The organism is Streptomyces sp. NPDC051909 (assembly GCF_040681095.1).
In the GTDB taxonomy this organism is placed as follows: Bacteria; Actinomycetota; Actinomycetes; order Streptomycetales; family Streptomycetaceae; genus Streptomyces.
Genome location: NZ_JBFAYA010000009.1, coordinates 170,608 through 227,675, shown reverse-complemented (window position 1 = coordinate 227,675; position 57,068 = coordinate 170,608). Strand labels below are relative to the sequence as shown.

The window sequence follows — 57,068 nt, the reverse complement described above, 5'->3', positions numbered from 1 at the left end:
TCGAAGCGCAGGGTGTCGAGGGTGACCAGGAGCAGATCGTGGCTGCCCACGATCGTGTTCATGTCGACGGTGTTCATGGAGTTCACGGCGTGCTGGTTTCTGTGGTGCTCGTGGTTCTGAAGGTCGTTCGGGTACGGAGCAGGGCGGCGACCTGGGCGGCGTAGGTGTCCCGGCCCTCGGCCCCGCTGCCCGGCAGCCCGGTGAGGCCGGGCAGCAGATCGCCGAAGGCGTTGACCTCGCCGACCGAGAAGCGGCGCCAGCCGGCCGCGGGCAGCAGGTCGACCCCGACGCAGTGGGTGCCGGGGAAGGCGGCGGCGGCCCGCTCGCACACGTCGAGCGCGTCGGTGAGCCGGCCGCCGGCCGCGCCGATCGCGGCCCGGACCGTGGCCAGGTCGCCGCGGGCGCCGCCCAGATGCAGATTGGTCATGGGGGAGCGGCTGGTGCGCGCCACCGCATGGGTGGCCCGGCCGTCGACCACCACGACCCGCAGATCGGCGGCCCGGCCCTCCAGGGCGGCCTTGGGTATCCAGCGCTCGATGTGCAGACCGTCCGGGGCGAGGGCGTCCACCAGTGCGGCGACCTCGGCCTCCGTGCGGTAGCGGCGCACCCGGAGCGAGTTGAACAGGAGCCCGTCCGGGGCCCGTTCCACCGAGGTGGTGGCCTGGACCCGGCCGCCGCCCGCGGTCTCCACGGCGAGGACGCCCGAGGCGGAGGAGCCGTGGGCGGGCTTCACGAACACCCGGGCGAGCCCGGCCCCGGCCATCAGCGCCCGCACATCCGCCCAGCCGCGCACCGGCGGTGCGCCCGCGCCCGAGGTGGGGGAGTCCGGCACGGGCACCCCGGCCGCCCGCAGCCGCCCGTGGGTCAGCCGCTTGTCGAACAGGACGGCGGTCTCGGCCGGGTCGTCCACCAGGACCGCCCCGGCCGCCGCCACCCGCGCGGCGAGCCCCGGAAGGGCGCCGGTGAACGCCTCGTACCAGCGCCGCGAACCCTCCACCCGGGTCGGGTCGTCCGCACCGCGCAACAGTCGGTCCACCTCGGGATCCTCCCCGGGGGTGTCGACCCGGACGGTCTCCCCGGGGCGGAACTCCGCTGCCCCGCGCAGCACGTCGACCCACGGCACCACACGCGCCGCGGGCAGCCCGGCGGCCGCCACCGCGTCCAGGAAGAACCGGACCCGGCGGCTTCCGGGGTTGCCGACGACGGCCAGGTCCCGCCCGGTGGGCCGGACCCGGCGGAGGTCCGCGGCGGAGGTCACTCGCCGACCGCGGTGTAGCGCCAGGTCCTGCCGTTGTACTCCCGTGGGACCTGCCGGTCGCTCACGTCCACGGTGACACCGTGCGGCGCGAGCGCGGCGGTGACCCGCTCGCACATCTCCTCGGACAGGAAGTGGTGCGACAGGTCGAGCCGCCGCAGGTGGGTGAGCGGCTGCCCGGCGAGCAGCGTCTCGGCGCCCCGGTCGGTGAGCTCGCCCATGGACAGGTCGAGCTCCTCCAGGCGGGCGACGACGGGGGCGGTCGCCACCGCGTCCACGACCTCGTCCTGGGTGTCGCTGTTCCGCAGCCCCAGATACCGCAGCGCGGGCAGCCGGGTGCCGGCCAGGATCGGCTCCAGGTCCGCGGGCGTGCTGTCGTTGCCGTAGTCGTCCCGGCCGAGCCACAGCTCCAGGTGCTCCAGGGCGGGGAAGTCGCAGGCGCCGATGTCCCGGACCACGGCGCCCGGCAGACCGCCGGTCTGCACGACGAGCCGGCGCAGGCCCTCGTGCCGCACCGGCGGGAAGGCGAGCTCGCTGCCGCCGCGCACGGCCAGGGTGACCAGGCCGGGGTAGGCGGCGAGCAGCGGAGTGACGTCGGACTGGATGATCCAGCTGATCTCGCAGTCCTCGGACAGCATGTCGCCGAGGAACACCGCCTCCAGGGCGGGCAGTCGGTCCTTGGCGGCGACCAGCGCCTCGACGACGGGGGCCGAGGAGTTCTCGTAGGCCTCGTCCCAGCCGCCGACGACCACGGCCCGGACCTTCGCGGTGTCCACGGTGTCGAGGAAGCGCGGGAAGAGCTCCTCCCACTGCTCGTCCTCGGGTTCCGCGTAGGTCGCCGCGGAGAGCCGCCAGGCCACCGCGGCGGGGTCGGGCAGCCCGGACTGCTCGGCGGCCTCCACCTTCCCGCCGGGAGCGGGGAACTCGAACACGGGCAGGTCGTGGAACTCCCGCAGGTAATTCCCGATGGTCATGAACGCTCCAGACACCAGAGGGGCCGCCGGACGGCGTGGATCGGCCGATGCCAGAAGTTCTACCAAGCGGCACTGACAACGCCCGTACCCGGGCCGGGAGCTGCGCGTACCGCTCTTCGCCGGGCCACCGACCGGCCCGTCCCTGGTACGGAGAGGTGAAGGACGGCGCCGCCCGGTCGTGGCGCGGGGGCCGGGCGGGCGGCGGCTGGTGGGATGTGCGCGGCCGGAGGACCGGCAACCACCCCCGAAGGGACCGCCCATGACACCACGTCAGCCCCACGACCTGCCAGGCGCCCGCCCGGCCCGCCCGCTCCGCGCCCTCGCCGTCGGCGCCGCCCTCGGCGGGGTGCTGCTCGGCGCCGCCGCCCCCGCGAACGCCGTCGCGCCGGGCGCCGTCCCCGCCGCGGCCGTACGGGCGCCCGCACCGGCCACCGTGACGGTCAGCGGCAGCGGCCGGGCCGCCGCCGCGCCCGACCTGGCCGTGCTCTCGGTCGGGGTCGAGGCCACCCGCAAGACCGCGAAGGAGGCCCTGGCAGCCCAGAACACGGCCGCGAAGGCCCTGGTCGACGCGCTGCACGCGCAGGGCGTCGCCGACCGCGACATCCGCACCGAGAACCTGTCCCTCGCGCCCGTCTACGCCCAGAGCAGCGCGGGCGAGAGCAAGGTCACCGGATACCAGGCCGGACAGAGCTTCGCCGTGAAGGTCCGCGACCTCGACCGGACGGGCCAGATCATCGGCGCCGTCAACGACGCCACCGGCGACGCGGGCCGGATCAGCGGGGTCGTCTTCGACGTGTCCGACCCCACCGCGCTGCGCGCCGCGGCCCGCGAGGCCGCCCACCGCGACGCGCGGGACAAGGCCGAGCAGTACGCCCGGCTCAGCGGCCGGCGGCTCGGCCGGCTCGTCTCGCTCACCGAGGGCGAGAGCGCCCGCCCCGGCCCCGCCGCGGTCCCCGCCGCCGCCGACGGGGGTGAGGCGGTGCCGCTCGCACCCGGCGAGATCGAGGAGCACGTGACCGTCACCGCGGTGTACGAGCTGGTCTAGGAGTCGGTCGGGAGTGGATCCGTAGCCGATCGGGCGCCGACCCGGGCGCCGGCCCAGGACAGACCCCGGTCGGGCGGTGGCACGGGCGCCGGTCCGGGCCTCCCCGGCCGCCGGCCTCGCTCCAGGGCGGCGCCGGACCCGGCGGGCCGCCCATAATGAAGGGACCACCGACCTCAGGAGGCCCTGTGACCGGCACCGGCTCCGACCCCTCGCTGCGGGCACGGCTGCGCGCGCTGCGCCCCGCGGCCTTCGGCGCGGACCCGAGCGGAGAGCGGCTGGAGCGCATCCGCCGCTCGCCGAACTTCGCCGACGGGGTCTTCCAGAACCCGGAGCAGGCCAGCCACCGGCCGTCCGGCTCGACGATCGAGTTCGCCAAGGTCTACTTCGAGAAGGAGGCGCGGGCGCGCCGGGCCCCCACCGGCCGCATCCCCGTGCACCCGACCACCATCGCCGACCTGGCCAGGCCGCCGGCCGGCGGCCTCCGCCTCACCTGGATGGGCCACTCCAGCGTCCTCGCCGAGATCGACGGCCGCCGGGTGCTCTTCGACCCGGTCTGGGGCGAGCGCTGCTCGCCCTTCGCCTTCGTCGGGCCCAAGCGCCTGCACCCCGTGCCCGCCCCGCTGGCCGCGCTCGGCCCGGTCGACGTCGTGGTGATCTCCCACGACCACTACGACCACCTCGATCTGCCGACGATCAAGGCCCTGGCGACCAGCGACACCCTCTTCGCGGTGCCGCTCGGCGTCGGCGCCCACCTGGAGCACTGGGGCGTACGCGCCTCCCGGCTGCGCGAGCTGGACTGGAACGAGTCCACCGAGGTCGGCGACCTGCGGCTGACCGCCACCCCGGCCCGCCATTTCTGCGGCCGCGGCCTGCGCAACCAGCAGCACACCCTGTGGGCCTCCTGGGTCGTCGAGGGCCCGGAGCACCGGATCTACCACAGCGGCGACACCGGCTACTTCTCCGGCTTCCAGGAGATCGGCGCCGCCCACGGCCCCTTCGACGCCACCATGATCCAGATCGGCGCCTACTCCGAGTACTGGCCCGACATCCACATGACCCCGTCCGAGGGCCTGCGCGCCCATCTCGACCTCCAGGGCGGCAGCCCGCACGGAGTGCTGCTGCCGATCCACTGGGGCACCTTCAACCTGGCCCCGCACGCGTGGGCGGAGCCGGGGGAGTGGACGAGGTACGAGGCCGAGGAGGCCGGCCAGGCGGTGGCGTTTCCCCGGCCCGGTGAGCCGTTCGAGCCTGCGGGGAAGCTGCCGTCCGACGCCTGGTGGCGCGGGGTGGCCCATCCGATCGCTCACCCCTGGCGCCGACCCCGGCCGGTCGAGGCTCCTGCCGCGGCACCCAGGCCTGATCTCGACCTGGCGGGTGAGAGGTGACGACGGGCGAGAACGACCATGGCTAGGTTGCGCACCTGCTGACTCGCCTTTCGGACGAAGAGCGCGGTCGTGTGGTGAGCGCGTTGGCGGCGTGACCAGGCGGGCGCCTTCGTGAGTGCCCAGCAGTTCGGGCCCTTGCCGACCAGAACGGGATCATCCTCGGTTGTCGTCCGAACACGCGTCGTGGCTGCCTGAGCGTGCACCCGATCCTTGCATCCGGCCGCCGCGCCCCGGGTCGCCGACCGGAGGCCTCGCCGAGCCCGTGCCAGCAGCGCGTCGGTGCCCGTCCGTGGCGTTCCGGTGGGGCAGGCGCACCATGATCCGGCGCCGGCACGGCGCCGGCATGCCTGCCTGGGTCATGTCCCCAGATCCTCCGCCACGGGCAGACACTCGGCGAGCAGGTCGACGACGTCGCGCCAGGCTCGCCGCGCGTGCCGTGGGTGGTAGCCGACGCCGGGTACCACGGGGTGGTCGACCGGCGGGTGGTGGAAGGCGTGCAAGGCACCGCCGTAGACCGTGAGGCGCCAGTCGACGCCCGCGGCCTGCATCTCGGCGGTGAACGCGTTCCGTTGCTGGGGCGGCATGATCGGGTCTTCCGACCCGACCCCGGCCCACACCGGGCAGCGGATGCGCGCCGCCTCACCCGGTCGGCCCGTGGTCAGTGCGTTGACTGTCCCGATCGCGCGCAGGCTGACGCCACCGCGCCCGAGTTCCAGCCCGACGGCGCCCCCGGTGCCGTAGCCGACGGCGGCGATCCGGTCGGGGTCGGTCCGCGGTTCGGTGCGCAACACGTCGAGCGCCGCATGGCCGATGCCCCGCATCCGGTCCGGATCAGCGAGCAGCGGCAGGCAACGGGCCAGCATCTCCTCGGGGTCGCCCAGATAGCGCCCGCCGTGAAGGTCGAAGGCCAGCGCTACATATCCCAGTTCGGCGAGAGCGTCGGCGCGGCGGCGCTCGACGTCGCTGAGCCCCATGCCCTCTGGTCCGAGCAGCACCGCGGGCCGGCGGTCGACACCGGCCGGGAGCGCGAGGTGCCCGATCATCGTCAAACCGTCGGCCGGGTACTCGACCGTACGCGTCGTGATCGTCGTCATGAGACCGGACTGTAGTGATCGTCGAGCCCGGTCCGGCCGGTGTTCCGCCGCTGGCAGAACGGCGACTCCCGATCTCATCGACATTGATCCACGACAGCGGGGATCAGGCCGGCCTGGCGGTCGGCGGCATTCGCACGCTCGGGCACGCGGAGGTGACCCTCCCCGCGACGACCGGAGCGGGTTCGTCCGCGGACTTCCTGCCGGCGATCGTGGTCGGCGACCGCGGGCGGCCGCGGCAGGCCGCGGAGGCCCTGCACGGTCCTGCGCGGGCGGTCCGAACTCGGCCCCGCGCACCCCGAGAGGCCGGCGGTTCACCGGCGAGGCGGGCGACACCGCAGGGGCCATCAGGCACCTGCGTCCGCTGCTCGACGATCGCCTGGAACCGTCCCGGATCCTCGACGACGCGCAGGCGGCCTTCGAACCGACATACCGTCACATCACCCTCGCCCGCGCCCTGCTCGGCCGACCGCGACGCCGACTGTCTTTCGTGCGACCCCTTCAGTTGCCGGCGATCACCCGTGTAGCGTTCCCGCGCTCGACAGCATTCAGCCGAATACAGCCGAAGAGTCGACGAAACGAACCGGAGACGACGAAACATGCGTTGGTTTTCCGCAAGACGCAGAACGGCCACCGCCGTCTGTGCCGCACTGCTCCTCGCCGTGGCGTCACCCGTCGCCGCGCAGGGCGGCAGCGGGAATGGGACGGACGAGCCCGTCTACGTCCAGAAGAGGTGGATGGCGGCCTTCAACGGGGCTCGCCTGTCGCCCACCGCCCAGGTACTGCCCGGGGCCTACCGGGGAGCCTGGGAGCACATCAAGAACATGCCGGTGGACGAGAGCGCGTTCACCGAGGTCACCACCCAGCCGCTCAACGGCGACGCGCCCCACTACCGCGACCGATCCGCCTCCAACTCCGGTAGCGGGTTCGGCTATTCGTCGGGCCGCATATCCGCCCTCGCCCTCGACCAGGACCGCCCCGGCGTGCTGTACGCCGGCGGCGCCAACGGCGGCGTGTTCCGGTCCACGGACGACGGGGCGCACTGGACGCCGATCGCCGACCACCTGCCGGCGCTGTCCGTCGGCGCGCTCGCCACCGGGCCCGACGGCGCCTTGTGGCTGGCCACCGGCGAGGCGACCACGGCCGCCGACAACTTCCTCGGCAGCGGTGTGTACCGGCTCGCCGACCCCCTCCACGACTCCTTCGAGGAGAGCGACCGCGTCGGCGGCACCGAACTCGACTCGTCCTCCATCGGCAGGCTCCGCTTCGACAGCGAGGCCGGGTACGTCTTCGCGGCCTCCTCCCACGGGGTGTACCGGCGTGCGCTCTCAGCCCCGCAGCCCGCGGCCTGGGAGCGCGTCCTCGCGCCCTGCGCGGGCGTCGGCGTCACCGGGACCGCCTGCGGTGCGAGCAGTTTCTTCGCGGACCTCGCCAACGACCTGGCCATCCAGCCCGGCACCGGCGGCAAGCGGCTGGTCGCCAACCTCGCCTGGCGCAGCGGCGCCGGCTACAACGGCTTCTACTACTCCGACGACGCCGGTACGACCTGGCGGCGCGCCAACCCCGGCGGCGCGGTCAACCCGGCCGAGATCGGCAACGCCTCCTTCGCGTACGCCGCCGACGGCAGCCGCCTGTACGTCGTGATGGAGTCGCCCGAGCTCCTCAACAAGGCGACCGGCTCCGGCGCGTCCTCCTCGCTCGCAGGCGTGTACGTGTCGAAGAGCGGCGCGGTCGACGGCCCGTACAGCCAGATCGCCACCTCCTCGAAGCTGGCCACCAGCGGCTCCGCGATGAAGATCACGAAGATGGGGCCGGGCTACCAGCCCGGCACCCAGGCCTGGTACGACCAGGTGATCGGCGTCGACCCGGCCGACCCCGAGCACGTGTACGTCGGGCTGGAAGAGGTCTTCGAGTCGCGCAACGGCGGCTCCGACTGGCAGGCCGTCGGCCGGTACTGGAACTTCGGCCTGGACTGCTTCAGCTACGACCCCGCCCTCGACACCTGTGACGAGGACGTCATCCACCCCGACCAGCACGCGATGGTCTTCTCGAACTGGAAGGGCGGCACCCCGGAGATCTACGTCGGCAACGACGGCGGCGTCTTCGCCCGCCCCCTCGCCCAGACCCCCGGCAAGGGCTGGCGCAACCTCAACAGGAGCGGGACGCTGCGCACCCTCCAGTACTACTCCGTGGGGGTCGGCGCTCTCCCCGGCGGACAGGGCGACGCCGTCTGGGGCGGCCTGCAGGACAACGGCGTCAGCGTCCAGGTGCCGCGGGGCGCCACGTACACGCACAATGGAGACGTCCAGCAGCTCAACCCGACGGGCGAGATGAGCGAGCCGTACGGCGGTGACGGCGGCGACCAGCTGGTGAACCCGGAGAACGGGTGCGAGACGGTCGGCGAGTACACCAATCTCGCGATGCAGATCACCCGCAACTGCGGTTACACGGCGAGCGCCGACGGCTCGGAGGACGTGATCACCGACATCGCCCCGGCGGACCCGGGCGCCCGCTTCATCGCTCCGTTCGGCGCGGACGGTGCGGACAAGGGCTACTGGGTGGCGGGAGGCCAGTACATCTGGGGCAACAGCAAGACCTGGGAGACGAAGAGCGGCGCCGACTGGGACCGTCTGTACGACACCGGCGCGGGCCACTCCACCACGGCCCTCGACAGCCGGAACCGGGTCGTCTGGGCCGCCTGGTGCGGATCCTGCAACCCGGGCGCGTCCTTCGGCCGCGGCGTCGTCACCAACTACGGCGGCACCTGGCACCAGGTCGACCTGCCCGCGGACTTCCCGAACCGCTACGTCGCGGGCATCACCATCGACCCGTCCGACGCCTCGGGCAAGACCGTGTACGCCGTCCTCAACGGCTTCTCCCGGCACTGGAACGAGGGCCCCGGCGCCGGCTACGGCCACATCTGGCGCACCACCGACGGCGGCGTCACCTGGCAGGACGTCAGCGGCCCGGCCGCGGCCGCCGACTCGTTCCCGGACGCCCCGGCCAACCGCCTGCTGATCAGCCCGAACGGCACCCTGGCGGTGGCCACCGACCTCGGTGTCTTCACCAGTACCCCGTCCACCCCGGGCCACTGGAAGCGCCTCGGCCTCACGGACCCGGCCGCCACCGGCAACCTGCCGACGGCGGCGGCCCTCTACCTGGCCCCGAGCCCGGACGGCCGCGAGCTGTACGTGGCCACCCACGGGCGCGGCATCTGGAAGACCGCGATGCCGTAACCGACCTCACCCGCACGACCGTCGCCGCCCCGCATCTCGTACGTGCGCGGGGCGGCGACGGCGTGTGGGCGGCCGGGCCGAGGGGTTCGGGCGGGACGCGAAGATCGCGTAGAAAGCGAAGGATGCGATAGCGAATACGGACCGGGTCCGTCCGGCCCGGTCCGTGGCGGTGCGTGGCGAGAACCGGCCCGGAGGATGGGCCCCGTAGTGGTCACGCACAGGCGTGGCGCGCTCACCTGACGGATTCCGGTCCGGCGGGGCGAGGAGGGCTGCGCGGCTGAGTTTCGGGCCCACCTCGGTCCCCGGCCCGCCCCCGCACCGCCTCCGGTCCGTTTCCGCCGGACCCTCCGAACGGTGATTTTCGGCCAATGATTCCCGGCCGATGGCGAGCGGGCGATACCAGAGTGGGACGGTCTACGGGTAAGTTTGCCAACTGCGCACCGCACGTGAACGGTTGACGACTATCGTGGCTGCTTGGTGATCATCGGTAGGCTCAACTCACTCACGTCACACCTCCCCCCGTAGTGCACCCCCGTAGTACGCCGATTCCTGGGCACGTACCAAGGACACTCATGTCTCAACTTCGCGCACCCGCCGCGCGGTCCGAACGCCGCGAGGGCGGGCGGCACGGCCGGTCAGGCGCCCGCACGCCCGCCGGTCCGACCGGCGCCGGCACCGATCCGACCCCGGCGCCGTCCCCCGCGCCGCTTCCCGCCGAGGCACGCATACGCTCCCAACTCCTGCGTACGTCCGTGCTTCCGGCGGTCGCCGTCGCCCTCGGCGGCGCCGCGGCCGAGTTGTTCACCATCCGCACCACCGGTGCCGAGGCCGGCCCCGGACTGTGGGCTGCGCTCACCGGAGCCGCGGCGATCACCGTCGCCTCCGTGACCGCCGCCGCCATCGGCGCCGACCGCGCCGCCAAGACCATCCTCGACCGGGCCGGCACGCTGCGTCAGGCCACCGTCCGCGGCCAGGGCGAACTGCGCTCGGTCGTCGAACAGTTGCGCAGGGGCGAGACCCCCGCGGCCCGTCCCGCGCTCCCCGCGGGCACTCCCTCCGGCGACGAGTTCGACCGCCTCGCCGACGAACTGACGCGCTCTCACGAGGCCGCCGTGGCCGCCGTGGTGCAGGCCTCGCAGCTCTCCAGCAGCGTCGGCAACGAGCAGAAGGTCGAGGTCTTCGTGAACCTCGCCCGCCGCCTCCAGTCCCTCGTCCACCGCGAGATCCAGCTGCTCGACGAGCTGGAGAACGAGGTCGAGGACCCCGAGCTGCTCAAGGGCCTGTTCCACGTCGACCACCTCGCCACCCGCATCCGCCGCCACGCGGAGAACCTCGCGGTCCTCGGCGGCGCCATCGCCCGCCGCCAGTGGTCGAACCCGGTCACCATGACCGAGGTGCTGCGCTCCTCCATCGCCGAGGTCGAGCAGTACCCCCGGGTGAAGCTGGTCCCGCCGATCGACGGCACCCTGCGCGGCCACGCCGTGGCCGACGTCATCCACCTGCTGGCCGAACTGGTCGAGAACGCCACCCTGTTCTCCGCCCCGCACACCACCGTGCTGATGCGCGCCCAGTACGTCACCGCCGGCCTCGCCATCGAGGTCGAGGACCGCGGCCTCGGCATGCCGGTGGCCGAGCAGAACAAGATGAACGCGCTGCTCTCCGACCCCGACCAGGTCAACGTGGCGCACCTGCTCCAGGACGGGCGCATCGGACTCTTCGTGGTCTCCGCGCTCGCCCGCCGCCACGGCATCGCCGTGCGTCTGCAGTCCAACATCTACGGCGGCGTCCAGGCCGTGCTCGTCCTGCCCCAGGGCCTGCTCGGTGCCGACCCGGAGGGCCTGGCCCGCGGCGAGGCCGCCCAGGCCCAGGTCATGCAGGCGCAGGCCGCGCAGGTCCAGGCCGCCCAGGCCCAGACCCCGCAGCACCAGAGCCAGCCGCAGCCGCAGATGCAGCCCCAGCCCCAGTCCCAGCCGCAGCCCCGGCCCCAGGTTCCGGCGGCGGTCCCGGCCCCGGCGCCGGCCCGCATCGGCACTCCCGGCGACCACCCGACCGCCCCGCTGATCATGGACCGCGGCGCCCTCGGCGTCCCCGCCCAGTCCCCGGCACCCCAGTCCCGCGCGCCGCAGCCCCCCGCGGCGCCCGCGCCCGTCCCCGTAACGGCGCACGCACAGCAGCACGCCCCGGCTCCACATCACACCGCCCCCGTCGTCCCCCCGGCGGCACAGCGGCCCACGGCCCCCGCCCCCATGGCGGCCGGCCCCGCTCACCCCGCTCCGGCGGCCGAGGTCCCCCCGGCCCACCGCTCCGGAGCGACGGGCAGGCCCGACCTTCCCAAGCGGCGCGCCCAGGAGCACCTCGTACCGCAACTGCGCGAGGAGCCCACGGCCCGCCCGTCCGAGGAGCCCGCCCTGCACGACCCGGGTCTGATGGCCGCGTTCCAGCGCGGCATCGGACTCGCCGAATCCCAGCCCGCCCCCCGTGAATCGCTGCGTCCCCCCGGCGACGCGCACAAGGAGTAGATGTACATGGCGAGCAATGTGCCGCACGGCCATTCCTCGGATCTCGACTGGCTGCTGAGCGGCCTGGTCCAGCGGGTCCCCTACACCCGCAACGCCGTACTGCTCTCCTCCGACGGCCTCGTGAAGTCCGTGCACGGCCTCGACCCCGACGCGGCCGACCACATGGCCGCGCTGGCCTCCGGGCTCTACTCGCTCGGCCGCAGCGCCGGCGCCCGCTTCGGCGACGGCGGTGAGGTCCGCCAGGTCGTCGTCGAGCTGGACTCCACCCTGCTCTTCGTCTCCACCGCCGGCTCCGGCACCTGTCTCGCGGTGCTCGCCGGCCGCGAGGCCGACGCCGCCGTCCTCGGCTACGAGATGGCCATGCTCGTCAAGAGCGTGCGGCCGTATCTGGTCACCCCGGCCAGGCAGGCCGCCGGCACGGCGGGCAGTGCGGCCCAGTGACGATCGGGTCCCACCAGGAAGGGCCATGGCTCGACGACGCGGCGGGCCGGCTGATACGCCCGTACACCGTCAGCGGCGGCCGGACCCAGCCGACCGCCGCGCTCGACCTGCTCTCGATGGTGATGGCGACCGGCACCCTGCCGCAGACCCACATGGGTCCCGAGCACAGCCTGGCCCTCGGGCTGTGCGAGGGGCCCACCTCGGTGGCGGAGATCGCGGCGCACTTACGGCTCCCGGCCGTCGTCACCAAGGTCCTCCTCTCCGATCTCGTGGACTGCGGGGCGCTGACCGCCCGCGCGCCCCGCTTCCACGCCAATCCAACCGACCGTTCCTTGCTGGAGGCAGTGCTCGATGGCCTACGACAACGGCTCTGAGCGCCACGACCGAGGTCACGAAGGCTTCGCGAGCGACCCCTTCCCCACCGCCCTGAAGATCCTGGTGGCGGGCGGTTTCGGGGTCGGCAAGACCACCTTCGTGGGCGCGGTCAGCGAGATCGAACCGCTCAGCACGGAGGAGCTGCTCACCTCGGTCAGCGCGGCCACCGACAGCCTGGAGGGCGTGGAGTCCAAGACGACCACCACGGTCGCCATGGACTTCGGGCGCATCACCCTCGACGGGCGCAATGTGCTCTACCTGTTCGGCACGCCCGGCCAGGAGCGCTTCTGGTTCATGTGGGACGAGCTCTCCGAGGGCGCCCTCGGAGCGGTCATCCTGGCCGACACCCGCCGTCTGGAGGACTGCTTCTCGGCGGTCGACTTCTTCGAGCGGCGCGGCATCGGATTCGTGGTCGCCGTCAACGAGTTCGACGGCGCTTTCCGTTACGAGCCGGAGGAGGTGCGGGCGGCCCTCGACCTCAAGCCCGATGTGCCGGTGGTCCTCTGCGACGCCCGCATCTCCAGCTCTGCCATCCGCACCCTGCTGACCCTCGTCCAGCATCTGCTCACCAACATCCCGGCCGCCGCGCCGACCTACGGAGCCACGACATGACCTACGACCCGACCGGTCATCTGCTGCTCACCCCGATCGACCGGGAGGCCCCCGCCCGGGTCCGCCGCCTGCGCGAGCTGGGGCTCGGCGAGCAGCCCGACCCGGCCTTCGACGAATTCGCCCACCGGCTCGCGGAGGTGACCGGCGCCCCGTACTCGATGGTCAACTTCATCGACGAGAACCGGCAGTTCTTCGCGGGCCTGCACACCCCGGCCGGCACCCACACGGGCACCGACCTCGGCGCGAACGCCGCCGGCAGCGGCGGCGTCGGCCGCTTCATGGCCCGCGACCACGGCTACTGCCCGCACGTGGTGGTGCGTCGCAAGGCCCTCGTCCTGGAGGACGTCTGCGACTACCCGCGGTTCGCGGGCAACCCGGTCGTGGACGAGATCGGCATCCGCTCGTACATGGGCGCGCCGCTGATCGACCGCAGCGGCGTGGCCCTCGGCACCATCTGCGTCGTCGACACGGACGTCCGGCCGTGGGGCCGGGCCGGCCTGGAGACGATCAAGGCGATGGCGGCGGAGCTGGTCGAGCAGATCCACCGCCGCGAGGACGGCCTGCTCTGACTGGTCGATACTGCCTGCGCGTCGGTCGATCCGGACCGCGCGCGGGGGTGCCCCGGGGTCCGGCGAATTCGCCGGACCCGGGGGCACTCGCCGCCACGGGTGATTCCCGTGGCGGCGCGTCAGGCCTGAGTGTCAGGCGTGCGCGGGCTCCATCGTCTCCGTCGGTTCCATGGTGACCACGTCGGAGAGCCGCTCCGACCAACTGCCCTTGTCCTGGCCGAGGGCGATCTCGGCAAGCCGGACGAGCTGGATGTCGGAGGTGCCCGCGGGGGCGAAGATGTGGAAGGCGTCGCGGAGGTACCGCTCCAGGGGGCGGTCGGTGTACAGACCGGCCGCGGAGTGGATCTCCATGGCGGTGCGGCCCGAGTCGATCGCCGACTCCACGTTGACGAGCTTGGCGTTCATCAGCTCGGCGTCGCAGGACATGCCCTGGTCGAGCAGGTGCACCGCGTGATAGGCGGCGAGCCGGGCGGTCATGAGCCGGGACTGCATCTGGCCCAGCTTCAGCTTGACCGTGGGGAGTTCGGCCAGCGGCTTGCCGTAGCGGATGCGCTCGGTGGCGAAGCGGGTGGTCTCCTCCAGGATCGCCTGGTGGATGCCGAGCGAGACGGCGGTGAGGTTGGCGCGGCCGTAGAGCACGCTGGAGGAGTAGGCGACGGAGAGGCCGTCGCCCTCGTCACCGAGCCGGTTGGCGGCCGGAACCCGGCAGTTCTCGAAGATGAGCTCGCCGAAGCTGAAGCCGTGCAAACCCATCGAGGGCTGCTGCGTACCGGTGCGGAAGCCGGGGCGGTCGGCCTCGACGAGGAAGGCGGTCAGGCCCTTCGAGCCCGGGCCGGTCCGGACCACGACGCCGTGCAGGTCGCCGACGTGGCTGTTGCCGACGTAGACCTTGCGGCCGTTGAGGATGTAGTCGTCCCCGTCACGGACCGCGGTCGCCTCCATCGCGAGGACATGGCCGCCGGACTCGTACTCGGTGACCGCGATGGTCGGCAGGCACTCGCCGGCGGCGATGGCCGGAAGCCAGGTCTTGCGCTGCTCGTCGCTGCCGAAGTGCACGATCTTGGCGGTGCCCAGCTGCGAGGCCTGGACCATGGCGCCCATCGCGCCGCTGACCCGGGCGAGCTCTTCGATGATGATCGTCTTGGCCAGGTGGCCGGCGTTCATGCCACCGTACTCGTGGCCGATAGTCGCGCCGATCCAGCCCTGCTCGGCGATCAGCCGGGACAGCTCGTGGTGAACCGTGCGGGACGCCTCCATCTCCGGTATCCGTGGCCGGACCTCACGCTCTGCGAAGTCCCGCACCGTCTGCCGGAGCTGATGATGCAGTCGGCTGCTGAAGTAGCCGTCCATACGAGTCCCTCCCTACGAAACGCCTGCTCGTCGAGTGGTCCGAACAGGTGGAACATCGGCAGTGGTCCCGTCCCGAACAGGCCGACCACTTCATGGTGTTGATCTTTCTTGGGAGGATCAATATCGGCACCAAGTTTGTCTGAAACCGGAACGGTTGACGTTTGTTTCTGACTGTGTTTCGCGCGGTCTGGGCCTGCTCGGCCCGATCCGGGAGGTGTTCGGCAGGGTCAACTTTCTGCCACATGCCAACGGCAAGATATTCATGGGCATATGCGGGTGACTCGGAGGTGGTCATTCCATAACGCACTTGATCACCCGAGGGGCGGCATTCCGGACCCGTCCGACAGGTTCGACGGCACCCGGACCGCCTCGCTCGCGGGTGGCCGGGGCGGCTCGGAGGGTCGTCCGGGGAGCGCGCGACGGTGTCGCGCGGCGCGAGGGGGCGTGACGGAGGGTGACAGTCGTACGTCACGGAGCGTGCGCGGGCGCATGCGCCGGGGTGGCGCCAGGGCGGCGCCGTCGCGCGCCGGGCCGCCGCTCAGTGCAGGAAGGCGGTGATCCGCGCCCGCAGACCCGCCGGGTCGAGGCCCTGCCCGGCCAGGTGCTCGTCCACCGTGCCGTAACGCCGCAGCTCCCGCCGCCCGATCCCGAGCCCGAGCACCCGGTGCGGCACCTCGACGAGCGCGTCGTTCGCGGCGCCCGTCGACGTCCCCGCGAGATACGGCTCCACCAGCACCACGTCCGGCCGCGCCCCGGCGACCGCGCGGCGCAGCGCGGCACCGTCGAAGGGCCGTACGGTCGTCGCGTACAGCACCGTCACGTCGAGCCCCTCGGTCGCCGCGAGCACCGCGTCCAGCATCGGCCCCACCGCCACGACCACCCCGCGGGATCCCTCGCGCAGCGCATGGAAACCGCTCCGGGTGAGCGGATGCGCCGAGGCGTTGGCATGCACCGAGAGCCGTACGTACACCGACTCGTCGCTCGCCGCCGCCCGCCGCAGCAGCGTCTCCGCCTCGTCCGGATGCCCCGGTACGTGCACGGTCCAGCCGTCCAGGGTGTCCATCAGGGCCACATCGCCCGGCGACATATGGGTGAAGCCACCGGCCGGCCAGTCGTACGAGCCGCCCGCGCTGACCAGCACACCGTGCGTGCCCTGGTGCCCGAAGTCCAACTTCAGCTGCTCGAAGGGCCGCTCCACCAGGAACGACGCGAAGGTGTGCATGATCGGCCGCAGCCCGGTCAGCGCGATCCCGCCGCCGACGCCGATGAGCAACTGCTCCCGGATCCCGACGTTGATCGCGCGCTCGGGGTGCCGCTCCAGGGCCGGCCCGAAGCCGTCCCTGCTGATCTCGGCGAGGACGAGCGCGAGCCGGGGGTCCTCGTCGAGCAGGCGGGTGGTGGTGGCGATGAAGCGGTCGCGCATGGTGTCCATGACGGAGTTCTCCTGGTCTGTTCCGGTGGGGAGCGGGGTCAGTTCTTGGGCTCGACGCGGGCGACGACCGCGCGCGGCCGGCCCGGGTGCGGGGCGGTGAAGGCGGCGTACAGCGCCTCGTGGTCCCGCCCGTCCACGGTCTCGGCGGACCATCCGGCCGCCGCGAACCGCGAGGCGATGCCGCCGGGCCAGCCGTAGGTGGCGGAGCTGTTGTCGATCACCAGCGTGTGCAGCTGCTCCAGGCCGGCGGGCCCGGCGTAGGCGAGCGCCTCGTGGTTGCTGCCCTCGTCGAGCTCGGCGTCCCCGATCAGCACCCACACCCTGGGTTCGTGGAGCCCCTGCGCCCGCAGCCCGAGCACGGTCCCCACGGCCAGCGGCAGCCCGTGTCCCAGCGACCCGCTCCCGATCTCCACCCCCGGCACCAGCGTCCGGTCCGGGTGGTGCCCGAGCACCGACGTGTACCCGCCGAACCCGCTCAGCGCGTCCTCGTCGACGAACCCCTTGTCGGCGAGGACGGCGTAGTACGCCATGGGCCCGTGCCCCTTCGACAACAGGAACCGGTCCCGCCCCGGATCCGCCGCCGTCTCCGGCGTGACCCGCAGCACCCGGTCGTACAGCACCCACAGCGCGTCGAGCGTCGAGGTCGCGGCGGTCGAGTGCTTCTCGTCCCCGGTCATCAGCCCCATGAGCCGCTGCAGCCGGGCCGTCGTCGTGTACGTCGTGTTCGTCATGCCCCACACCGTGCTACCTCAAGTCCACTTGAGGTCAACCCGCCGCTCCACGCCCGCCGCCGGGCCCCCTGCCCGTAAACCGGTTCGTGAGCACGCGCTGAAGTGCGGTATTGTTCTCATGCGCGTTCGGCCAGGGAAACCCCAGGTCAGACGGGCACCGGGACGTGGCGCAGCTTGGTAGCGCACTTGACTGGGGGTCAAGGGGTCGCAGGTTCAAATCCTGTCGTCCCGACTTGAGAGAGTCGCAGGTCAGGGGCCGTTTCAGAGAGATCTGAGACGGCCCCTGACTCGTTCCTGGGCATTGCCCTGGCTGGTGGCCGACTTGACGTCTCCGGTCGCTTTCCGGGTGTTGCTCGGCCACGGGCGATGTCCTGAACTGCGCGCCGGTTTCAGGTTGCTGGGAACGGGGACGCTCGCGAGTCATCCGATTGTCGTTGCGTGGCATCCATGATCCATGGCGATCGAACCGCATCACATACGGCTTCGAGCCGGCGGCGGCTCGCCCGCGGGTCGATGAGGAGCAGTCCCCACAGCACCGGTACGAACGGGACGGCGTCGAGGGCGAACGCGTAGCCGGGCCCGACCGCGGCGATCAGCGCGCCGGCGACCGCCGGCCGACTAGCCGGCCGACCAGCCGGCCGAGGTTGTGCACGGTCGGGGCGAGCGCCTGCGCGTGGACGTAGTCCGCCGAGGTCGTGAGCTCGGCGACGAGATACGCGGGGTGAGGGGGGAACGGCACTGTGGTTCGACGGCCTCCCGCGTGAAGGACTGACCACACCGCCGGCGCCGCGCGCGTGGTGGGCGCGGCGCGGGGGCGGCTCGGTGCCCGAATCGCCTACCCGTGGGTCCGGCCGCATACTGACGGCGTACAGCGGGCGGCCGGGGGCCGCGCTGGCAGAGCCGGGCCGCGGGCGGGCCCGGGCCCGTGGCCGTACGGCCGTCGTCGTCGACGGCTCAGCAGGGACCACCGCCATGACCACCACACGACCTTCCGCGCGGATTCCGGGCTTCCAGGGCGAGCTGATCGGGCCCGCCGACGATCGGTACGAGGACGTCCGCCGGTGCTTCAACCGGGACCACGACCAGCATCCGGCCCTGGTCGCCCGCTGCACGAGCCCGGAGGACGTCCGCGCGGCGCTCGGGTACGCCCGCGAGAACAGCCTGGGGATCTCGGTGCGCGGCGGCGGCCACGCCACCGCGGGCTTCGCGTCCTGCGAGGGCGGGCTCGTCGTCGACACCGGCCCGATGAAGCACGTGGCGATCGACGCCGAGGCCCGGACCGGACGCTTCGGGGCCGGCCTCACCTGGGGTGAACTGGACGCCGCCACGCAGGAGTTCGGCCTCGCCCTGACGGGCGGCCGGGTGTCGGACACCGGAGTCGCGGGACTGACCCTCGGCAGCGGCTCCGGCTGGCTGGAGCGGATGTACGGGCCGACGGCCTGGAACATGCTGTCCGCACAGGTGGTGACCGCCGACGGGCGGATCCTGCGCGCCGACGCGGAGGAGCACGCCGACCTCCTCTGGGGCCTGCGGGGCGGCGGCGGCAACTTCGGGGTGGTGACCGAGTTCGGCTTCCGGCTGCATCCGGTCGGCCCGCTGCTCTACGCCGGGATGCTGCTGCACCCGCGCGCGGCCGCCGGGCCGCTCACCCGCTTCTACCGGGACTTCCTGGAGCAGGCGCCCGACGAGGTCACCGGGGGCGTCGCCCTGATCACCGCGCCGCCCGAGGAGTTCGTGCCGGCGGAGGCCCGCGGCAAGCCGGCCGTCGGCGTCATCGTCGCGTACGTCGGAGACCCGGCGCGGGGCGAGGAGGTCCTGAAGCCGCTCGTCGAGTGGGGCGAGCCGCTGGTACGGAGGGTGGGGCCCATGCCGTACACCGCCGTGCAGCGGATGCTGGACGACGGCACCCCGAAGGGCGTCAGCGAGTACTTCAAGATCGACTACCTGCCCGAGCTGCCGGACGAGGCCCTCGACCTGGCGATCGCGCAGGCCGGGTCGGTCACCGCGCCGATGACCCAGATCATCTTCTGCCCGCTCGGCGGGGCGATGGACCGCCTCGACGCCGACGCCATGGCCCTCGCCACCCCGCCGGTCAAGTGGGTGTACTTCTGCCTGGCCGTCTGGTGGGGGAACGAGGGGCGCGAGCGGCACGTCGACTGGGCGCGCGGCTTCCACGCGGCGATGCGGCCGTGGACGACCGGGACCTCCGTGCCCAACTTCATCTCCCCGGACGAGGGCGCCCGGCTGCGGACCTCGTACGGCCCGGAGAAGTACGCCCGCCTCGTGGCGCTGAAGGACCGGTACGACCCCGGGAACGTCTTCGCCCTCAACCAGAACATCCCGCCGAGCGGGTGAGCGTCGCTCCGCTCGCTCCGCCGGGCGCTCAGTTCGGGCCGGACCAGTCGAACGTGATCGTCTTGCTGGACTGACCCGAGCGGTCCCACGAGAAGCCGAAGGCGTCGGCCCGGTCGGTGGTCGCGCGGCCCCAGGTGGCCAGCTGGCCCGGGCCGGTCTCGCAGCCCGGAAGGTTGGTCGACTGCACGCGCGCCCCTTCCAGGGTGGTCGGGCCGGTGAGGGCCTCCCCGCGCGCCTCGACCCGTCCCGGGACGCTCGCCCGCCAGGTGGCCAGGTCCTCGTCGAACTCCACCTCGATGGGCGCGAACTCCATGCCCCGCACCTCGAAGGCGCCCATGCTCACCAGCTCCGCGGGCCAGCTGCCGGCCTGCCCGCTGAAGATCATCTGAAGCGCCTGCCGCTGCCCGTCGTCGGCCCGCTCGTCGAAGATGAACGCCGCGTACGCGTCCGAGTGATCGGCCCAGACATTGCCGACGAAGGAGCCGAGCATCACCATGTTCAGGCCGTCCAGCCGGACGTCACCGAAGTTCCCCTCGCGGATGTGCCACACCAGGACGCCTTCGCAGTCGCCGGTCGTCGGCGGCTGTGCGAAGGTGCACGGGCACGGAATATTGCACTTGCATACGTCGAACCAGTCGCCCGCCACGTGCCAGGCAGGCGCAGCCTGTGCCGCCTGCGTCATTGTTCTCACCCCAGTCCCTTTTTTCCTCTCCTTCCATCGTCCGCCCGGGCCGCCACGGCAGCCACCGGCGAGCGGAGCGTGCGGTTTGCGGCCGCCGCGATCCGTGCTGTGCTGGAAGGGGCGGACGGGAGTGCGTCATGCGGACGATTCAGCGGCGGAGCACCAACGGCCGTCCGTTGCGAACGGGAGCGCTGCTGCCGGTCCGGGAACTCGCCGTCGCCTGGTCGCTGCTCGTCGTGATCGCGGCCCTGTCCTGGGCGCTCACCGTGGGCCAGGCCAGGGACATGGGGGTCGAGCCCGGCACGATGGGGATGGCGCTGCCGCTGTTCCTGCTGCTGTGGCTGGCGATGATGGCCGCGATGATGCTGCCCTCGGTCGCGCCCGTCGCGCTGACCTGGGCGAAAGGCATCGCCCGCCAGTCGAGCGGCGCCACCCGGGCGCTGCGCACCACCGAGTTCCTCGGCGGCTATCTGCTCGCGTGGACGGCCTTCGGCGTGCTCGCGTACGGCGGCCTCGCGCTCACCGGAGCCCTGGTCGACCGGAACCCGGACGCGGGCCGGTGGATCGGGGCGGCCGCCTTCGCGCTGGCCGGGCTGTACCAGCTGGGCCCGCTCAAGGACATCTGCCTGCGGCACTGCCGCAGCCCGATGGCCCAGCTGATGCGGTACGCCTCCTACCGGCCGCGGCTGCGCGACCTGCGGGTGGGGCTGCATCACGGCGCGTACTGCGTCGGCTGCTGCTGGGCGCTGATGGTCCTGCTCGTCCCGCTCGGGGTCATGAACATCGCCGCGATGGCGGGAGTGGCGTCGCTGATCTTCCTGGAGAAGCTCTGGTACCGGGGCCCGCAGCTGGCCCGCCTCGCCGGTGTCGCCTTCCTCGTGCTCGCCGTGCTCGCGCTCTTCCAGGACTGGCTGCTGCCCGGCCTGCGGAGCCCGATGACGTCGATGTGACCCGGCGGGCCCCGATGCCGGTAGGATTTGCGAAATTCTTCAATTCGGCAGTTCAGTATGCAGACAAGTCCTCATGGGCGGGAGTGCGGGAGAGTGGCGTGAACAGGACGCAGGTTCCGCTCTATCAGGCCAAGGCGGAGTTCTTCCGGATGCTCGGGCACCCCGTACGCATCCGCGTCCTCGAACTCCTCCAGGACGGGCCGCTGCCTGTCCGCGATCTGCTCGCGGCGATCGAGGTCGAGCCGTCGAACCTCTCCCAGCAGCTCGCGGTGCTGCGCCGCTCCGGGATCGTCACGGCGACCCGGGGCGGTTCCACCGTGGTGTACGAGCTGGCCGGCGGCGATGTCGCCGAGCTGCTCATGGCGGCGCGCCGGGCGCTCTCCGTACTGCTCAGCGGCCGGCAGGACCTGCTGGCCTCGCTGCACGAGGCCACCGAGCGGGCCTCCCGGTGAAGGGCATGGAGGGCGCCGGGCCCTGGCGCCGTCACCGGCGGCCCGCCGCGGCGGTCGAGCACGCCCTGCCGTGTGTCGGCCGGCATGTGACCAGCACCCGGGTGGGCCCCGGCGCCGTACGGGAGGCCACGCAGGCCGTACGGGACAGCCTGGCCGGGGTCGGCGTCGACCCGCGGAGCTCGCTCGCCGACGCGGTGCTGCTCGTGCTCGGCGAACTGGTCGCGAACGTGCTGCGGCACGCCCGGCAGACCACGGTGATGGACATCGGCGTGACCGCCGCCCCCGGCCGGCTCGTCCTGTCCGTCGCCGACGGCGATCCGCGCCTCCCGGAACTGGACCCGGCACGGACCGGGGACGGCCTGCGGTCGGTGATCGAGGTCGCCGCCCTGTACGACGGCGAGCTGAGCGCCGAGCCCGCGGTGAACCACCACGGCAAGATCGTCATGGTGAGCTTCTGCCGCGCGCCCGGCGGCCACACGGGGCAGCACGCCCCCACCTAGGCGCGCCCGCGGCGGTGTTCGCAGGCCGTGTCGTTCGGAGCTCGTGTCGTTCGGAGGCCGTGTCGTTCAGAGGTCGTTGCCCGCGTACGACAGATTGAAGCTCTTGTTGGTCAGCGGGAAGTCCGGGACGATCGTGTCCGCGAGGGCGAGCGGCAGCGCCGGCCAGTTGAAGAACGACGGGTCCACCGGCTTCACCCGGGCGAGACGTCCGTCGGCCGTCGTCTCGACACGGGTCGTCAGCGTGCCGCGCCAGCCCTCCACGATCCCCACCCCCGAGCCCGCCCGTGCCGCCACCGGCACGACGGACGCGCCCGGTGCGAGGCCCTCGCCGAGGTGGTCGATCAGGGCGAGCGACACGTCGATCTCCTCGGCGCGGACCAGGAAGCGGGCGAGGACGTCGCCGGTGTCGCGCACCGGGACGGCGAGCTCCGTGTCGTACGAGAGGAAGGGGTGGCCGACCCGGGCGTCCGTGCCGGTCAGGCCGCTCGCCCGCGCCACGTAGCCGAGGCAGCCGAGGTCCCGGGCGGCCCCGGCGTGGAGCACGGCGGTGCCGGTGAAGCGGTCGAGGACGGTGGAGTGGGCGAGGGCGAGCCCGGCGATCTCCCGGACGTCCCGGCCGAGGGACGCGAGCCGGGCCGGGTCGGGCAGGGCGCGCAGGACGGTGCCGCCCGGGACCACGCCGCCGCGCAGCAGACGGTGGCCGGTGACCTCGGCGTTCAGCCGGAGGAGCTGTTCGCGCACCCGCTGGGCGTGCGCGTTGAGGATGCCGTGGCCGACGTCGTTGCAGAGCATGCCGAGGTCGGCGACATGGTTGTGCAGCCGCTCCAGTTCGAGCAGCAGCGCGCGGGCGCGGGCGGCGGCGGGCGGGATCTCGGTGCCGGTGGCCTCCTCGACGGCGAGGCAGTACGCGAGGGCGTGCCCGACGGCGGTGTCGCCGCTGATGCGCTCGGCGAGCGGCAGCCCGGCGGCGGTCGTCCGGCCCTGGAAGAGCTTCTCGACCCCCCGGTGCACGAACCACAGCCGGGCCTTCAGCTTGAGGATCGTCTCGCCGACGACGGAGAAGCGGAAGTGCCCCGGCTCGATGAGCCCGGCGTGCACCGGCCCGACCGGGATCTCGTACACGCCGTCGCCCTCGACCTCCAGGAAGGGGTACGGGCCCTCCTGCTCGGCGAACGGCGGCGGGGGCCCGGCGTCGGGCCGCATCGGGTACCAGCCCTTCGGCCAGTGGAAGTGCCGCACCAGACGGCGGGGGAGCGGATGGCCGAGCGGCACCACGCCGTGCAGGTCCCGCATCTCCCGCTCGAACCGGCCCGCAGGAAAGGACAGCTGGGCGAGGGTGGGCACCTCGGGTTTGTCCGGGTCCAGGTGCACATGGAGCTCGGTGCGCACGTCCGGCGGCCCGGCGGTGAAGAGATACACCACACGGATCCGGACCCCGTCGTCGTGGTGTGCGGCGACGAGCGCCAGGCGGTGACCCTCGTCGAGCAACTCGGCCGTCCGCGCGGGGAGTTCCCCGACATGGATCTCGTGGGCGGTGCGCATGGTCAGTGGCCTCCGATCGTGGCGGCGGCGTCGTGCAGGAGATCGGTCAGCGGGCCGGTCGTGAGGCCGAGCACGGCGCACGCGACCAGACCGAGGACGAGCGGCCAGACGGCACCCGCCCCGCCCGGCACCGGAGCGGGGGCGAGGGCGGGGGTGGACGGTACGGGAGAAGGGCCGAGGACCATCCGGGCGGTCCGCGCGGCGAGCGCCGCGAAGGCGACCAGGACGAGGAGCAGCGCGGCGCCCGTCGCCCAGCCCATCCCGGCACCGGCGGCGAAACCGGCCCGCACGATGCCCAGTTCGGAGGCGAAGAGGCTGAACGGAGGGAAGCCGAGCAGCGCGAGGACGGCGAGCCCGAAGACCCCGCCCAGCCACGGCAGCCGGGCGAGCAGCCCCCGTACCCGCCCGATCAACGTGGTCCCGGTCAGCCGCAGCACATGCCCGGAGGCGCAGAAGGCGACCGACTTCGCGAGACCGTGCCCGGCGATGTGCAGCAGCACCGCCGCAAGGGCGAGCGGGGTGCCGATCGCCGTGCCGAGGGCGATCAGGCTCATGTGCTCCATGCTGGAGTACGCCAGCATCCGCTTGTAGTCCCGCTGGGCGAGCAGCAGCCCGGTGGCCAGCGCCAGCGTGAGCAGGGCGATCCCGGTGAGCAGCAGCCGGGTCCAGCCGTGCCCGAGCGCCGCGTCCGCGATCGTCTCGTACCGCAGGACCGCGAGGAACGCGACGGAGAGCAGCACCCCGGACATCAGCGCGGAGACGGGCGCCGGTGCCTGGCTGTGGGCGTCCGGTAGCCACGCGTGCAGCGGCACCAGGCCCGCCTTGGCGCCGAAGCCGAGGATCACCAGGGAGACCCCGAGCCGGGTCACCGACGGGTCGAGCGCGCCCGCGTGGGCGACCAGCGTCGGCCAGTCCAGGGCGTCCGCCTCGTCGACGCCGGCCTGCCGGGCCGCGTAGTAGACGAGGACCGTGCCCAGGAAGGCCAGCGCGATGCCGGCCGAGCAGATCACCACGTACTTCCAGGCGGCCTCGACCGACCGGCGGGTGTGCCGGTGGCCGACGAGGAACGCGGTGACGATCGTCGTCGCCTCGACCGCCACCCACAGCACGCCGAGGTTGGCGGTCACCACGGCCAGGCACATCGCGGCCAGGAACGCCTGGACCAGCGTGTGCAGCGTGGCCGTGGCGCGCGCGGACAGGCCCTCACCGGCGCCGTACGAGGGCAGGCTCGCGCAGGCGACGAGTGCGACGGCGCCCACCACGAACAGCATCCACACGGTGGGCGCGTCCGCCCGGAGCAGACCGTCGAAGGCGTCGAGCGCCCCGCCGCGTGGCAGCGCCGCAGTGAGCAGCATCGCGCTGCCGAGCACGGCGACCGGGGACACCAGGCCCCACCAGGGGGCGCCGGCGGCGGGCGGTGGCTCGGGGACCGGGGCGGCTTCCGCGGCCTGTTCGGGCTCCGGGCCCGCCGCTCCGACCAGCACCGCGACCGGGCGTGGCTCGGCGTGCGGAGCCCGGCGCCGCAGGCGGGCGAGGACGAGGGCGTGGGCGCCCGCCACGACGCCCGGCACGGCGACGGGCACGGCGAGGACGGCAGCGGTCATGGTGGCCTGCATCAGTCGTGCAGCTCCCTCAGATCGTCGAGATCGGTGGTGCCGAACGCGGTCCGCATCCGCGCGGTGAGCAGCTGGAGGACGAGCATCGCGGTCAGGACGTCGAAGGAGACGCCGAGTTCGACGATGAGCGGCACACCGGAGGCGGCGAGGAACGCGGTCGCCGTGATGCCGTTGTCGAGCAGCAGGAACCCCACGACCTGGGCGAGCGCCCGACGGCGGGTGACCAGGACGAAGAAGCCGATGAGCACCACCGCCAGGCCCACCGGCAGCGCCCGCGTCGCCGGGGTCGGGTCGAGCTCGGCCAGCGGGCGCGCCACCGCGTAGGCGAGCAGCGTCAGGGCCGCCGCCGCGAGCAGCGAGGCCGCGACGTTCACCACCGGCCGGGTCTCCCGGCCCTCCGCGCCCCCGGTGTCGTACGGGCGCCGGTCGGCGGTCGCGGCGGTCAGCGCCCGGCGCATCAGATACGGCAGCACCCCGGCCCGCAGCACTCCGATGCCGACCGCCACCGCGACCAGGTCCGCCCGCTCCTCGTGGATCCCCAGCAGCAGCGCGATCGCGCCCAGGGCCACGCCCTGCAGGGCGAAGGTCCGGACGATCGCGGCGAGTTCACGCCGCCACAGGATCACCACGGCGGCCAGCAGGAACGCCCCGCACGCCAGGTCGAGCAGCTGCACATACGCACTGTCGCTCATGTCCGGCTCACTCTCCGCTCAGGAAATAGGAGGCGGTCACGGCGAGCAGCGCCAACAGGAAGGAGCCGGCGAGGAGTTCCGGCACCCGGAACAGGCGCACCTTCGCCCAGAACACCTCCGCCGCCGCGAGCACCGCGCCGAGCAGCGTCACCTTGGCCGCGAACGCCACCAGCGCGAGCGCCAGCGCGCCGACCGAGGCGTCGGTGGCGATGCCCCACGGGGCGAACAGCGAGGCGAGGAGACCGAGCAGCACCGTGAGCCGCATCTGCGCGCCCAGCTCGACCAGGGCCAGGTCCCGGCCCGCGTACTCCAGGACCATCGCCTCGTGCACCATCGTCAACTCCAGGTGCGTGGACGGGTTGTCGACCGGGATGCGCCCGGTCTCGGCGAGCACCGCGACCGCGAGGGCCGCCGCCGCGAGCAGACCGGCCGGTGACGCGAGCCGGTCGGGCTCGCGCACCGCGCCGTCGACGATCGCAGGCAGATTGGTGGTCCCGGCCGGTATCGACAGCGCGAACACCGCCATGAGCAGTGTCGGTTCGACCAGTGCGGCGATCGTCATCTCCCGCGAGGCACCCATGCCGCCGAACGCGGTGCCCGTGTCGAGCCCCGCGAGCGCCAGCGTCACCGTGCCGAGGGCGAGGAGCGCCACCACCAGGATCAGATCCGCCCGCCCCGCGACCGGAGTGTCCGTCGACAGCAGCGGCACCAGCGTCGCGACCACCAGCGTGGTCGCCACGAGGAGCGCGGGCGCCACCCGGAACGCCGGACCCGTGCCGGCCGGCGCGATGGGCTCACGGCGCAGCAGCTTCCGCGTGTCCCGCAGCGGTTGCAGCACCCCGGCCCCGGCCCGCCCCTCCAGACGGGCCCGCACCTGCCGCATCAGCCCCGTGAGCAGCGGCGCCCCGGCGACCACGGCACCCGTCTGCACGGCGACCGCCGCGTACCCCAGCGCGCTCACCAGCCCACCACCAGCACCACGAAGAGGGAGAGGAGCCCGACGAATCCGTACCCCAGATAGACGTGCACACTGCCGCCCGCGAGCCGCCGCGCGGCCCGCCCGGTGCGGGCGAGCCCGTCGAGCACCGGTCGGTAGAGCCGGTGCTCCACACGGTCCGGGACCCGGCCCCGGAACCGTACCCGCTCCACCAGATAGGCCGACTCGCGCACATGCGTGACGTCGACGTCCTGCTCGGGAGCCAGCACGTCGTCGAAGACCCGCTGGAGCGGCTCCGCGAACGAGGTAGCCGTGTACGCCATGCGCGGGGTCGGGGCCCCGCCGCCGCAGTCCCACAGCCGGGCCCTGCGCCGCCGCCCGCCGAGCGCCCTGGGCAGAGCGGTGGCGAGCAGGACCGCCAGGGCGAGCGCGAGGGCCACCCACAGCGGCGACAGCGAGGCCGCGATGTCGTGCAGCCGTACGGTCAGGGCCCCGCCCGCCACCGAGCCGGTGCCCGGCAGACCCGCGGCGGCGACCGCCCGGTCGAGCCCCGGTCCGAGCAGCCCCGGCACCAGGGCGAGCCCCGCGCACCCCGCGGCGAGCAGGCCCATGCCGGCGAGCATCAACGGCGGGGCCTCCCGGGCCCGTTCGGCCTCCCGGCCGCGCGGTCTGGCGAAGAAGCCGACCCCGAGGGCCTTCACGAACACGGCCGCGGCCACCCCCGCAGACAGCGCGACGAGCGCCACCGACAGCGGCAGCGCGATCGCCACCGCGACCCCCGGCATCTCCAGACCGTGGATCAGTGACTGCAGCAGCAGCCACTCGCTGACGAACCCGTTCCCCGGCGGCAGCGCCACCGCACCGAGCGCGCCCACCGCGAACAGCCCGGCCGTCACCGGCATCCGGGGCCGCAGCCCGCCGAGCCGGTCCAGGTCCCGCACCCCCGTGGCCCGCACCACCGCACCCGCGGCCCCGAACAACAGGGCCTTGAAAGCGGCGTGGTTGACCACGTGCAGCAGGCCGGCGGAGAGCGCGAGCGCCGCCAGACCCCCGTCGCCCGACGCGGCGAACAGACCCGCCGCACCCGTCGCCACCAGGACCAGACCCAGGTTCTCCGCAGTCGAGTACGCGAGCAGCCGCTTCACGTCCGAGGAGATCGCCGCCTGCAGGATCCCGTACACCGCCGAGATCCCGCCGACCCCCAGCAGTCCCAGCCACCACCACGCCGGACCGCCGCCGAGCAGGTCGAACCCGGTGCGCACGATCCCGTACGCCCCCAGGTTGACCATGGCCGCGCTCATCAGCGCCGACACCGGCCCCGGCGCCTCCGGATGCGCCCGGGGCAGCCAGGCGTGCAGCGGCACCGCGCCCGCCTTCGACGCGAACGCCGCCGCCGTCAGCACGAACACCGTCCCCCGCACGGCCGGCGACAACTCCCCGGACCCGGCGCGCAGCGCGTCGAAACCCTCCCCGCCGGCCCGCGCGGCGAACAGCGCGAAACCCGCGAGCAGCAGCACCAGACCCAGGTGGGTCATCACCGCGTACCAGAGACCCGCCCGGCGCACCTCGGCCCGCGCCCGGTGCTCCACCAGGACGAGCAGCAGCGAGGAGAGCGCCATCAGCTCCCACACCAGAAGGAACGTGGACACCGAGGCGGCGACCGGCACCAGGACCAGCGTGAGCGCGAACAGCGGCAGCACCGCCTGCGCCGTGCGGGACGCGAGCCCGAGCGTGCCGTGCCCGGACGCGTAACCGATGCCGTACACCGCGACCGCCGCCACCACCGCGCCCGCGACCGCCATGAAGAGACCGGCCAGCGCGTCCACCTGCCAGACCGTCCCCGCGAGCGGCAGCAGCCCCGGCAGCCGGCCCGTCCACTCCTCCCCGCCGAGCGCCGCCACCCCGGCGACGCAGCCCGCCGCGCCGACCCCGGCCGTGCACCCGCCCGAGACCACCAGGCGCGCCCGGCCCGGCAGCGCGGACCCCGCCACGGCGCCCGCGGCGGCCAGCGCCCCTGCGACGCCCAGGCCCGCCGCGATCACCGGCCGGTCACCCGGCGCAGCGCCGCCACGATCGCCTCGGGTTCCGGCGGACAGCCCGGCACCGCCAGATCGACGGCCACGACGTCCGAGACCGCGCCCTCGATCCCGTAACCCCCGGCGAACTCCCCGCAGTCGATGGCGCAGTCGCCGACCGCGACGACGATCGGCGGCTCGGGCATCGCCTGGACCGTGCGCCGCAGGGGCTCGGCCATGTTCCGGGTGACCGGCCCCGTCACCAGGGCCACGTCCGCGTGCCGGGGCGAGGCCACCAGGCGGGCCCCGTACCGCTCGGCGTCGTGGACCGGGTTGAACGCGGCGGCGATCTCGATCTCGCAGCCGTTGCACGAACCGGCGTCGACACAGCGGACCTGCGCCGAGCCCCCCAGCCGCCGGGCCTGGGGGAGGGGGCCGTCGGCGGGCGCGGGTGGCGCCGGTTCGGCGACCCGCCCGGTCGTACGGATCTTGCGCAACAAGCCCATGAACGCCCCTCCCGAAAGGGTGGTGAGGACACTCCTCCGCGTCGGCTAACGGAGTTCTCCGTAGCCGGAGTTACGGAACTTTCCTTGCGCTTTGCGTGCTTTGTTGAGATTTTGTACGAGCGTTCCCGCGGTGACCAGACCGCGCCCCGAACCGAGGGAGGCGACCGCCCCCGCACGCGGATGCTGTCCATGTGCGGCGAGGGCGGCCGCCGGTCTCGGCGGTGCCGTCAGGGCGATGGCGACGGCACGTCATCCCCTCGTTCGGGGCTGCGGGGTGGTGCGGGAGCCGGGCCATTCGTCGCTGCACCACTCGCGCAGCTCGCCGCTCTCGCCCTGGTGGGCGGCGAGGGCGGTGGCCAGGTCGGCGTGGACGGTCATCTCCGGGCCGTCGCCGCTCGGGACGAGGGAGCCGTCGGCGGGGATCGCGGCCAGTTCGAGGGGCCGGCCGCCGGCCCGGAGCCGGCGGGCGGCGTCGGCGACCGCCAGCTGTCCGCCCGCGGACCAGCCGCGAAGGCCGGTGAGATCGAGGATCACCGGGCCGTCGCCACGGGCCACGACCCAGCCCACCGCGCCGCCGAACCGGCTGACCGCGTCGGCCCCGAGGTAGCCGGCGAGCGAGAGCACGCTCAGGCCGGGGCGGGTGGTGTAGCGCCATTCGATGGTCATGGTGTTGCCTTCGTGGGTTGCAGGGGGAGGGTGATCCAGACGCTCTTGCCGCCGCCGTCGGCGTCCCGGCGGACCACACAGGTGCCGCCGGAGGCCGTCATCACCTCGGCGATCATGGCGAGCCCGCCGCCGCCGGCAGTGGCCGCGGCGAGGACCCCGGGGTGGTGGGGGTGCCGGTCGTGCACGGCGAACGCGAGCGCGTCGTCGCCCGCGGCGAAGGTGACGGTGAGGCTGGGGGAGACGGCGGCGGCGTGCCGGACGCTGTTGGCGACCAGCTCGCCGAGGATCAGCAGCGCGGGTGCGACGGCGGGGTGACGGCCGGGGATGCCCCACTCGGCGAAGGTCGTCTCGGCCGTCTCGCGCACCATCCGGACCGCCGCGGGCAGCGTCGGCACCGTCAGCACATGACGGTGGGGCAGCGCTGCCGTCGCGGAGCTCATCGAGTCTCCACCGTGCCCAGGCGGTATCCCGTCACGGTCTGCGGGGTGATCCGCAGCAGGGTGTCGTGCGGTCCGTACGCCCAGCCGGGCAGGGTACGCCGGTAGTGCGCGGCCTCGACCGCCTCGGCGACCGGTTCGGCGGGCCCGGTGACGGTGACGCTCCAGCCGCTGCCGGCCGGCATCCGGATCTCGTCGACCTGGTACGTCAGCGAAGGGCGGGCCTGCAGCAGATCCGCCTGCACCGGGGCGCGGACGATCAGCCTGCCGTATTCGAGGACGTGCACGGCGGGCCGTACGAGCGCCTGGTCGCGCTGGCTGAAGACCAGGCGCCCGTGGGCGGCGCCCTCAAGGAGCCAGAGGGCCTCGGCCCCGGAGGTCTCGACGACCCGGCGTGTGGTGGGCACGCTCATCGGGCCGCCTCCTCGGGGACCCGCCCCGACCCGTGTCCGGGGTGCCCCGGCTGCCCGGGGACCACCGGCAGGATCCCGGCGCCGTGGAGGTGGGCGCGGGCGCCCGCGATGGCCTCGGGGGTCGTGGCGTACTCCCGGCCGTCGAGGCGCAGCAGGTCGAGCGCGCCGACCGAGTCGAGGGCCTTGCGCTGCCCCGGCCGTATCCCCGAGGTCATGACCACGATGCCGCGGCGGTTGAGCTTCTCCACGGCGTCCTTGAGGACGAGCGCGCCGGTGGCGTCGATCGTGGTCACCCGGGACATCCGCAGAATGACCACGCGGACGTCGGCGACCTCGGCGAGTTCCAGCAGGAAGCGGTGGGCGGCGGCGAAGAACAGCGGGCCGTCGATCCGGTAGGCGACGATGTGCTCGGCGAGCAGGGCGTGCTCCTCCGCGCTGTGCTCGCCGGGCATGTCGGCCTTGAAGTCGACCTCGGCGAGACGGGCCTGCCGGGCCACGGCGCGCAGCGCGAGGGCGCCGGCCACCAGGAAGCCGATGATCACCGCGTACACGAGGTCGAGCGCGAGCGTGGCGACGGCCGTCAGGACGAGCACGACGGCGTCGGAGCGGGTGGCCTTGGCCATCGCGCGCAGCGAGCCGACCTCGATCATGCGGATCGCGGTGGCGATCAGGACACCGGCCAGCGCGGCCAGCGGGATCCGCGAGACCAGCGGGGCGGCGGCGAAGACGATCACCGCGAGCACGGCGGCGTGGAAGAGGGCCGCGAGCCGCGACGAGGCTCCGGTGCGCACGTTGACGGCGGTACGGGCGATGGCGGCCGTGGCGGGGACGCCGCCGAACAGCGGGGCGGCCAGGTTCGCCAGGCCCTGCCCGAACAGCTCCCGGTCCGGGTCGTGCTTCTGGCCCACCGTCATGCCGTCGGCGACGGTCGCGGAGAGCAGCGACTCCAGGGCGGCGAGCGCGGCGACCGCGACGGCGGGCGCGAGCAGCGAGCCGAGCGCCGAGACGTCGAGGAAGGCGAGCGAGGGCGCGGGCAGCCCGGCGGGCAGGTCGCCGATGGGCGCGGCGGCGTCGAGGTGGAAGACCTGGGCCGCCACGGTCGCGGCGACGACCGCCACGATCGAGAAGGGAATGGTGGGCCGCCAGCGGGCACCGAGCAGCATGATCAGGGCGACGCCGGCCGCGAGACCGACGGCGGTCCAGTTCGGGGCCTTCAGGAACTCCTGGATCGCGTGCCAGGTCACCACCAGGACGCGGTCGCCCTCGGGCTTGGGGACGCCGAGCGCGTTCGGGATCTGCTGGAGGCCGATGACCAGGGCGATGCCCAGCGTGAAGCCCTCGACGACGGGGGCCGGGATGTAGCGCATGTACCGGCCGGCCCGGGCCACGGCCAGGGCGATCAGCAGCACACCGGCCATCAGCCCGACGGTCAGCACGCCGCCGGGGCCGTACTCCGCCACGATCGGCACGAGGACCACGGTCATGGCGCCGGTCGGGCCGGACACCTGGAGGTTCGATCCGCCGAACAGCGCGGCGAGCGCTCCGGCGACGACGGCGGTGGCCAGACCGGCCTCGGCGCCGAGGCCGGAGGAGACGCCGAAGCCGAGCGCGAGCGGCAGGGCCACGATGGCGACGGTGAGGCCGGCGAGCAGGTCGCGACGGGGGTCGCGGCGCATGGCGGCGTAGTCGGCGCGGGCAGGCAGAAGCGAACGGATCCGGCGCAGGGCCGGGGCGAGGGCGGTGCTCATCGCGCGGCGACCTCGGCTTCCCGCAGCTCGGCCAGGAGCTCGTTCTGCCCCGCCAGCATCTCGGTGAGGATCCGCCGGGCGGCCTGCATGAGGTCGGCGACGTCCCCGCCGGCGAGCGTGTAGACCACCGTGGAGCCCTCGCGGGTGGAGGTCACGATCCCGGACCGGCGCAGGACCGCGAGCTGCTGGGACAGCGCCGGGGGCTCGACCTCGATCTCGGCGAGCAGCTCGCGTACCGCCATGGGTCCGTTCTGCAGCAGTTCGAGGACGCGGATGCGGACCGGGTGACCCAGCATCCGGAAGAACTCGGCCTTGGCCTGATACAGCGGAACCGGCACGGGTCTCGCCTCTCCTCACGCCCCGCTGGGCGGGGTCTTCGGTCGGTGCTGTGCCCGCGGCTACCTGCGGGCACAGCGAAACCATCATGTATCGAATTGCCTAATTATGCAATTCATGCATTGGAAGAGGCGAGGAGGGCGAAGCGGAGGGAGGGGGGATCAGCCGGCCTCGACCAGACGGATGCCGGTGACCAGGTCGGGCCGGATCCGGACCACCTGGTCCATGGTCTGGTCCGACCAGGGCGTGAGGAGACGCTCGTAGCGGGCGAGGTCTTCGGGGTCGGTCACCAGATGGCAGTACCCGGTCACGACGGCGCTCCAGCCGAGGCGCGAGCTCGTGTCGATGTCGTCCGCCTCGTAGGCGACGACGACCCCGCGCCCGTCGGACTCCCGCGTGCTCAGGACGAGCGCACCGCTCTCGTGGGTGCGGATGACGATCTGCCCGTCGTCGACGATGTGGTTGACCGGGCGGATCGCCGGGAGGGCCTGCCGCGTGAACACGATCCGGCCCAGGGGCACGCCGGCCAGCAGGCGCAGCGCCTCGTCGGGGTCGAGCTCGACCGTACGGCGCCGACCGGTCACGGTCGGGGCGGGTGAGCGGGTCGGAGCGTCGTTCATGGGCAGTGTCCTGGGGGCTGTGAGGGTGACTGATGCCAGTAGACGACCGGGCGGGGCGGGACGGAAGGGCCGTTCGGCCCCTTGCCGCCGCTCGCGGCGGCTCGCTTCACTGCGGGGGACGAGGATGTCACGCAGGAGACGCGAGGGGTGAGCAGTCGGTGATCGTCGCGGTGGGACACATCGATCTGAGCAGTGAGGCGAGGGCCGCGGTGGAGGCGGAGCTGCGCGCACGGCTGAGCCGGCTGCCCTCCGGGGAGGCCGGCCTGGTACGGGCCGGCCGGGGCGTCCCCGCCCTCTTCGCCCGCGCGGCGAAGGCCGCCGGCCGCCGTCTTGTCGTCACCTTCCCCGCCTCCGTATCCGGGGCGGGCCCGGCGCCGGAGGCGCTGCCGCCGGCCGACCGCCTGCCCGCCGGAGACCTGCTCGCGCTCGCGGACGAGGTACGGCTGCTCGCGTACGACCCCGCCGACCGCGACGCCCGCGTGTGCGCCGACGAACACCTGGTCAAGGGCTGCCGGCACCTGCTCGCGGTGTGGGACGGCTCGCCGTCCAACGGCCGGGACGCCACGGCCCACCTCGTCGCCTACGCGCTCTCCCGTGGCATCCCCGTGGACGTCGTCTGGCCGGACCTCGCGCGTCGCGAGTCCCCGGCCCCGACGCGATAGCGGCGTGGACGGGCAGCGGTTCGGACCGGCAACGGCGTGGACGGAGCGGAGGTCCCGGCACGGCAGGGGCGTCGAACACCTGTCGGCGGGCCGTTCGGCCCTTGGGCCGGGACGGGCGGGTCGGCTTCACTGCGGCGCGTACGTGGCCCCTTCCCGACGCCAGTGAGGCGGTACGCAGTCCGATGAACCCGATGGCCGAATCCCGCACCACCGCCAGGCACCGCCCGTCCCGCGGACGGGAGGGAGGCGCGCGGCCGGCCGCCGAGGCGGCGCGCACCGTGGGCGCCTCGCGGGCCTTCGCCTGGCTGCTGATCGTGACCGGCGCCCTGGGCACGCTCGCCTCGTTCGTCATCACGATCGACAAGTTCGAACTCCTCGCGAACCCGGCCTTCAGCCCGTCCTGCAACCTCAGCCCGGTCGTCTCCTGCACGAACGTCATGACGAGCGACCAGGCCTCGGTCATCGGCTTCCCCAACCCGCTGCTCGGCCTCGCCACCTATCCGGTCGTCGCCTTCATCGGCATCGCCGTACTCGCCGGCGCGGCCTTCCGCCGCTGGTTCTGGCTCGGCCTGAATCTGGGCACCCTGCTCGGCGCGGCCTTCTGCATGTGGCTGATGACCCAGGCGCTGTACGAGATCGGCGCGCTGTGCCTGTGGTGCTCCCTCGCCTGGGCGGCCACCATCGCGATGTTCTGGTACACCACCGTCCACAACCTGCGCCACGGCATCGTCCGCGCCCCGCGCGGACTCGTCGCGGGGGCACTGGAGTTCCACTGGGTGGTGCCGGTCACCTGGTACCTGGTCGTGGTGCTGCTGATCGCCACCCGCTGGTGGGACTACTGGCGGACGCTGTTCTGAGTCCTGAGTCCTGAGTCCTGAGTCCTGAGTCCTGAGCCGTACCGGGGTCAGGCGGCGCGGCGGACCGCCAGGATCGTCGTGTCGTCCGTCAGGCCCGTCGCCGCGTGTGCCGTGGCCGCCGACCGAAGTCCCTCGCTACGCGCCTCCGCCCACCCCCAGCGCCTGGACGTCGACCATTCCATAGGCCTGGTTGACGTAGACGTTGGTCAGGCGCGGGTTGCGGTAGTTCAGCGTCTTGTGGGCGACGATCGGCAGGTAGTAGGCGTCGTCCGTGATCTTGTGGTTGATGTCGCGGTAGAGCGCGGCGGCCTTCGCGGGGTCGGTCTCGGCGGCGGCCTGGTCGAAGAGGGTGTTGATCGCGGGGTCGTTCACCTGGGCGTAGTCGGTGTTGCCCGAGTCGGTGATGAACCGGCCGTCGGCCAGGGGCTGGAGGAAGCCGGCGCCCTGGGGGTGGTCCGCGCCCCAGCCGGCCATGATCAGGCCGTAGCCCTTGTTCTTGACCGTGCTCGGGGAACCCACGCTGGAGTAGAAGGTCGAGAGGTCCAGCTTCTCGATCTCGATCGTGATGCCGACCTGCTTGAGGCTGCTCTTCAGCGCCTCGGCGGTGGTGAGGTTCTGGGTCTGGTTGTCGCGCACCGCGAGCTTGGCGGTGAAGCCCTGCGAGCGGCCGCAGGCGCGCAGTTCCTCGCGGGCCTTCTCGGGCTGGGGCGTGCCGGCCGCCAGGCCGTAGGGGTCGTAGGCGTCGGAGCCGGGGATCGTCGGGGGCAGCAGGCTGCCGAGCGGGGCGCCCGCCGTCGGTCCGCCGCGCGCGGTCCGCAGCGCCTTGGCGTCGGTCGCGTAGAAGACCGCCTTGCGGCAGTGCTCGTTGTCGAACGGCGCCGTCTTCGACACCAGCGCCACCATCGGCACATAGCCGGTGGCCGGCGCGTCCGCCGCGGCCTTCAGCTTCGGGTCGCCGAGCACCCGCGTCCGGGCGGCCGGCGACAGGCCGCCCTGCATGGCGTCCAGATCGGCCGAGCCGTCGAGGAGCTGCGTGGTCAGCGCCTCGGGATCCGTCGTGACGGTCAGCTCGATCCGGTCCGGCAACGCCCGGCGCAGCGGGTCGGTGGACTGCTTCCAGTTCGTGTTCCGCACCAGGACCAGCGATGTGCCGGGGGTGTACGAGCCGAACTTGTACGGTCCCGAGGCCACCGGCTTCTGCCCGTAGCGCTCGCCCGTGTCGCGGTCCCGGGGCACCGGCGAGGTGGCGCCCATGGCCAGCAGATGCGGGAACCTCGAGTCCGGCTCGGCCAGGCGGAACACCAGCGTGCGGTCGTCGGGCGTCCCGATCGCCGACAGGCCGTTCTTCCCGGGCGTCGTGTCCTTCGCCGGACCGGGGTACTTCCCCTGCGGGTCGAGCGCCTCGACGAAGTAGGTGGGGCCGCCGCTGACGACCGACTGGTCGAAGACCCGCTCGATCGCGTACTTCACGTCCTTGCTCGCGATCGGCGTGCCGTCCTCGAAGGTGAGGCCGGACCGCAGACGCACGGTGTACGTCCTCCCGTCCGGCGACACCTCCGGCTGCGCCTCGGCCAGATCCGGTACGAGCGAGGTGCCGGCCCGGCCGGGCTTGGCGTCGTACGTGAGCAGCGTCCGGGCGTAGAGGCGCTGGACGTTCCAGACCCAGCCGAAGTACGAGCGGCCCGGGTCCCAGGAGTCGGCGTCGTCGGCGGTGCGCAGCCGGAGCGTGCCGCCCTTGGCGGTGGACGCGTTGACGACGTTCGTGACGGCCGCGTCGAAGCCGGTGGCGCCGGGAGCGGCGGTGTTCTTCGAACCGGAGTCCTTGGAGGCGGAGTCGCCGTCCTTCTTCTTGCCCTGGTTCACCAGGACGGCGGTCGTGACACCGGCACCGGTGACCAGGGCCGCCGCGACGGCGATCGCCACGATCCGCCGCCGGTCGCGCGCGGGCCGGCCCGGCGCGGTGGGGGCCGGCGGGCCGGGCGGCCCGGGCCAGGTGGACACCGGGCCCGGGGCCTGCGAGGGCATCGGCGGCACGGTCCGAGGCATGGGCGGCGCGGGAGCCTCCGGGGCGGGTGTCTCCGGCCGGGGCGTCGCCGGTACGGGCTGCGCGGGTGCGGGTGCGGGTGCGGGTGCGGGCGTGGGCTCAGGCGCGGGCGCCGGTGCGGGTCGCTTGGCCAGGGCGTTCCGGGGGTCGGGCGTCGCGGGCGGAGGCGCCGACTTCGCGGCGGCTCCCGCCGGCTCGGCCGGCGCCTCCGGGCGGGTGAGCGCCACGGCCACCGCCTCCGGCAGCCAGTCGGTCTCCCGCGGCAGCCCGCCACCATAGGTGTGCGTGCCGGTCTCGCCGAGCAACCGGGCGAACTCCGAGAGGAGTTCGGGCACGGTGGGCCGGCGCGCCGGGTCCTTCTCCAGGCAGCGGGCCACGAAGTCCGTGCCGTCGGGCAGGCCCCGGAGGTCCGGAGCCTCGTACACGGCACGGAAGTTGACCGAATGCGCGGGGCCGACACCGAAGGGCGCCGTTCCCGTCCCGGCGAAGGCGAGGACCGCGCCGAGCGAGAACACATCGCTCGCCGGGCCGATCTGATGACCGGTCACCTGCTCCGGCGACATGAAGCCGGGGGTGCCGATGACCATCCCGGTCTGGGTGAGGACGCTGGACTCGGTGGCCAGCGAGATGCCGAAGTCGATGACGCGGGGGCCGTCGGTGGCGAGCAGCACGTTCGAGGGCTTGAGGTCGCGATGGATCAGACCCGTGCCGTGGATGGCCTCCAGAGCCTCGACGAGCCCGGCGCCCAGGTGGTGCAGCGAGCGCCGGGGCCAGGCGCCGTGGGTCTGGACCGCCGCGTCGAGCGGCAGGCCCGGCACATAGGCGGTGGCGAGCCAGGCGGGGGAGCCCTCGGGGTCGGCGTCGACGACGGCCGCGGTGAAGAAGCCGGTCACCCGCCGGGCCGCCTCGACCTCCCGGGCGAAGCGGCGAAGGAAGTCGGGGTCCTCGGCGAGCTCGGCGCGCACCACCTTCACCGCGACCATCCGGCCGCTGGTCGAACGGCCTAGGTACACACGGCCCATGCCGCCCGCGCCGAGCCGCGCCAGGATCCGGTACCGCCCCACCTGCCGCGGATCTGCCGCGCCCAGCGCCTCCAACGTTCCCCCCGGTCGGTGGCCCCACCGTCGGGGGCCGTCCGGTGACGATTACATCAGACCCCCGCGCCCCCGGAGGCCGCCGGGCGTCGCCGAGGCGGCAGCCCCCGTTCGGCGGGCGTCCGGCCCTCTCCGCGCGCTCCCGCCGGTTGCGTGTGCGGTCGGCCGCCGGGGCATGGCCGAAACGGGGTGGCCCGGCCGCGGCGGGCCGCTCGTTCGGCGGAGGCGCGTGCGCGCCCCCGCCGCGACAGGCGACGGCCCGTGACCTGACTGCATTTCAAGTGCGAAGGATGGCAAGTGAGTTGCGCAGGGGGCGTGCGACGCCCGGCACGCGCCCCGGTGCACCCTCCCCGATTGGCTCGAAAGTCGCCATTGCCCGGATAAACCCCGCCGGAAGCAAGATCACTGCTTCGAGGTAACGCCCCCGGTACGGCTGGGCAGGCCCCCTCGCCCGACGGTTACTGTTCCCCCGGATCTGGACGGAATCCCAGAGTTTGTATCGGTTTTTCCTCTTTTCAAGGAGCGCTCGTCCCATGACCGTTGAGACCGGCCCGGAGCTGGAGCTTGAGCCCTCGCGGCCGCAGTCCAGCCTCAGCACCGCGGCAGCCCGGAACCTCGCCACCACGACCAAGTCCGCCCCGCAGATGCAGGAGATCACCTCCCGGTGGCTGCTGCGCATGCTCCCCTGGGTGGAGACGAAGGGCGGCGCCTACCGGGTGAACCGCCGGCTGAGCTACACCGTCGGCGACGGCGTCATCGAGTTCGTGCAGGACGGCGCCTCCGTCCGGGTCATCCCCCGGGAGCTCGGCGAACTCGCCCTGCTGCACGGCTTCGAGGACGAGGACGTGCTGCGGGCGCTCGCCGACCGCTGCGTCCAGCGCGACTTCCGCGTCGGCGAGGTCCTCGTCGAGCGCGGCGCCGCCGCCGAGCACATCCACCTCATCGCGCACGGCCGGATCAGCCAGACCTCGGTCGGCAAGTACGGCGACGAGGTCGCCGTCGCGGTCCTCGCCGACGGCGACCGGTTCGGCGAGAACGCCCTCCTGGACGCCGACGCCACGTGGGACTACACCGCCACCGCCGAGACCCCCGGCACCCTGCTCACCCTCTCCCGCGCCGACTTCGCGGCCGTGCAGGCCCAGGCGCCCGCGCTCGCGCAGCACATCCGCGAGTTCAGCGCGCTGCCCGAGCAGCGGCAGAACAAGCACGGCGAGGCCGAGATCGCCATGTCCGCCGGCCACGTCGGCGAGGCCGAACTCCCCGGCGCCTTCGTGGACTACGAGCTCAAGCCGCGCGAGTACGAGCTCTCCGTCGCCCAGACGGTCCTCAAGGTCCACACCAGGGTCGCCGACCTCTACAACGGCCCGATGAACCAGACCGAGGAACAGCTCCGGCTCACGATCGAGGCGCTCCGCGAGCGCCAGGAGCACGAGCTGATCAACAACCGCGAGTTCGGTCTGCTCCACAACGCCGACTTCAAGCAGCGGATCCAGACCCACTCGGGCCCGCCCACCCCGGACGACCTCGACGAACTGCTCTGTCGCCGCCGCGGCACCAAGTTCCTCTTCGCCCACCCGAAGACCATCGCGGCGATCGGGCGCGAGTTCAACTCCCGCGGGCTCTACCCGGACCACGTGGACGTCGGCGGCCAGTCCGTCCCGGCCTGGCGCGGGGTCCCGATCCTGCCCTGCAACAAGATCCCGATCAGCAACGAGCAGACCAGCTCGATCATCGCCATGCGTACCGGCGAGGACAACCAGGGCGTCATCGGCCTGCGCCAGACCGGTCTGCCGGAGGAGTACGAGCCCGGCCTGTCGGTGCGCTTCATGGGCATCAACGAGCAGGCGATCATCTCGTACCTGGTCACCACCTACTACTCCGCCGCGATCCTCGTGCCCGACGCGCTCGGCGTGCTGGAGAACGTACAGATCGCCCGCAGGCGCGACTAAGCGGATACCCGCTCGTCCGAGGGCCGCGCCCGGCCGGGCCCATCCGGGCCGGGGCGGCCCCCTCATCCCAGCAAGGAGCCACGGATGCCCGACCCCGGGCTTTCCCCGCTGCCCGGCCCGCCCACCGTCCCGTTCCGGTCCAGGCCGGTCCCGGCCCCGGTCGACGTGACCGTGCCACCGGCGCCGGCCGAGGCGCCCGTACCGCACGAGTCCGCCATCGAGCGCATCCTGCGCGGACCCAGCGGTCTGGGCACCACGGCGCTCTCCCTGGCCCGGCGGCCGGCACCGCCGGAGGCGCCGCCCGAGGCCGGAGCCGTACCCGAGGCCGTACCCGACGTCGTACCGGAGGCGGTCGCCGAGGCCGTGGCCGAGGCACTGGCCGCCACCGGGACCACCGCCGACCAGGGCACGCCCATCCCCGGCCTGTACTTCCACCCCATCGCCGAGCCGGACCCGGCCCGGGTGGCGGAGGTCAGCCGCCGGATCAAGGAATGGGCGGTGGACGAGGTCCAGGCGTACCCCCCGGAGTGGGAGGACCAGTTCGACGGCTTCTCCGTCGGGCGCTACATGGTCGCCTGCCATCCGGACGCGCCGACCGTCGACCACCTCATGGCCGCCACGCGCCTGATGGTCGCCGAGAACGCGGTCGACGACTGCTACTGCGAGGACCACGGCGGCTCGCCGATCGGCCTCGGCAGCCGTCTCCTCCTCGCGCACACGGCCCTCGACCCGCTGCACACCACGGCCGAGTACACACCGGCCTGGCGCGAGTCGCTGGAGTCGGACGCGCCGCGGCGGGCCTACCGCTCCGCCATGGAGTACTTCGACCGGCTGGCCACGCCGTCCCAGTCGGACCGCTTCCGGCACGACATGGCGCGGCTGCACATGGGCTACCTCGCCGAGGCGGCCTGGGCCGAGACCGACCACGTGCCCGAGGTGTGGGAGTACCTGGCGATGCGCCAGTTCAACAACTTCCGCCCCTGCCCCACCATCACCGACACCGTCGGCGGCTACGAACTGCCGGCGGACCTGCACGCCACCCCCGCCATGCAGCGGGTCATCGCACTCGCCGGGAACGCGACCACCATCGTCAACGACCTGTACTCCTACACCAAGGAGCTGGCCAGTCCCGGCACGCACCTCAACCTGCCCGTGGTGATCGCCGAACGCGAGGGCGTCTCCGCCAAGGAGGCCTATCTGAAGGCCGTCGAGGTCCACAACGACCTCATGCACGCCTTCGAGGCCGAGGCCGCCGCACTGGCCGCCGCGAGCCCGGTGCCCACCCTGCTGCGCTTCCTGCGCGGCGTGGCCGTGTGGGTCGACGGCAACCACTACTGGCACCAGACCAACACCTACCGCTACAGCCTGCCCGACTTCTGGTAAGCACCCGACTTCCGGCGAAGAAATGGATTTCTCTGTGACCACCGAGCTGACCCCCACCGACGCCTCCACGATCATCCCCGGTCCCGCGAACCCGTACCAGGGCGACATCGCCCGCTACTGGAACGCCGAGGCCCGGCCCGTGAACCTGCGCCTCGGTGACGTGGACGGCCTCTACCACCACCACTACGGCATCGGCGAGATCGACCACGCCTCCCTCGGCACCCCCGAGGACAGCGAGTACGAGAAGAAGCTCATCACCGAGCTGCACCGCCTGGAGTCCGCCCAGGCCGAGGTCCTCCTCGACCACCTGGGCCCGATCACCGCCGACGACACCCTCGTCGACGCCGGCTGCGGCCGCGGCGGATCGAGCGTGATGGCCCACCAGCGCTTCGGCTGCAAGGTCGAGGGCGTCACCCTCTCCTCCACCCAGGCCGAGTTCGGCAACAGGCGCGCCCGCGAGCTGGGCATCGACAGCCACGTGCACGCCCAGGTCTGCAACATGCTGGACACCCCGTTCGAGAAGGGCAGCATCGCCGCCTCCTGGAACAACGAGTCCAGCATGTACGTCGACCTCGACGACCTGATGGCCGAGCACTCCCGCTTCCTCCGGGTCGGCGGCCGCTACGTCACCATCACCGGCTGCTGGAACCCCAAGTACGGCCAGCCCTCCAAGTGGGTCTCCCAGATCAACGCCCATTTCGAGTGCAACATCCACTCCCGCCGCGAATACCTGCGCGCCATGGCCGACAACCGTCTGGTCCCGAACGCGGTGATCGACCTGACCGCCGCGACCCTCCCGTACTGGGAGCTGCGCGCCACGTCCTCGCTGGTCACCGGCATCGAGGAGGCCTTCATCGAGTCGTACAAGGACGGCTCGTTCCAGTACCTCCTGATCGCCGCCGACCGCGTCTGATCCGCCGCCCCACCGGCGGAAAGGGGCCGGGCCCGTCCTGTGGACGGGCCCGGCCCTCGGGCCCTCCGCCCCAGGTCCGCCCAGGCCCGCCCGGGTCCTCCGGCTTTCGACGGTCCTCACGACTCCCAGGGCTTCTCCCAGGGCTTCTCCCAGAGCTTCTCCCGGTGCCCCGGTCCGGAGTCTCCGGGCACCTCGGGCACCCCGGGCATCCTCCGCTCCGCCGGATCCGGCGGCTTGCGCGGCTCCTCCCGGCCCTCGCGCCGTCCCGGGGCGGCCGGCATGCCCGGGTGGCCGGGTTCGCCCGGGGTCACCGGTCCCTCGGGCAGGCACACCCGCAGCGCGCGTTCGGTCCGGTCCGGGTCCGGCACCGTGACGGCGATCCGGGCGAAGGGCGACTCCGGGGCCAGGTCCATCCACAGGGCCGGGGCCTCGGCCCGTACCGCGACGAAGTCCGTGCCGGCCGGGCCGCGGCGAAGGCCCACGCAGCGGCCCGGCAGCCACACGCCCCGGCCCGCCGTGCCGCGCAGCACCCGCCACCAGCTGGGGTCGACGCCGAGCGCGCGCAGCGCGGCCACGGGCACGCGGATCGTGCGCCGCCGGGCGACGAGCGCCTCGCGCGGTCCGAGGCGGACCACGATCTCCGTTCCCTCCACCGCCACCCGGGTCACGGCCGTCACCCGCCTCCGTCCAGGGCGGCGAGCCGCCGCCGCGCCGCCGTGGCGGAGTGCCCGCGGGGCGGGTCGCGCCAGGCCGTACGGTCGAGCAGCTCGTCGGCGTCCCGCAGGGTCCAGCGGCGTGCGGTCAGGCCGGGGTCGTCCAGCTCCGCCCAGTCGAGCGGTGCCGCGACCGGGGCGCCGGGCCGGGCCCGTACGGCATAGGGGGCGACGGCGGTCTGGCCGTAGCCGTTGCGCTGGACGTCCAGGTAGAGGCGCTCGCCGCGGTCCTTCCTGCGTGCCGCGGTGGTCAGTTCGTCCGGGTGCCGGGCGACCAGGAGTTCGGCGAGCTCGCGCGCGAACTCCCGTACCTCGTCGAAGGTGTCCCGGCGCTGCAACGGCACCACCACGTGCAGCCCGCGCGAACCGGTGGTCATCAGCAGCGAGGGCAGTTCAAGCTCGTCGAGCAGCGCGCGCAGCCGGTGGGCCGCCCGGCGCACCGCCGCGAAGTCGTCGCCCGGCGGGTCGAGGTCGAAGACCAGCCGGTCAGGGTGGTCGGGGCGGTCGGCGCGGGACAGCCAGCGATGCGGGGTGACGCAGGCCTGACCGGCCAGATAGACGAGGGAGGCCGCGTCCTCGCAGAGGACGTAGGCGACGGTGCCGTCCGCCTTGGGCAGCTCGGCGTGGGCAAGCCAGTCGGGGAAGTGGTCCGGGAGGTCCTTCTGCATGAAGCCGGAGTCGTCGATGCCGTCGGGATGCCGCTCCAGCATCAGCGGGCGGCCGCGCAGCTGCGGCACCATCCGCCGGGCGATCCGCCGGTAGTAGTCGGCCAGATCGGCCTTGGTCAGTCCGTCGTCCGGGAACAGCACCTTGCCGGGCCGGGCCACCTCGACCCCGCGCCGTCCGACCCGGACCGTCAGGGCGCGCTCCCGGCTCTCCTCGCTCGGCGCGCGTGTGGTGCTCACGGCCTCCTCCTCACAGCAGGGCGGCTACCCCGTCATCCGGCCGCCACTCCGGACTCCGCCCCGGCGTCCGCTCCGGACTCCCCGCCCCGGCGGATCGTGCAGTGGAGGGAGTCGTCGAGGACGTCGGCGACGATCGTGTCGCCGGGGTCGGCCTCGCCGGAGAGGAGGAGGGTGGCGATGCGGTTGTCGAGCTCGGTCTGGATGGTGCGGCGCAGCGGGCGGGCGCCGAACTCGGGCTGGTGGCCGTGGGCGACCAGGAGCCTCTTCGCCGCCTCGGTGACCTCCAGCTTCAACCCCTGGGCGTGGACGCGGTGTTCGCTGCGGTCCAGGAGGTGCTCGACGATCTCCGTGAGGTCCTTCTCGGTGAGGCTGTGGAAGACGATGATGTCGTCGATGCGGTTGAGGAACTCGGGCAGGAACCGCCCCCGCAGGTCCTCCATCAGCTCGTCCTTCAGCTCGGCGGCGTCGCCCTCGTGCGCGAGGATGCGGTGGGCACCGATGTTGGACGTCATGATGACGACACAGTGGCGGAAGTCGACCGTGCGTCCCTGGCCGTCCGTCAGGCGCCCGTCGTCCAGGATCTGCAGGAGGGTGTTGAAGACGTCGGGGTGCGCCTTCTCCACCTCGTCGAAGAGCACCACGCTGTACGGGTTGCGGCGCACCTTCTCGGTGAGCTGGCCGGCCTCCTCGTAGCCGACGTACCCGGGCGGCGCGCCGACCAGCCGGGCGACGGTGTGCTTCTCCTGGAACTCGCTCATGTCGAAGCGGATCATGCGGTTCTCGTCGCCGAAGAGGAGTTCCGCGAGGGTCTTGGCGAGTTCCGTCTTGCCGACGCCGGTGGGACCGAGGAAGAGGAAGGAGCCGACGGGCCGGTTCGGGTCGCCCATGCCGGCGCGGTTGCGGCGGACGGCCTCGGAGACGGCGGTGACCGCCTCGTCCTGGCCGACGATCCGGGCGTGCATCTCCTCCTCCAGCTTCAGCAGGCGTTCCTTCTCGCTGGTGGTGAGCTGGGAGACCGGGATGCCGGTGCGGCGGGAGACGATGTCGGCGATGTCGGAGGCGGTCACCGACACGACGCCCTCGCGGCGCTCCTCGATGCCCGCGAGCTCGCCCTCGACCTGGGCGATCTCCTTCTTCAGCTCGGAGGCGCGCTCGAACTCCTCGCCCGCGACGGCCTGGTCCTTCTCCCGGCGCAGCTTGGCCAGCCGGTCCTCGCGCTGGACGACCTCGGTGGAGCGGCCCGCGCTGCGCAGCCGGACCCGGGCGCCCGCCTGGTCCATCAGGTCGATCGCCTTGTCGGGCAGGAAACGGTCGCTGATGTAGCGGTCGGACAGTTCGGCCGCCGCCGCGAGGGCGCCGTCGGCGAACCGGACCTGGTGGTGCGCCTCGTACGCGTCGCGCAGGCCTTCGAGGATCTGCACGGTCTCCTCGACCGTCGGCTCGGGGATCAGGACGGGCTGGAAGCGGCGTTCCAGGGCCGCGTCCTTCTCGACGTGCTTGCGGTACTCGTCGATGGTCGTCGCGCCCACCACGTGCAGCTCGCCGCGGGCCAGGGCGGGCTTGAGCATGTTGCCGGCGTCCATCGAGCCCTCGCCGGTCGCACCCGCGCCGACCACGGTGTGCAGTTCGTCGATGAAGAGGATGATCTCGCCCTCGGCCTGCCGCACGTCCTCGATGACCTTCTTCAGGCGCTCCTCGAACTGGCCCCGGTACTGCGCGCCCGCCACCATCCCGGACAGGTCGAGGGAGACCACCCGCTTGTCCTTGAGGGTGTCCGGCACCTCGCCGGCCACGATCCGCTGGGCCAGGCCCTCCACGATGGCCGTCTTGCCGACGCCCGGCTCGCCGATCAGCACCGGGTTGTTCTTGGAACGCCGGGACAGGATCTCGACGGTCTGCTCGATCTCCTCGGCCCGCCCGACCACCGGGTCCAGCCTCCCGGCCCTGGCCTCCTCGGTGAGGTCCCGCCCGAACTCGTCCAGGGTGGTCGCCGGCTGCTTCGGCGCCGCCACCGGCGTGCTCTCCGGCCGGGACGCCTGCTCGGCGAGCCCGCGCAGCTTCTGCACGTCCAGGTCCTCGGCCCGAAGGAAGCGGGTCGCGCCGGAGTCCGGGTCGCGCAGCAACGCGCCGAGGATGTGCTCCGGACCGATGTACGAGACCCCCGCGGCCTGCGCGTACGCATGGGCGGCGGCCAGGGTCCGCTTGGCCGCCGGGGTGAGGCCCGGTTCCGAGGACGGCTCGCCGGACTCGCGGGGCAGCACCTGGGAGATCTGCTCGGCGAGCCTGTCCGGGTCCACCCCGGCCTCGGACAGCACCCGGCGGGACGGCTCCACCCGTGTCGCCGCCCACAGCAGATGCTCGGTGTCGAGGTCGTCCGTACCGTCCTCCACCGCCCGCTGGGCCGCCCGGCTGAGCAGTTCGCGGGACGACTCGGTGAGCAGCCGTCCGATCGGCACGCGCTGGACCGCCGGGGGAGAGGAGGCCGGCGACATCCCGAAGAAGCGGTTCAGCAGGTCACTGAAGGCCTCGGAGGAACCGAAGGGATCGGACGGGCCGAAGGGGGAACCGAACGCCATCGACATCTGCTGCTCCTGAGGAGGGGTGGGGGCGCCCGCCGCGCGCCCGCCAGGGGCGGTGGTCGTGCCACGGCGGGGGTCGTGCCGCGGTGGGGGTCATCCCCACTCAAACCCGGCCACCGGGACCCCGCAAGCGGGGTCGGCCCGCGTGCGGGGCGCCGGGGGCGTGGATACGCTGGCCGCGCTTCGGTCATCCGAAATGAGCCGGATCATCCGGTCCGCTCGGCCGTCCCCGTGCCTCCTGGGAGTCGTGTGAGCACCCCGCAGCCCGTCCTCGCCCCTCCCGCGAAAGCCGCCGTCTTCCTGGTGGCCACCGTGAGCCCCGGCGGCGAGGCCGCGGTGCGCGACGCGCTCGACGGGTTCGCCGGACTCGTCCGGTCCGTGTCCTTCCGCGCGCCCGAGGACGGCCTCACCGGCATCGTCGGCATCGGCGCCACCGTCTGGTCCCGGCTCTTCGGCGCCCCGCCGCCGGCCGGGCTGCACCCCTTCCGGGAGCTGCGCGGCCCCCGTCACCACGCCCCCGCCACCCCGGGCGACCTGCTCCTGCACGTGCGCGCCGCGCGCATGGACCTCTGCTTCGAGCTGACCCGCCTCGTCGTGGCGGGCCTCGGCGACGCCGTCACCGTCGTCGACGAGGTGCACGGCTTCCGCTACTTCGACGAGCGCGACCTGCTGGGCTTCGTCGACGGCAGCGAGAACCCGCGGGGCCGGGCGGCGGCCGAGGCCGTCCACGTGGGCGACGAGGATCCCGCGTACGAGGGCGGCAGCTATGTCGTCGTCCAGAAGTACGTGCACGACATGGCGGCCTGGGACGCCCTCCCCGTCGAGGAGCAGGAACGCGTCGTCGGCCGCACCAAGTCCGCCAACATCGAACTCCCCGACGAGGTCAAGCCCGCCGACTCGCACGTGGCGCTCAACACGATCACCGACCCGGACGGCACCGAGCGGCAGATCCTGCGCGACAACATGCCCTTCGGCAGCATCGGACGCGGCGAGTTCGGCACGTACTTCATCGGCTATGCCCGCACCCCCGAGGTGACCGAGCGGATGCTCGGCCGGATGTTCCTCGGCGAGCCGCCCGGTACCACCGACCGCATCCTGGACTTCTCCACGGCCGTGACGGGCTGTCTCTTCTTCGTCCCGAGCGCCGACTTCCTCGACGACCTTCCCGACCCGCCGCCGCCGCTCGCCGCCGCGACCGTCCTGCCTGCCGTACCTGCCGTACCTGCCGTACAGGCCGTGTCTGCCGGTTCGCTCGGCATCGGCAGCCTGAAAGGAGCCTGATCGCCATGACGTCTCCCGGCGACTCCGCAGCCACCACCAACCTGCACCGCGAACTCGCCCCCGTCACCGCCGCCGCCTGGGACCAGATCGAGGAGGAGGCCCGGCGCACCTTCCGCCGCCATGTCGCCGGCCGCCGCGTCGTCGACGTGCCCGACCCGGCCGGGCCCGGCCTCGCCGCCGTCGGCACCGGCCACCTCGCCGGCATCGACGCGCCCGCCCCCGGCGTCACCGCCCGGCTGCGCGAGGCGAAGCCGCTGGTCGAACTGCGCGTGCCGTTCACCGTCAGCCGGGAGGCCGTCGACGACGTCGAGCGCGGCTCGAACGACTCCGACTGGCAGCCCGTCAAGGACGCCGCCCGCGCCATGGCCTTCGCCGAGGACCGCGCCGTCTTCGAGGGCTACCCGGCCGCCGGCATCGACGGCCTGCGCGAACGCAGCTCCAACCCGGTCCTCGGGCTGCCCACCGAGCCCCGCGACTACCCCGACGCCGTCAGCCGGGCCCTCACCGCGCTCCGCCTCGCCGGCGTCGACGGCCCCTACGCGCTGCTGCTCGGCGCCGACGACTACCGGGCCGTCAGCGAGACCTCCGACCACGGCTACCCGATCGCCGCCCACCTCGCCCGGATGCTGGACGCCCCGCCGATCTGGGCACCCGCCGTCACCGGCGCGTTCGTCCTGGCCCTGCGCGGCGGCGACTTCGAGCTGCGCCTCGGCCAGGACGTGGCCATCGGCTACACGGCCCACGACGCCGAGAACGTCGAGCTGTACTTCCAGGAGACCTTCGCCTTCCTCGCCTACACCGACGAGGCCGTCGTCGTCCTCGAACACTGAGCCGCCACCGTGATTCAGGCCCCCACGGACACGACGACCGCGTGCATCGGGCCGCCGGGCGTGCGGTACGTGACGGTGTCCCCGGCCCGCCGGCCGAGCAGCGCCGCGCCGAGCGGGCTGTCCGAGGTCACCAGGGCCGGGTCGTCGGCATCCGCCAGTTCCCCGACGTGCACGGTCGACTCGCCGCCGTCCTCGAACCGCACGGTGACGGTGGAGCCCACCCCCACCACACCGGTGGCCGGCGCTCCGGCCTCGGCGGCACCGCGCAGCCGCTCCTCGATCCGGTCGATGCGCTCGTCGAGCCGTCCGACCTCGTCGGCGCGCTGCAGCTCGTCCGCCTCGTCGGCCCGGTCGCCGACGGCGTCGTCCTCGCCCTTCAGGGTGGCCGCCACCGCGGCGCGCTCGGCGCGCAGCTCGGCCAGCTCCCGCCGGAGGGCCCGGAGGGCGTCGGCGCTGATCGGCCGGGGACCGTCGGTCATGGCTGCTCCCGTCGAGGGGGGTACGGGGGTGGGCGGCGTCGACTCCATTACCGCACCGCCCGACACGCCCGGCAATCCGGGCCCGCGCCGCCCCCGGGCTCCCGGCGCCGTCGGTCGTCGCGCCGTGCCTCCTCGTCCGCGGCACCGTGCGTCAACGGACTTCCTATACCCGCAGGGGGTATGGCCTGGGCGGCGGTACGGGAGTTCCCTGCGGTGGCGTTCTAGGATCGAGGGGTGATCAAAGGCGTCATGTTCGACTTCTCCGGCACCCTGCTGTGCGTCGAGTCCATCGCCCACTGGCTGGACGCCGCCCTCGCCGAGGCCGAGGTCGGGCTCTCCGGCGACGAGTTCGCCCACACCGTGGAGCGGCTCACGTACCACGGGGCGATGCCCGGCGGGCCGAACCCCCAGCGGCTGCCCGCCCGGCTGAAGAGGCTCTGGGAGGAGCGCGACCTCGACGCCGATCGGCACCGCGCCGCGTACACCGCGCTCATCCACGAGGCGGGCGTCACCGACCCCGCCCTGGTCGACGCCCTCTACGCCCGGCACAAGACGCCCGAGGCCTGGCACCCCTACCCCGACACCGCCCGCACCCTCGGCGAGCTCAGCCGCGGCGGTGTGTCCGTCGCCGTGGTCAGCAACATCGGCTGGGACCCGCGGCCGGTGTTCCGCGCCCACGGGCTCGACAGGTGGGTGGACGTCTACGCTCTCTCCTTCGAGGTCGGCGTCCAGAAGCCGGACCCCGGGATCTTCCGCTTCGCCTGCGAACGACTCGGCCTCGCCCCCGCCGAGACCCTGATGGTCGGCGACGACCGGCGGGCCGACGGCGGCGCCGAGGCGCTCGGCGCCCGGGTGCACTTCGTCGACCACCTCCCGGCCGACCAGCGCCCGCACGGGCTGCTCCCGGTCTTCGGCCTGCTCGGCGACCCGGCCTGAGGCCCGTACCCGCCCCCGGGCCGGTCACACCCAGTTGACCTGGGCCTTCGCGAGCAGCGGATCGTCCTCCAGCTCCCACAGCGGCACCGCCACGTTCCCGGTCCGGTATCGGCCGCCGAAGTGCAGACCCAGGACCCGGTGGTCGGTGAGGTCGAAGACCGGGGAGCCGCTGTTGCCACCCAGCGTGGAGCAGTCGTGCCCCATGACCAGGCCGCCCGGTGTGAACTCGGTCGCCATGCCCGGCTGCAGCCGCTTCACGTTGTAGACGTCCATGAAGATCCGCCGCATCGACTCCGGCTCGTTGCGCCGCCCGTCCCAGGCCGGATAGCCGATCACGTACACCGGCCGGCCGGGCACGCTCGCCGGCGCGTCCGCCGCGACCGCCAGCGGGGTCGGCAGCGGCTCGCCGTCCGGCGGCGCGATCCGCAGCAGGGCCAGGTCCACGTCCGGGTGGATGCCGATCACCTCGGTGATCTCGTACGGCAGGGGGCCGGCGGCCGGCACCGGGCCCGGCGCCTGGTGCGCGGGCAGTTCCTCGCCCGGGTCCACCCGCGCCGCCATGCCCTGCTGGAAGCTCCAGCCCGCGCCCTCGGCCCGGCTGAACTCGGCGGCCACGTGCCGGTTGGTCATCACCGCCTCCGGGCCGACGACGAAGGCCGTGCCGATCCAGTCCAGGCTCGGATGCCCGGTGACCTCCACCCGCCCCACCCGGGCGATCGACTCGCGGATCGCGGTCCGGGACGCGTCGAGCACCGACCAGTCGCCCGGCTGCGGGGCGAAGTCCTGCCCCTGCACCAGGATCGCGGGCCGGCCCTCCAGGAGGACGATCGCCTCGACACCGAAGTACTCGTCCTCGTCGATCTCGTCCGCCCGGTCCGCGGCCAGCTTCTCCAGTCCCGTGACGCCCGCCTCCAGGACCCTGGCCCGCTCCTCCTGTGCGAAGCGCCCGATCTCGGCCGCCGGGGCGACGCCCGGCGGCAGCTCCTGCGCGGACTCCTGGATCTCCAGCTCGGCCTCCAGGCGGCTCCGTACCCGCGCCGCCACCGCGCCGAGGTCGCCGAAGACCTGCTCGGGGCCGGTCGCCACCGGGGACCCGGTGTGCGAGCCGCTGCGTGATCCGTAACCCATCGCCCGTCACCTCCGCCCGCCGCCCGCGGGCGGCTCAGTCTTCCTCCGCCGGCAGCGCCGCCTGCGCCGCCATGATCTCCTCGTACAACTCCGGCCGGTGCTCCCGCAGATGGGCCAGGATCCGGCTCAGCTGGGTGCCGACGTTCACCACCGTCGTGCTACGGCCCTGGTACTCCACACCGCTGACCCGGCGGGCCCCGCGGTGCAGGGCGACGACCGTCCAGCGGTCGGTGAACACCGGCGAGCCGGACGAGCCGCCCTGGGTGTCGGTGAAGTACGCGAGGCTGTCCTCGTTCACCTGGTAGACGAGGTTGTTGCGCAGCGCGACCCGCTTCGGCATGCCCTTGGGGTGCTGGATGATGTTGACCGCCTGGGCGTCGCCCGCCCGGCTCTCGAACGGCTGCGTCGCCACCCGGAGCACCTGCCGCTCCGGCTGAGCCACCGTCAGGCGCAGCACCGCGTAGTCGAGTTGCGCGTCCCAGGCGACCAGGGCACTTGCCGTCGCCTCCTCCGTCTCCGCCTGGTCGGCGCCGTAGTCGAAGCGCGAGCGGGAGTTGCGCACCTGCGTCTGGAGGTCCTCCTCGGCGGCCTGCTTGCGACCGCCGCCGATGCCGTTGCGGGCGTTCACCACGTGGTGGTTGGTGACGAGGAGCCCGGGCGCGATCAGCCAGCCCGTGCCGACGTGCGGATACGCGGGATGCAGCGGACGGCCCTCCTCGTACGGCGGCACGGTGACCCGGGCGACCGCGCCGCCCGCGAGGAATCCCTCGTGCAGGAACTCGAAGGGCACCATGTCGTCCCGGACGACGATCTCCTCCAGGGAGTCCACCGACAGGAACTCCGCCGGGAGTTCGGGCTCGCCCGCCGCGTCCCGCACCACATGGTCCAGGGCCTGCTGGAACACGGCGACCGCGGCCGGGTCGGCGGCGAGCCGGATCGCGTTGCGCAGCCACAGCTCCAGCGGCACCTCGCCCTCCATCAGGCGCTCCACCCGGTTCATGGTCCGCAGATCGGACTGGATCTGCTTGAAGGGGGTGGGCTGCGGCAGCAGGGCCATCCAGAAGTGGTCCTTGATCCCCGCGAACAGGTCTCCGCGCAGCGCCCGGTCGGCGAGTCCCGCCTCCGTCGCCGCGTTCTCCACACCGAGGAGCTGGTCGGCGTCGAGGTACGGCTCCTGGCGCCAGGCCGCCTCCGCCTGGTCCGGCGGCGGGGTGAGCCCCACCAGCTCCGTGCCGCCCGGCACCGGCCCGTAGCCCGGGCCGCCGCCCCGTTCGGCGAGCGCCGAGCCCGCGTCCACGGCCTCGGCCACCCCGAGCAGCAGGTCCCCGCTGCGGTCGCTCAGCGTCAGTGCCCGCCAGGCCAGGCTGTCCAGGGTGCCGTGCCGCCGGGCCTCGCGCAGTGCCTCCTCGACCCGGTCCGGCGGCATCGGGGCGCCTTCCGGGCCGCCGGCGGCCCCCGGTTCCGCCGAACGGGCGCCCGCCGCGGCGGAGTCCAGGATCCGGGCCAGGGGCTCGCGCAGCTGCGGCTCGTCCGCCATCGCCGCCTCGAACCGGCGGGCCAGGGCCGCCATCACCGCCTCGTCGTCCTCCGGAAGCCCCACGAGCCGCAGTGCCCGGGCCAGGGCCGGCGGGTCCACCCGGCAGGCCGAGACGGCCGCCGCCCGGGCGAGCGCCGGCTGCCGGGCCAGGTCCTCGTCGGGCAGCCCGCGCAGCCGCCGGGCGAGGCGTTCGTCGGTGTCGCCGGAGTCCGCGTCGGCGGCCGCCGCGAGCCGCGAACGGGCCACCAGGACGCCGATCGACTCGTACGGAAGGCCGAGGCCCGCCGCCACGCCCTCCGCCTCCTGGAGGTCACGGTCCGCGTCGGCGAAGTCGCCCGCGTCCTGCGCGAGCCGGGCCGACAGCTGGAGCAGCTCAAGGCGGGTCTCCGCGCAGCCCGCCTCCGTGGCCCGGTCCACCGCCCGCTCCGCCGTCTCCCGGGCGTCCGCCGCGCGCCCCGACCGGGCCAGGGTCTCCACCAGGAGCGCGTGCAGCCGGCTGCACGGCGTCCACGGCTGCCGCTCGGCGAGCCGCCGGGCCGCCGCCTCCACGTACCCCTGGGTCAGCAGGTCCTCGACCTCGCGCGCCGCGATCCGCTCCCAGTCCTCCTGCTCGGCCCCCGCCATCACCTGGTCCGGCACGTGCCCGCCGATCCGGCCGAGCAGGAAGGCCGCCGAACGCGGCGCCATGTCGCGGTCCGCGCCCACCAGGTGGGACTCCACTCCGGAGCGCCAACGCGCTTCCACCGTACGGGGGTTCTCGCCGAGCCGCAGCCGGTGGTAGATCTCCTCGGCCCGGTCGCGGACCGTGTCGCGGGCCGCGTGGTACGCCACCGCCCGGGCGTCCACGGCCCGCATCAGATCGGTCCGCGCGCCGTCGGAGAGCCGCAGCATGATGGACCGCAGATCGGGCCGGTGCCGGATCGCCAGCGGTCCCGCCGACTCCATCAGGTCGAGCCGCGAGGTCAGCAGCCCGAAGAGCCGGCCCGCCTCCGCCGTCGAGGGCACCGCCACCCCGGCGGGCTCCGCCAGCACCTCCCGCACCAGGTCCGGCGTGATCACCCGCAGCGCCAGTCCGGCCTGGACGAGCGCCCGCACGTCCGGGTCGGCGATGTGCTTGAGCAGCCGGTCGTACAGGGTGCCCTGGATCAGCATCTGGTCCACGCTGGTGTGCAGCCTGCGGCGCGCGGTCAGACCGCTGAGCAGCTCGCCCAGTGACTCCGTGTCCGCGCCGAGGCACAGCGCGGTGCGCGCCGCGAGCCGCAGGCTCAGCGGATGCCCGCCGACCCGCGCGTACAGACTGCGCGCCAGCGCCTCGTCGTCGATGCCCGCGGACATCAGCAGATCGACCGAGGCCTGCTCGTCCAGCTCCGTCAGCTCCATGTCGCGCGGCACGATCACCCGCGCCGGGTGGTCGATCGGGGCCCGCCCGGCGACCACGAACCGCAGCCGCGGATACGCCGAGCGCAGCGCCGTCCACACCGCCCACATCCGGGAGATGAGCGGTGAGCCGCGGTACTGCGCCTCCTCGAAGGAGTCCACCGCGATGACCAGCGGCGGCTCCATCACGCCCGGCGGACCGGCGACCGCCTTCGCGACCAGGCTCGCCAGCTCGCGCGCCAGGTCCTGCTCGCGGGCGCTGGCCCGGGCGTGGAAGCCGGCCGAGTAGTCGCGCCCGTAGGTGGCGCGGGTCGTGGAGAGCTGCGACAGCTCGTCGAGCCGGCTGCGTTCGCCGCGCTGCACCCCGGCGGTCCGCCCGCAGCGTTCGGCGAGCGAGTCGAACGCCTCCCGGTGCTCCGGGTACTGGATGCCCAACTGCCGCGCCGACTCGGCGATCACGGTGGCCGGCTCGTGGATGGAGAGGGTGGGACGTTCGAAGTCGATGCAGGCGAACGGGAATCCGTCCGGCGCGGCCTCCTCCAGAGCGTCCAGGAGGAAGCGGGCGAGCAGGGTGCTCTTCCCGATCCCGCCGATCCCGTGCAGCAGTACGGGCGGCTCGGCGGGTTCGGCGGGCAGCGCCAAGTAGGCCTTCAGCGCGTCCAGTTCACGCGTCCGGCCATGGAACGTGTCCCGCACGAGCAGCCGCAAGGGCTGCAGCAGCCGCGCCCGCTCAAGGCGCTGCTGCACCTCCTCGACGGACGGCAGCAGCGCGCCGGTCCCCGGCACCTGCCCCAGCCACAGCACGGCCTGGAGGAGATCGGACAGCTGCTCCACGTCCGCCCCGGGGGGAATCGCCGCCCGCGCGCCGGACAGCAGGGCGAGCGCCTCCCGGGCGACGCCCGGTTCCGTCCCCGGGCCGGGCGCGTTCGCGGCGAGGGCCCGCCGGGCGGCCTCCGGGCCGGCGAGGCCGCGCAGGGCCTCGGTGCGCACCTCGGGCGTCAGGGTCCAGCGCACCGAGCGCTGGGGGGTCGCCGACGCCGTGCAGTCGTCGACGAGTTCGAGGACCGCCCGGCCGCCGGCCTCGCGCTCGCCCGGGAGCTTCAGCTCCGCCGGGTCGAAGGACTCGAGGAGGCAGGCCGCCTCGCGGTAGGCGCGCCGCAGTTCGGGCAGGGCGGTGACCACCGGCGCGGCGGGGGAGCGGAGCCCGGCCCGGAGTCGTACGAGGTAGTCCTCGCCGGGCGCGAGGGCGAGGCGGATCCGTACCGCCTCCTCGACCGCCGTGCACAGCCGCCGCATCGGACTGTCCCCGGGAGCGTCCCCGGGACCGGCCCCGGAACCGGCCGACTCCGCCGCCCGCAGCACCTCCTCGGCGGCGTCCGCCACGAGGTCAGGCGGCGGCGGACCGCCGGCCTCGTGGAGGAACTTCCGGAAGAAGTCCCGCAGTTCCTCCGCGCCGGCCGGGACAGCGGTGTCGCGGCACTCGTTGTTCCTGATGTCGTACGGGAGTTGGTGCAGCGTCGTCTCGTAGCCGAGCAGCACGAGACGCGGCACCGTCTCCTTCCGCACCGGCGTGTGCTCGTAGATCGCGAGCGCGAGCTTGCCGATGCAGTCGTAGACGTCGGAGTTCGGATCGAGCGCGTCGCACTCGTCGAGCACCAGCCAGAAGCGGTCCTCGGCGGCCGTCGCCCGGCTCACGATCCGGTGCGCCGCGTCGTCGATCGAGGGCAGTGGATCGTTCAACCGTGTCGGATTCAACGGGAATCCGTCCGCCTCCGGACCCGCCACGAACTCCCAGAGCCGCGCCACGAGCCGCTCCGCCGTCGAGGTCCGCGACAGCGTGACCCGCACCGGACGGAACCCGCGGTGCTGCCCCAGGTGCCGGATCAGCCGGTAGGTGTACGAGCGCCCGCTGTCCGGCTCGCCGTCCACCACCAGGACCGTCTGCTCCGGATCCGCCACGAAGCGGCGCAGCGTCTCGCGCAGCTCCGACCGGCCGAGGAACACCTCGGTGCCGTGCCGCAGGACCACCGCGTCGAACGGGTCGGCAGCCGGGTCCCGGGCGGCCTCCTCGTCCTCCCGCAGCCGTCCGAGCAGCGCCCGTACCTCCATGCCCCGCCCCACCGCGTCGGCGGCGTCGAGCCGGTCCAGGGCGTCGAGCCGGGCCAGCGCGTCGAGCAGCCGCCGCTGGTGGACCACGTCCCGGCGCGCCGCGCCGACGATCAGCCGCGCGTTGGCGTCCCGGTCCGGGGTGAGCGGCAGACTCGTGACGAAGTCCGCGGTCAGCGAGGTGCCGAGGAGCCTGGTCCGGGGATCCGGATCGTCCAGGAGATGGTCCCGCACCCAGCTGGTGACGAGGCCCCACTCCGTCTCGGTGAGCGGCATGACGCACCTGCCCGGGCGTCCCTGCGCCGTTGGGGACGCCTGCTCGCTGCTGTCATCGTCCCGCCGGGCGCGGGCCCCCGCAATCGCTGCCGGGGAGGCCCGGGCCGTACCGCGGCTCGTACCCGGGCCGTAGCCCGGCTCGTACCCGGCCCGTACCCCGGCTCAGTCCGCCATCGCGATGTCCTCGAACGACTCCAGGCGCCGCCAGCGGTCCTCCGGCCCGCGCGAGGGCGGCATCAGATCCACGTCCGGCAGCGGCCCCAGCTCCAGTTCGGTGATCTCCGCGACGTCCGACACCGGCACCTGGTACGTGCGGTACGGGCCCAGCGGCGGTGGCGCGCCCGGCACCGCCCCGGCGAACGCCCGGTCCGCGTCCCGGGTCAGATCCGGGCTCTGGTCGAGCACGTACCCGGTCGCCGCGAGCGCCCCGTCCTGCATGAAGGCCGCCACCTTCCAGAAGCGCAGCGGCACCTGGATGCCCCGGTACGGCGGATCGGAGTCCTGGAGCACCGGCCCGGTCAGCACCACCAGCTTGCG

Annotated in this window: 49 protein-coding genes and 1 tRNA gene (2 of these 50 only partly in view); 21 read left to right on the top strand and 29 right to left on the bottom strand. The window is 73.5% G+C overall.

Annotation, left to right across the window (positions count from 1 at the left end; all coding sequences use genetic code 11):
- The 3 genes in view from AB0M18_RS17245 to AB0M18_RS17235 are tightly spaced (at most 20 nt apart) and all read right to left on the bottom strand, a layout consistent with a single transcriptional unit that may run on beyond the window.
- On the bottom strand, positions 1-62 hold the 5' portion of the coding sequence (locus AB0M18_RS17245) for an STM4013/SEN3800 family hydrolase (RefSeq protein WP_365758764.1). The gene continues 778 nt to the left of window position 1, outside the view; 62 of the gene's 840 nt are visible here — the first part of the coding sequence; its start codon is at positions 60-62; its stop codon lies off the left edge, out of view.
- A 20-nt stretch (positions 63-82) separates the two neighbouring features.
- On the bottom strand, positions 83-1,258 hold the full coding sequence (locus AB0M18_RS17240; protein ID WP_365758658.1) for an STM4014 family protein: 1,176 nt from the start codon (positions 1,256-1,258) through the stop codon (positions 83-85).
- A complete protein-coding gene (locus AB0M18_RS17235) occupies positions 1,255-2,229 on the bottom strand; it encodes an STM4015 family protein (RefSeq protein ID WP_365758656.1) in 975 nt (324 codons plus the stop codon). The genes AB0M18_RS17240 and AB0M18_RS17235 overlap by 4 nt, the downstream gene beginning before the upstream one ends.
- A gap of 259 nt (positions 2,230-2,488) precedes the next feature.
- On the opposite strand from AB0M18_RS17235, the gene AB0M18_RS17230 reads away from it, so the two are divergent.
- Both AB0M18_RS17230 and AB0M18_RS17225 read left to right on the top strand, forming a co-directional pair.
- A complete protein-coding gene (locus tag AB0M18_RS17230) occupies positions 2,489-3,274 on the top strand; it encodes an SIMPL domain-containing protein (RefSeq protein ID WP_365758654.1) in 786 nt (261 codons plus the stop codon).
- 185 nt (positions 3,275-3,459) lie between these two features.
- Positions 3,460-4,659, top strand: a complete 1,200-nt coding sequence (locus tag AB0M18_RS17225; RefSeq protein ID WP_365758652.1) for an MBL fold metallo-hydrolase — start codon at positions 3,460-3,462, stop codon at positions 4,657-4,659.
- 356 nt (positions 4,660-5,015) lie between these two features.
- On the opposite strand, the gene AB0M18_RS17220 is transcribed toward AB0M18_RS17225, so the two are convergent.
- Positions 5,016-5,753 (bottom strand): dienelactone hydrolase family protein, encoded by a 738-nt coding sequence (locus tag AB0M18_RS17220; protein WP_365758649.1) that lies wholly within the window; start codon positions 5,751-5,753, stop codon positions 5,016-5,018.
- A gap of 596 nt (positions 5,754-6,349) precedes the next feature.
- Between AB0M18_RS17220 and AB0M18_RS17215 the strand changes: the two genes are divergently transcribed.
- The 6 genes from AB0M18_RS17215 (at position 6,350) to AB0M18_RS17190 (ending at position 13,502) form a co-directional block, all read left to right on the top strand.
- On the top strand, positions 6,350-8,986 hold the full coding sequence (locus tag AB0M18_RS17215) for a glycosyl hydrolase (RefSeq protein ID WP_365758647.1): 2,637 nt from the start codon (positions 6,350-6,352) through the stop codon (positions 8,984-8,986).
- Between the two features lie 572 nt (positions 8,987-9,558).
- On the top strand, positions 9,559-11,505 hold the full coding sequence (locus AB0M18_RS17210; protein WP_365758645.1) for an ATP-binding protein: 1,947 nt from the start codon (positions 9,559-9,561) through the stop codon (positions 11,503-11,505).
- Positions 11,506-11,511: 6 nt separating this feature from the next.
- On the top strand, positions 11,512-11,946 hold the full coding sequence (locus AB0M18_RS17205) for a roadblock/LC7 domain-containing protein (RefSeq protein ID WP_365758643.1): 435 nt from the start codon (positions 11,512-11,514) through the stop codon (positions 11,944-11,946).
- A 2-nt stretch (positions 11,947-11,948) separates the two neighbouring features.
- Entirely contained in the window at positions 11,949-12,320 is a 372-nt protein-coding gene (locus AB0M18_RS17200) for a DUF742 domain-containing protein (protein WP_365758762.1), read from the top strand.
- Positions 12,298-12,933 (top strand): ATP/GTP-binding protein, encoded by a 636-nt coding sequence (locus AB0M18_RS17195; protein ID WP_365758641.1) that lies wholly within the window; start codon positions 12,298-12,300, stop codon positions 12,931-12,933. The genes AB0M18_RS17200 and AB0M18_RS17195 overlap by 23 nt, the downstream gene beginning before the upstream one ends.
- Complete coding sequence (locus tag AB0M18_RS17190) at positions 12,930-13,502, top strand: GAF domain-containing protein (RefSeq protein ID WP_365758639.1); 573 nt, start codon at positions 12,930-12,932, stop codon at positions 13,500-13,502. The genes AB0M18_RS17195 and AB0M18_RS17190 overlap by 4 nt, the downstream gene beginning before the upstream one ends.
- A gap of 132 nt (positions 13,503-13,634) precedes the next feature.
- On the opposite strand, the gene AB0M18_RS17185 is transcribed toward AB0M18_RS17190, so the two are convergent.
- The 3 genes from AB0M18_RS17185 to AB0M18_RS17175 all read right to left on the bottom strand — a co-directional run bounded on the left by AB0M18_RS17185 (position 13,635) and on the right by AB0M18_RS17175 (position 17,015).
- Positions 13,635-14,852: an acyl-CoA dehydrogenase family protein gene (locus AB0M18_RS17185; protein ID WP_365758637.1), complete on the bottom strand. Its 1,218-nt coding sequence runs from the start codon at positions 14,850-14,852 to the stop codon at positions 13,635-13,637.
- Positions 14,853-15,390: 538 nt separating this feature from the next.
- On the bottom strand, positions 15,391-16,284 hold the full coding sequence (locus tag AB0M18_RS17180) for a transketolase (protein WP_365758635.1): 894 nt from the start codon (positions 16,282-16,284) through the stop codon (positions 15,391-15,393).
- Positions 16,285-16,322: 38 nt separating this feature from the next.
- A complete protein-coding gene (locus AB0M18_RS17175; protein WP_365758633.1) occupies positions 16,323-17,015 on the bottom strand; it encodes a transketolase in 693 nt (230 codons plus the stop codon).
- 158 nt (positions 17,016-17,173) lie between these two features.
- Here AB0M18_RS17175 and AB0M18_RS17170 point away from each other — a divergent pair.
- A tRNA-Pro gene (locus tag AB0M18_RS17170) sits at positions 17,174-17,247 on the top strand.
- 360 nt (positions 17,248-17,607) lie between these two features.
- On the opposite strand, the gene AB0M18_RS17165 is transcribed toward AB0M18_RS17170, so the two are convergent.
- Entirely contained in the window at positions 17,608-17,754 is a 147-nt protein-coding gene (locus tag AB0M18_RS17165) for a hypothetical protein (protein WP_365758631.1), read from the bottom strand.
- Positions 17,755-17,987: 233 nt separating this feature from the next.
- Between AB0M18_RS17165 and AB0M18_RS17160 the strand changes: the two genes are divergently transcribed.
- Positions 17,988-19,370, top strand: a complete 1,383-nt coding sequence (locus tag AB0M18_RS17160) for an FAD-dependent oxidoreductase (RefSeq protein WP_365758629.1) — start codon at positions 17,988-17,990, stop codon at positions 19,368-19,370.
- Between the two features lie 28 nt (positions 19,371-19,398).
- Here AB0M18_RS17160 and AB0M18_RS17155 read toward each other — a convergent pair whose 3' ends face one another.
- The gene (locus AB0M18_RS17155) at positions 19,399-20,052 is read right to left on the bottom strand and encodes a DUF1326 domain-containing protein (protein WP_365758627.1); all 654 of its coding nucleotides are present in this window, start codon (positions 20,050-20,052) and stop codon (positions 19,399-19,401) included.
- Positions 20,053-20,189: 137 nt separating this feature from the next.
- Here AB0M18_RS17155 and AB0M18_RS17150 point away from each other — a divergent pair, with 137 nt between their 5' ends.
- From AB0M18_RS17150 to AB0M18_RS17140, 3 genes are all read left to right on the top strand, one after another.
- A complete protein-coding gene (locus tag AB0M18_RS17150) occupies positions 20,190-21,002 on the top strand; it encodes a DUF2182 domain-containing protein (RefSeq protein WP_365758625.1) in 813 nt (270 codons plus the stop codon).
- Between the two features lie 98 nt (positions 21,003-21,100).
- Complete coding sequence (locus AB0M18_RS17145; protein ID WP_365758623.1) at positions 21,101-21,454, top strand: metalloregulator ArsR/SmtB family transcription factor; 354 nt, start codon at positions 21,101-21,103, stop codon at positions 21,452-21,454.
- A 5-nt stretch (positions 21,455-21,459) separates the two neighbouring features.
- A complete protein-coding gene (locus AB0M18_RS17140) occupies positions 21,460-21,954 on the top strand; it encodes an ATP-binding protein (protein ID WP_365758621.1) in 495 nt (164 codons plus the stop codon).
- A gap of 66 nt (positions 21,955-22,020) precedes the next feature.
- Here AB0M18_RS17140 and AB0M18_RS17135 read toward each other — a convergent pair whose 3' ends face one another.
- From AB0M18_RS17135 to AB0M18_RS17080, 12 genes are all read right to left on the bottom strand, one after another.
- Positions 22,021-23,496, bottom strand: a complete 1,476-nt coding sequence (locus tag AB0M18_RS17135) for an NADH-quinone oxidoreductase subunit C (RefSeq protein ID WP_365758619.1) — start codon at positions 23,494-23,496, stop codon at positions 22,021-22,023.
- A 2-nt stretch (positions 23,497-23,498) separates the two neighbouring features.
- On the bottom strand, positions 23,499-25,112 hold the full coding sequence (locus AB0M18_RS17130; protein WP_365758617.1) for a proton-conducting transporter membrane subunit: 1,614 nt from the start codon (positions 25,110-25,112) through the stop codon (positions 23,499-23,501).
- Entirely contained in the window at positions 25,112-25,804 is a 693-nt protein-coding gene (locus AB0M18_RS17125) for a hypothetical protein (protein WP_365758615.1), read from the bottom strand. The genes AB0M18_RS17130 and AB0M18_RS17125 overlap by 1 nt, the downstream gene beginning before the upstream one ends.
- A gap of 7 nt (positions 25,805-25,811) precedes the next feature.
- Positions 25,812-26,765, bottom strand: coding sequence for an NADH-quinone oxidoreductase subunit H (locus tag AB0M18_RS17120; RefSeq protein WP_365758613.1), 954 nt, complete (start codon positions 26,763-26,765; stop codon positions 25,812-25,814).
- On the bottom strand, positions 26,762-28,783 hold the full coding sequence (locus tag AB0M18_RS17115) for a proton-conducting transporter membrane subunit (protein ID WP_365758611.1): 2,022 nt from the start codon (positions 28,781-28,783) through the stop codon (positions 26,762-26,764). The genes AB0M18_RS17120 and AB0M18_RS17115 overlap by 4 nt, the downstream gene beginning before the upstream one ends.
- The gene (locus tag AB0M18_RS17110; protein WP_265863063.1) at positions 28,780-29,262 is read right to left on the bottom strand and encodes an oxidoreductase; all 483 of its coding nucleotides are present in this window, start codon (positions 29,260-29,262) and stop codon (positions 28,780-28,782) included. Before AB0M18_RS17110 ends, AB0M18_RS17115 begins: the two co-directional genes overlap by 4 nt.
- Before the next feature lie 249 nt (positions 29,263-29,511).
- On the bottom strand, positions 29,512-29,928 hold the full coding sequence (locus tag AB0M18_RS17105) for an STAS domain-containing protein (protein ID WP_365758609.1): 417 nt from the start codon (positions 29,926-29,928) through the stop codon (positions 29,512-29,514).
- Complete coding sequence (locus tag AB0M18_RS17100) at positions 29,925-30,368, bottom strand: ATP-binding protein (protein ID WP_365758606.1); 444 nt, start codon at positions 30,366-30,368, stop codon at positions 29,925-29,927. The genes AB0M18_RS17105 and AB0M18_RS17100 overlap by 4 nt, the downstream gene beginning before the upstream one ends.
- Positions 30,365-30,778 (bottom strand): pyridoxamine 5'-phosphate oxidase family protein, encoded by a 414-nt coding sequence (locus tag AB0M18_RS17095; RefSeq protein ID WP_365758604.1) that lies wholly within the window; start codon positions 30,776-30,778, stop codon positions 30,365-30,367. Before AB0M18_RS17095 ends, AB0M18_RS17100 begins: the two co-directional genes overlap by 4 nt.
- On the bottom strand, positions 30,775-32,526 hold the full coding sequence (locus AB0M18_RS17090) for a SulP family inorganic anion transporter (RefSeq protein WP_365758602.1): 1,752 nt from the start codon (positions 32,524-32,526) through the stop codon (positions 30,775-30,777). The genes AB0M18_RS17095 and AB0M18_RS17090 overlap by 4 nt, the downstream gene beginning before the upstream one ends.
- Entirely contained in the window at positions 32,523-32,864 is a 342-nt protein-coding gene (locus AB0M18_RS17085; RefSeq protein ID WP_365758600.1) for a metalloregulator ArsR/SmtB family transcription factor, read from the bottom strand. The genes AB0M18_RS17090 and AB0M18_RS17085 overlap by 4 nt, the downstream gene beginning before the upstream one ends.
- Before the next feature lie 159 nt (positions 32,865-33,023).
- On the bottom strand, positions 33,024-33,482 hold the full coding sequence (locus tag AB0M18_RS17080; protein ID WP_365758598.1) for a pyridoxamine 5'-phosphate oxidase family protein: 459 nt from the start codon (positions 33,480-33,482) through the stop codon (positions 33,024-33,026).
- A 158-nt stretch (positions 33,483-33,640) separates the two neighbouring features.
- Between AB0M18_RS17080 and AB0M18_RS17075 the strand changes: the two genes are divergently transcribed.
- Entirely contained in the window at positions 33,641-34,144 is a 504-nt protein-coding gene (locus AB0M18_RS17075; RefSeq protein WP_365758596.1) for a hypothetical protein, read from the top strand.
- 191 nt (positions 34,145-34,335) lie between these two features.
- Complete coding sequence (locus tag AB0M18_RS17070) at positions 34,336-35,001, top strand: vitamin K epoxide reductase family protein (RefSeq protein WP_365758594.1); 666 nt, start codon at positions 34,336-34,338, stop codon at positions 34,999-35,001.
- A 135-nt stretch (positions 35,002-35,136) separates the two neighbouring features.
- On the opposite strand, the gene AB0M18_RS17065 is transcribed toward AB0M18_RS17070, so the two are convergent.
- Positions 35,137-38,109, bottom strand: a complete 2,973-nt coding sequence (locus tag AB0M18_RS17065; protein WP_365758592.1) for an ABC transporter substrate-binding protein — start codon at positions 38,107-38,109, stop codon at positions 35,137-35,139.
- A gap of 563 nt (positions 38,110-38,672) precedes the next feature.
- Between AB0M18_RS17065 and AB0M18_RS17060 the strand changes: the two genes are divergently transcribed.
- From AB0M18_RS17060 to AB0M18_RS17050, 3 genes are all read left to right on the top strand, one after another.
- Positions 38,673-40,088, top strand: a complete 1,416-nt coding sequence (locus tag AB0M18_RS17060; RefSeq protein WP_365758590.1) for a family 2B encapsulin nanocompartment shell protein — start codon at positions 38,673-38,675, stop codon at positions 40,086-40,088.
- Between the two features lie 84 nt (positions 40,089-40,172).
- Complete coding sequence (locus AB0M18_RS17055) at positions 40,173-41,471, top strand: family 2 encapsulin nanocompartment cargo protein terpene cyclase (protein ID WP_365758588.1); 1,299 nt, start codon at positions 40,173-40,175, stop codon at positions 41,469-41,471.
- Positions 41,472-41,505: 34 nt separating this feature from the next.
- Positions 41,506-42,384, top strand: a complete 879-nt coding sequence (locus AB0M18_RS17050; protein WP_365758586.1) for a geranyl diphosphate 2-C-methyltransferase — start codon at positions 41,506-41,508, stop codon at positions 42,382-42,384.
- 116 nt (positions 42,385-42,500) lie between these two features.
- Here AB0M18_RS17050 and AB0M18_RS17045 read toward each other — a convergent pair whose 3' ends face one another.
- From AB0M18_RS17045 to AB0M18_RS17035, 3 genes are read right to left on the bottom strand one after another with little or no spacing between them, the layout of a single operon-like run.
- On the bottom strand, positions 42,501-43,061 hold the full coding sequence (locus tag AB0M18_RS17045; protein WP_365758584.1) for a hypothetical protein: 561 nt from the start codon (positions 43,059-43,061) through the stop codon (positions 42,501-42,503).
- Positions 43,058-44,002 (bottom strand): non-homologous end-joining DNA ligase, encoded by a 945-nt coding sequence (gene ligD, locus AB0M18_RS17040; RefSeq protein ID WP_365758582.1) that lies wholly within the window; start codon positions 44,000-44,002, stop codon positions 43,058-43,060. Before ligD ends, AB0M18_RS17045 begins: the two co-directional genes overlap by 4 nt.
- A gap of 32 nt (positions 44,003-44,034) precedes the next feature.
- Positions 44,035-46,584 (bottom strand): ATP-dependent Clp protease ATP-binding subunit, encoded by a 2,550-nt coding sequence (locus AB0M18_RS17035; protein WP_365758580.1) that lies wholly within the window; start codon positions 46,582-46,584, stop codon positions 44,035-44,037.
- 246 nt (positions 46,585-46,830) lie between these two features.
- Here AB0M18_RS17035 and AB0M18_RS17030 point away from each other — a divergent pair, with 246 nt between their 5' ends.
- Both AB0M18_RS17030 and AB0M18_RS17025 read left to right on the top strand, forming a co-directional pair.
- Positions 46,831-47,862, top strand: coding sequence for a Dyp-type peroxidase (locus AB0M18_RS17030; RefSeq protein WP_365758578.1), 1,032 nt, complete (start codon positions 46,831-46,833; stop codon positions 47,860-47,862).
- Between the two features lie 5 nt (positions 47,863-47,867).
- Positions 47,868-48,692 (top strand): family 1 encapsulin nanocompartment shell protein, encoded by an 825-nt coding sequence (locus AB0M18_RS17025; protein WP_365758576.1) that lies wholly within the window; start codon positions 47,868-47,870, stop codon positions 48,690-48,692.
- 14 nt (positions 48,693-48,706) lie between these two features.
- On the opposite strand, the gene AB0M18_RS17020 is transcribed toward AB0M18_RS17025, so the two are convergent.
- Positions 48,707-49,171, bottom strand: a complete 465-nt coding sequence (locus AB0M18_RS17020; RefSeq protein ID WP_365758574.1) for a GreA/GreB family elongation factor — start codon at positions 49,169-49,171, stop codon at positions 48,707-48,709.
- Positions 49,172-49,420: 249 nt separating this feature from the next.
- On the opposite strand from AB0M18_RS17020, the gene AB0M18_RS17015 reads away from it, so the two are divergent.
- On the top strand, positions 49,421-50,107 hold the full coding sequence (locus tag AB0M18_RS17015; protein WP_365758760.1) for an HAD family hydrolase: 687 nt from the start codon (positions 49,421-49,423) through the stop codon (positions 50,105-50,107).
- 24 nt (positions 50,108-50,131) lie between these two features.
- Here the strand turns inward: AB0M18_RS17015 and AB0M18_RS17010 are convergent, their stop codons facing one another.
- The 3 genes from AB0M18_RS17010 to AB0M18_RS17000 form a co-directional block, all read right to left on the bottom strand.
- Positions 50,132-51,235, bottom strand: coding sequence for a serine protease (locus AB0M18_RS17010; RefSeq protein ID WP_365758572.1), 1,104 nt, complete (start codon positions 51,233-51,235; stop codon positions 50,132-50,134).
- A gap of 34 nt (positions 51,236-51,269) precedes the next feature.
- Positions 51,270-56,531 (bottom strand): trypsin-like peptidase domain-containing protein, encoded by a 5,262-nt coding sequence (locus tag AB0M18_RS17005; RefSeq protein WP_365758570.1) that lies wholly within the window; start codon positions 56,529-56,531, stop codon positions 51,270-51,272.
- Positions 56,532-56,693: 162 nt separating this feature from the next.
- Positions 56,694-57,068, bottom strand: the 3' portion of a protein-coding gene (locus AB0M18_RS17000; RefSeq protein ID WP_365758568.1) for a DNA/RNA non-specific endonuclease. 483 nt of this gene lie beyond the right edge of the window; the window shows 375 of its 858 coding nt (coding positions 484-858); its start codon lies beyond the right edge, outside the window; the stop codon is at positions 56,694-56,696.

Bases quoted from the DNA above. Each gene is read 5' to 3' on its own strand.
- AB0M18_RS17010 (WP_365758572.1), bottom strand. From the start codon at position 51,235: ATGGGTTACGGATCACGCAGCGGCTCGCACACCGGGTCCCCGGTGGCG.
- AB0M18_RS17210 (WP_365758645.1), top strand. From the start codon at position 9,559: ATGTCTCAACTTCGCGCACCCGCCGCGCGGTCCGAACGCCGCGAGGGC.
- AB0M18_RS17205 (WP_365758643.1), top strand. From the start codon at position 11,512: ATGGCGAGCAATGTGCCGCACGGCCATTCCTCGGATCTCGACTGGCTG.
- AB0M18_RS17020 (WP_365758574.1), bottom strand. From the start codon at position 49,171: ATGACCGACGGTCCCCGGCCGATCAGCGCCGACGCCCTCCGGGCCCTC.
- AB0M18_RS17190 (WP_365758639.1), top strand. From the start codon at position 12,930: ATGACCTACGACCCGACCGGTCATCTGCTGCTCACCCCGATCGACCGG.
- AB0M18_RS17105 (WP_365758609.1), bottom strand. From the start codon at position 29,928: ATGACCATCGAATGGCGCTACACCACCCGCCCCGGCCTGAGCGTGCTC.
- AB0M18_RS17175 (WP_365758633.1), bottom strand. From the start codon at position 17,015: ATGACGAACACGACGTACACGACGACGGCCCGGCTGCAGCGGCTCATG.
- AB0M18_RS17060 (WP_365758590.1), top strand. From the start codon at position 38,673: ATGACCGTTGAGACCGGCCCGGAGCTGGAGCTTGAGCCCTCGCGGCCG.
- AB0M18_RS17185 (WP_365758637.1), bottom strand. From the start codon at position 14,852: ATGGACGGCTACTTCAGCAGCCGACTGCATCATCAGCTCCGGCAGACG.
- AB0M18_RS17080 (WP_365758598.1), bottom strand. From the start codon at position 33,482: ATGAACGACGCTCCGACCCGCTCACCCGCCCCGACCGTGACCGGTCGG.
- AB0M18_RS17070 (WP_365758594.1), top strand. From the start codon at position 34,336: ATGGCCGAATCCCGCACCACCGCCAGGCACCGCCCGTCCCGCGGACGG.
- AB0M18_RS17125 (WP_365758615.1), bottom strand. From the start codon at position 25,804: ATGAGCGACAGTGCGTATGTGCAGCTGCTCGACCTGGCGTGCGGGGCG.
- AB0M18_RS17100 (WP_365758606.1), bottom strand. From the start codon at position 30,368: ATGAGCTCCGCGACGGCAGCGCTGCCCCACCGTCATGTGCTGACGGTG.
- AB0M18_RS17195 (WP_365758641.1), top strand. From the start codon at position 12,298: ATGGCCTACGACAACGGCTCTGAGCGCCACGACCGAGGTCACGAAGGC.
- AB0M18_RS17035 (WP_365758580.1), bottom strand. From the start codon at position 46,584: ATGTCGATGGCGTTCGGTTCCCCCTTCGGCCCGTCCGATCCCTTCGGT.
- AB0M18_RS17235 (WP_365758656.1), bottom strand. From the start codon at position 2,229: ATGACCATCGGGAATTACCTGCGGGAGTTCCACGACCTGCCCGTGTTC.
- AB0M18_RS17135 (WP_365758619.1), bottom strand. From the start codon at position 23,496: ATGCGCACCGCCCACGAGATCCATGTCGGGGAACTCCCCGCGCGGACG.
- AB0M18_RS17160 (WP_365758629.1), top strand. From the start codon at position 17,988: ATGACCACCACACGACCTTCCGCGCGGATTCCGGGCTTCCAGGGCGAG.
- AB0M18_RS17025 (WP_365758576.1), top strand. From the start codon at position 47,868: ATGACGTCTCCCGGCGACTCCGCAGCCACCACCAACCTGCACCGCGAA.
- AB0M18_RS17095 (WP_365758604.1), bottom strand. From the start codon at position 30,778: ATGAGCGTGCCCACCACACGCCGGGTCGTCGAGACCTCCGGGGCCGAG.
- AB0M18_RS17230 (WP_365758654.1), top strand. From the start codon at position 2,489: ATGACACCACGTCAGCCCCACGACCTGCCAGGCGCCCGCCCGGCCCGC.
- AB0M18_RS17110 (WP_265863063.1), bottom strand. From the start codon at position 29,262: ATGGGCTTGTTGCGCAAGATCCGTACGACCGGGCGGGTCGCCGAACCG.
- AB0M18_RS17180 (WP_365758635.1), bottom strand. From the start codon at position 16,284: ATGGACACCATGCGCGACCGCTTCATCGCCACCACCACCCGCCTGCTC.
- AB0M18_RS17055 (WP_365758588.1), top strand. From the start codon at position 40,173: ATGCCCGACCCCGGGCTTTCCCCGCTGCCCGGCCCGCCCACCGTCCCG.
- AB0M18_RS17015 (WP_365758760.1), top strand. From the start codon at position 49,421: ATGTTCGACTTCTCCGGCACCCTGCTGTGCGTCGAGTCCATCGCCCAC.
- AB0M18_RS17130 (WP_365758617.1), bottom strand. From the start codon at position 25,112: ATGCAGGCCACCATGACCGCTGCCGTCCTCGCCGTGCCCGTCGCCGTG.
- AB0M18_RS17220 (WP_365758649.1), bottom strand. From the start codon at position 5,753: ATGACGACGATCACGACGCGTACGGTCGAGTACCCGGCCGACGGTTTG.
- AB0M18_RS17150 (WP_365758625.1), top strand. From the start codon at position 20,190: ATGCGGACGATTCAGCGGCGGAGCACCAACGGCCGTCCGTTGCGAACG.
- AB0M18_RS17215 (WP_365758647.1), top strand. From the start codon at position 6,350: ATGCGTTGGTTTTCCGCAAGACGCAGAACGGCCACCGCCGTCTGTGCC.
- AB0M18_RS17005 (WP_365758570.1), bottom strand. From the start codon at position 56,531: ATGCCGCTCACCGAGACGGAGTGGGGCCTCGTCACCAGCTGGGTGCGG.
- AB0M18_RS17155 (WP_365758627.1), bottom strand. From the start codon at position 20,052: ATGACGCAGGCGGCACAGGCTGCGCCTGCCTGGCACGTGGCGGGCGAC.
- AB0M18_RS17090 (WP_365758602.1), bottom strand. From the start codon at position 32,526: ATGAGCACCGCCCTCGCCCCGGCCCTGCGCCGGATCCGTTCGCTTCTG.
- AB0M18_RS17140 (WP_365758621.1), top strand. From the start codon at position 21,460: ATGGAGGGCGCCGGGCCCTGGCGCCGTCACCGGCGGCCCGCCGCGGCG.